General features: G+C 54.3%; 45 protein-coding genes, 1 other RNA gene and 1 pseudogene (1 of these 47 cut by a window edge). 27 read left to right on the top strand and 20 right to left on the bottom strand.

What is annotated here, in order from left to right; genetic code table 11:
- Window positions 1-467 precede the first annotated feature (467 nt).
- Both AC2A1E_RS15945 and AC2A1E_RS15940 read left to right on the top strand, forming a co-directional pair.
- Window positions 468-1,994, top strand: a complete 1,527-nt coding sequence (locus AC2A1E_RS15945; protein WP_484384553.1) for an MFS transporter — start codon at window positions 468-470, stop codon at window positions 1,992-1,994.
- 135 nt (window positions 1,995-2,129) lie between these two features.
- Window positions 2,130-2,750: a DUF2913 family protein gene (locus tag AC2A1E_RS15940; RefSeq protein WP_484384552.1), complete on the top strand. Its 621-nt coding sequence runs from the start codon at window positions 2,130-2,132 to the stop codon at window positions 2,748-2,750.
- 18 nt (window positions 2,751-2,768) lie between these two features.
- Here AC2A1E_RS15940 and AC2A1E_RS15935 read toward each other — a convergent pair whose 3' ends face one another.
- A complete protein-coding gene (locus AC2A1E_RS15935) occupies window positions 2,769-4,256 on the bottom strand; it encodes an EmmdR/YeeO family multidrug/toxin efflux MATE transporter (protein WP_484384551.1) in 1,488 nt (495 codons plus the stop codon).
- 182 nt (window positions 4,257-4,438) lie between these two features.
- Here AC2A1E_RS15935 and AC2A1E_RS15930 point away from each other — a divergent pair, with 182 nt between their 5' ends.
- Together AC2A1E_RS15930 and yfcF are read left to right on the top strand one after the other, a co-directional pair.
- Window positions 4,439-5,092 carry a Qnr family pentapeptide repeat protein gene (locus AC2A1E_RS15930; protein ID WP_484384550.1) on the top strand — a complete coding sequence of 218 codons (654 nt, stop codon included), beginning with the start codon at window positions 4,439-4,441 and terminating at the stop codon, window positions 5,090-5,092.
- A 114-nt stretch (window positions 5,093-5,206) separates the two neighbouring features.
- Entirely contained in the window at window positions 5,207-5,842 is a 636-nt protein-coding gene (gene yfcF, locus AC2A1E_RS15925; protein WP_484384549.1) for a glutathione transferase, read from the top strand.
- Between the two features lie 115 nt (window positions 5,843-5,957).
- On the opposite strand, the gene AC2A1E_RS15920 is transcribed toward yfcF, so the two are convergent.
- From AC2A1E_RS15920 to AC2A1E_RS15905, 4 genes are all read right to left on the bottom strand, one after another.
- The gene (locus tag AC2A1E_RS15920) at window positions 5,958-6,485 is read right to left on the bottom strand and encodes a GNAT family N-acetyltransferase (RefSeq protein ID WP_484384548.1); all 528 of its coding nucleotides are present in this window, start codon (window positions 6,483-6,485) and stop codon (window positions 5,958-5,960) included.
- Between the two features lie 331 nt (window positions 6,486-6,816).
- Window positions 6,817-8,061: an aromatic amino acid transport family protein gene (locus AC2A1E_RS15915; protein ID WP_484384547.1), complete on the bottom strand. Its 1,245-nt coding sequence runs from the start codon at window positions 8,059-8,061 to the stop codon at window positions 6,817-6,819.
- A gap of 58 nt (window positions 8,062-8,119) precedes the next feature.
- Window positions 8,120-9,574, bottom strand: a complete 1,455-nt coding sequence (locus tag AC2A1E_RS15910) for an NAD-dependent succinate-semialdehyde dehydrogenase (RefSeq protein ID WP_484384546.1) — start codon at window positions 9,572-9,574, stop codon at window positions 8,120-8,122.
- Between the two features lie 12 nt (window positions 9,575-9,586).
- Window positions 9,587-10,852 (bottom strand): 4-aminobutyrate--2-oxoglutarate transaminase, encoded by a 1,266-nt coding sequence (locus tag AC2A1E_RS15905; protein WP_484384545.1) that lies wholly within the window; start codon window positions 10,850-10,852, stop codon window positions 9,587-9,589.
- Between the two features lie 121 nt (window positions 10,853-10,973).
- On the opposite strand from AC2A1E_RS15905, the gene pdxR reads away from it, so the two are divergent.
- Window positions 10,974-12,449 (top strand): MocR-like pyridoxine biosynthesis transcription factor PdxR, encoded by a 1,476-nt coding sequence (gene pdxR, locus AC2A1E_RS15900; protein WP_484384544.1) that lies wholly within the window; start codon window positions 10,974-10,976, stop codon window positions 12,447-12,449.
- A gap of 53 nt (window positions 12,450-12,502) precedes the next feature.
- On the opposite strand, the gene darG is transcribed toward pdxR, so the two are convergent.
- From darG to AC2A1E_RS15875, 5 genes and pseudogenes are all read right to left on the bottom strand, one after another.
- Window positions 12,503-13,570, bottom strand: a complete 1,068-nt coding sequence (gene darG / locus AC2A1E_RS15895; protein ID WP_484384543.1) for a type II toxin-antitoxin system antitoxin DNA ADP-ribosyl glycohydrolase DarG — start codon at window positions 13,568-13,570, stop codon at window positions 12,503-12,505.
- Window positions 13,567-14,222, bottom strand: a pseudogene (gene darT / locus AC2A1E_RS15890) (type II toxin-antitoxin system toxin DNA ADP-ribosyl transferase DarT). Before darT ends, darG begins: the two are co-directional and overlap by 4 nt.
- Before the next feature lie 44 nt (window positions 14,223-14,266).
- Window positions 14,267-14,488 carry a plasmid stabilization protein gene (locus AC2A1E_RS15885; protein ID WP_484384542.1) on the bottom strand — a complete coding sequence of 74 codons (222 nt, stop codon included), beginning with the start codon at window positions 14,486-14,488 and terminating at the stop codon, window positions 14,267-14,269.
- 60 nt (window positions 14,489-14,548) lie between these two features.
- Window positions 14,549-15,892: an APC family permease gene (locus tag AC2A1E_RS15880; protein WP_484384541.1), complete on the bottom strand. Its 1,344-nt coding sequence runs from the start codon at window positions 15,890-15,892 to the stop codon at window positions 14,549-14,551.
- Window positions 15,893-16,073: 181 nt separating this feature from the next.
- The gene (locus tag AC2A1E_RS15875) at window positions 16,074-17,783 is read right to left on the bottom strand and encodes an amidohydrolase (RefSeq protein WP_484384540.1); all 1,710 of its coding nucleotides are present in this window, start codon (window positions 17,781-17,783) and stop codon (window positions 16,074-16,076) included.
- Window positions 17,784-18,026: 243 nt separating this feature from the next.
- Here AC2A1E_RS15875 and AC2A1E_RS15870 point away from each other — a divergent pair, with 243 nt between their 5' ends.
- Window positions 18,027-20,048 carry an oxidoreductase gene (locus tag AC2A1E_RS15870; RefSeq protein ID WP_484384539.1) on the top strand — a complete coding sequence of 674 codons (2,022 nt, stop codon included), beginning with the start codon at window positions 18,027-18,029 and terminating at the stop codon, window positions 20,046-20,048.
- A 36-nt stretch (window positions 20,049-20,084) separates the two neighbouring features.
- On the opposite strand, the gene rlmG is transcribed toward AC2A1E_RS15870, so the two are convergent.
- On the bottom strand, window positions 20,085-21,224 hold the full coding sequence (gene rlmG, locus AC2A1E_RS15865) for a 23S rRNA (guanine(1835)-N(2))-methyltransferase RlmG (RefSeq protein ID WP_484384538.1): 1,140 nt from the start codon (window positions 21,222-21,224) through the stop codon (window positions 20,085-20,087).
- A gap of 150 nt (window positions 21,225-21,374) precedes the next feature.
- On the opposite strand from rlmG, the gene AC2A1E_RS15860 reads away from it, so the two are divergent.
- From AC2A1E_RS15860 to sstT, 5 genes are all read left to right on the top strand, one after another.
- The gene (locus tag AC2A1E_RS15860) at window positions 21,375-21,881 is read left to right on the top strand and encodes a M48 metallopeptidase family protein (protein WP_484384537.1); all 507 of its coding nucleotides are present in this window, start codon (window positions 21,375-21,377) and stop codon (window positions 21,879-21,881) included.
- Window positions 21,882-21,958: 77 nt separating this feature from the next.
- Entirely contained in the window at window positions 21,959-22,939 is a 981-nt protein-coding gene (locus tag AC2A1E_RS15855) for a Gfo/Idh/MocA family protein (protein ID WP_484384536.1), read from the top strand.
- A gap of 1 nt (window position 22,940) precedes the next feature.
- The gene (locus AC2A1E_RS15850; RefSeq protein ID WP_484384535.1) at window positions 22,941-23,672 is read left to right on the top strand and encodes a glutamine amidotransferase; all 732 of its coding nucleotides are present in this window, start codon (window positions 22,941-22,943) and stop codon (window positions 23,670-23,672) included.
- Between the two features lie 254 nt (window positions 23,673-23,926).
- Complete coding sequence (locus AC2A1E_RS15845; RefSeq protein WP_484384534.1) at window positions 23,927-24,901, top strand: TerC family protein; 975 nt, start codon at window positions 23,927-23,929, stop codon at window positions 24,899-24,901.
- Window positions 24,902-25,179: 278 nt separating this feature from the next.
- Window positions 25,180-26,418, top strand: a complete 1,239-nt coding sequence (gene sstT / locus AC2A1E_RS15840) for a serine/threonine transporter SstT (protein ID WP_484384533.1) — start codon at window positions 25,180-25,182, stop codon at window positions 26,416-26,418.
- Here the strand turns inward: sstT and AC2A1E_RS15835 are convergent, their stop codons facing one another.
- From AC2A1E_RS15835 to uxaC, 3 genes are all read right to left on the bottom strand, one after another.
- On the bottom strand, window positions 26,419-26,976 hold the full coding sequence (locus AC2A1E_RS15835; protein WP_484384532.1) for a YgjV family protein: 558 nt from the start codon (window positions 26,974-26,976) through the stop codon (window positions 26,419-26,421).
- 74 nt (window positions 26,977-27,050) lie between these two features.
- Window positions 27,051-28,541 carry a UxaA family hydrolase gene (locus AC2A1E_RS15830; RefSeq protein WP_484384531.1) on the bottom strand — a complete coding sequence of 497 codons (1,491 nt, stop codon included), beginning with the start codon at window positions 28,539-28,541 and terminating at the stop codon, window positions 27,051-27,053.
- A gap of 8 nt (window positions 28,542-28,549) precedes the next feature.
- On the bottom strand, window positions 28,550-29,962 hold the full coding sequence (gene uxaC / locus AC2A1E_RS15825) for a glucuronate isomerase (RefSeq protein ID WP_484384530.1): 1,413 nt from the start codon (window positions 29,960-29,962) through the stop codon (window positions 28,550-28,552).
- Window positions 29,963-30,369: 407 nt separating this feature from the next.
- Here uxaC and AC2A1E_RS15820 point away from each other — a divergent pair, with 407 nt between their 5' ends.
- The 11 genes from AC2A1E_RS15820 (at window position 30,370) to AC2A1E_RS15770 (ending at window position 37,777) form a co-directional block, all read left to right on the top strand.
- The gene (locus AC2A1E_RS15820; RefSeq protein WP_484384529.1) at window positions 30,370-31,668 is read left to right on the top strand and encodes an MFS transporter; all 1,299 of its coding nucleotides are present in this window, start codon (window positions 30,370-30,372) and stop codon (window positions 31,666-31,668) included.
- Between the two features lie 116 nt (window positions 31,669-31,784).
- Window positions 31,785-32,561: a transcriptional regulator ExuR gene (gene exuR / locus AC2A1E_RS15815; RefSeq protein ID WP_484384528.1), complete on the top strand. Its 777-nt coding sequence runs from the start codon at window positions 31,785-31,787 to the stop codon at window positions 32,559-32,561.
- A 187-nt stretch (window positions 32,562-32,748) separates the two neighbouring features.
- Window positions 32,749-33,192, top strand: coding sequence for a hypothetical protein (locus AC2A1E_RS15810; RefSeq protein WP_484384527.1), 444 nt, complete (start codon window positions 32,749-32,751; stop codon window positions 33,190-33,192).
- Window positions 33,193-33,320: 128 nt separating this feature from the next.
- Complete coding sequence (locus AC2A1E_RS15805) at window positions 33,321-34,001, top strand: DedA family protein (RefSeq protein ID WP_459400148.1); 681 nt, start codon at window positions 33,321-33,323, stop codon at window positions 33,999-34,001.
- Window positions 34,001-34,372, top strand: coding sequence for an EnvZ/OmpR regulon moderator MzrA (gene mzrA, locus AC2A1E_RS15800; RefSeq protein ID WP_484384558.1), 372 nt, complete (start codon window positions 34,001-34,003; stop codon window positions 34,370-34,372). The genes AC2A1E_RS15805 and mzrA overlap by 1 nt, the downstream gene beginning before the upstream one ends.
- Before the next feature lie 158 nt (window positions 34,373-34,530).
- Window positions 34,531-34,905 carry a DUF1090 domain-containing protein gene (locus AC2A1E_RS15795; RefSeq protein ID WP_484384526.1) on the top strand — a complete coding sequence of 125 codons (375 nt, stop codon included), beginning with the start codon at window positions 34,531-34,533 and terminating at the stop codon, window positions 34,903-34,905.
- Window positions 34,906-35,062: 157 nt separating this feature from the next.
- Window positions 35,063-35,368: an ElaB/YgaM/YqjD family protein gene (locus tag AC2A1E_RS15790; RefSeq protein WP_473189746.1), complete on the top strand. Its 306-nt coding sequence runs from the start codon at window positions 35,063-35,065 to the stop codon at window positions 35,366-35,368.
- Window positions 35,369-35,370: 2 nt separating this feature from the next.
- Window positions 35,371-35,790 carry a phage holin family protein gene (locus AC2A1E_RS15785; protein ID WP_484384557.1) on the top strand — a complete coding sequence of 140 codons (420 nt, stop codon included), beginning with the start codon at window positions 35,371-35,373 and terminating at the stop codon, window positions 35,788-35,790.
- The gene (locus AC2A1E_RS15780; RefSeq protein WP_484384525.1) at window positions 35,768-36,055 is read left to right on the top strand and encodes a YqjK-like family protein; all 288 of its coding nucleotides are present in this window, start codon (window positions 35,768-35,770) and stop codon (window positions 36,053-36,055) included. The genes AC2A1E_RS15785 and AC2A1E_RS15780 overlap by 23 nt, the downstream gene beginning before the upstream one ends.
- A 265-nt stretch (window positions 36,056-36,320) precedes the next feature.
- Window positions 36,321-36,716, top strand: a complete 396-nt coding sequence (locus AC2A1E_RS15775; protein ID WP_484384556.1) for a DoxX family protein — start codon at window positions 36,321-36,323, stop codon at window positions 36,714-36,716.
- Window positions 36,717-36,790: 74 nt separating this feature from the next.
- Window positions 36,791-37,777: a glutathione S-transferase family protein gene (locus AC2A1E_RS15770; protein WP_484384524.1), complete on the top strand. Its 987-nt coding sequence runs from the start codon at window positions 36,791-36,793 to the stop codon at window positions 37,775-37,777.
- A gap of 27 nt (window positions 37,778-37,804) precedes the next feature.
- Here AC2A1E_RS15770 and AC2A1E_RS15765 read toward each other — a convergent pair whose 3' ends face one another.
- On the bottom strand, window positions 37,805-38,710 hold the full coding sequence (locus tag AC2A1E_RS15765; protein WP_484384523.1) for a LysR family transcriptional regulator: 906 nt from the start codon (window positions 38,708-38,710) through the stop codon (window positions 37,805-37,807).
- A 109-nt stretch (window positions 38,711-38,819) separates the two neighbouring features.
- Between AC2A1E_RS15765 and AC2A1E_RS15760 the strand changes: the two genes are divergently transcribed.
- Window positions 38,820-39,521, top strand: coding sequence for a pirin family protein (locus AC2A1E_RS15760; protein WP_484384522.1), 702 nt, complete (start codon window positions 38,820-38,822; stop codon window positions 39,519-39,521).
- A 53-nt stretch (window positions 39,522-39,574) separates the two neighbouring features.
- Here the strand turns inward: AC2A1E_RS15760 and rnpB are convergent.
- Together rnpB and rsmI are read right to left on the bottom strand one after the other, a co-directional pair.
- Window positions 39,575-39,953, bottom strand: an RNA gene (gene rnpB / locus AC2A1E_RS15755) — RNase P RNA component class A.
- Between the two features lie 41 nt (window positions 39,954-39,994).
- Window positions 39,995-40,858 (bottom strand): 16S rRNA (cytidine(1402)-2'-O)-methyltransferase, encoded by an 864-nt coding sequence (gene rsmI, locus AC2A1E_RS15750; RefSeq protein ID WP_484384521.1) that lies wholly within the window; start codon window positions 40,856-40,858, stop codon window positions 39,995-39,997.
- 62 nt (window positions 40,859-40,920) lie between these two features.
- Between rsmI and AC2A1E_RS15745 the strand changes: the two genes are divergently transcribed.
- The 4 genes from AC2A1E_RS15745 to dolP are packed head-to-tail and all read left to right on the top strand — an operon-like array spanning window position 40,921 to window position 44,495.
- On the top strand, window positions 40,921-42,918 hold the full coding sequence (locus AC2A1E_RS15745) for a penicillin-binding protein activator (protein WP_484384520.1): 1,998 nt from the start codon (window positions 40,921-40,923) through the stop codon (window positions 42,916-42,918).
- Window positions 42,915-43,268, top strand: a complete 354-nt coding sequence (locus AC2A1E_RS15740) for a YraN family protein (RefSeq protein WP_484384555.1) — start codon at window positions 42,915-42,917, stop codon at window positions 43,266-43,268. Before AC2A1E_RS15745 ends, AC2A1E_RS15740 begins: the two co-directional genes overlap by 4 nt.
- Window positions 43,269-43,318: 50 nt before the next feature.
- Window positions 43,319-43,909 (top strand): DnaA initiator-associating protein DiaA, encoded by a 591-nt coding sequence (gene diaA, locus AC2A1E_RS15735; RefSeq protein ID WP_459400157.1) that lies wholly within the window; start codon window positions 43,319-43,321, stop codon window positions 43,907-43,909.
- 10 nt (window positions 43,910-43,919) lie between these two features.
- Window positions 43,920-44,495, top strand: a complete 576-nt coding sequence (dolP, locus tag AC2A1E_RS15730) for a division/outer membrane stress-associated lipid-binding lipoprotein (protein WP_484384519.1) — start codon at window positions 43,920-43,922, stop codon at window positions 44,493-44,495.
- A gap of 97 nt (window positions 44,496-44,592) precedes the next feature.
- On the opposite strand, the gene mtgA is transcribed toward dolP, so the two are convergent.
- From mtgA to arcB, 3 genes are all read right to left on the bottom strand, one after another.
- Complete coding sequence (gene mtgA, locus AC2A1E_RS15725) at window positions 44,593-45,324, bottom strand: monofunctional biosynthetic peptidoglycan transglycosylase (RefSeq protein ID WP_484384518.1); 732 nt, start codon at window positions 45,322-45,324, stop codon at window positions 44,593-44,595.
- Window positions 45,321-45,974 (bottom strand): isoprenoid biosynthesis glyoxalase ElbB, encoded by a 654-nt coding sequence (gene elbB, locus AC2A1E_RS15720; protein WP_484384517.1) that lies wholly within the window; start codon window positions 45,972-45,974, stop codon window positions 45,321-45,323. Before elbB ends, mtgA begins: the two co-directional genes overlap by 4 nt.
- A 237-nt stretch (window positions 45,975-46,211) precedes the next feature.
- A protein-coding gene (gene arcB, locus AC2A1E_RS15715; RefSeq protein ID WP_484384516.1) for an aerobic respiration two-component sensor histidine kinase ArcB crosses the window boundary here: on the bottom strand, window positions 46,212-47,070 show its 3' end. Its footprint extends 1,481 nt past the window's final position; the window shows 859 of its 2,340 coding nt (coding positions 1,482-2,340); the start codon falls outside the window, past its right edge — the gene reads right to left on this strand; its stop codon occupies window positions 46,212-46,214.

Genomic DNA, 47,070 nt, shown 5'->3' with positions numbered 1-47,070 from the left:
GATGGCTTAGATCAGAAAGGTGATACAATTGAGCCAATCCGCTTGCATAAATCAGAGTAGGCTTCGTCCAGCTTGTCGAAAAATTTAGAGATAGTCAGTATGATTTTCATGGTCGTTTCCTCAGTTGTACTTAGTGTCTTTTAGTGTGACCTGCGTCACACAAATGAATCTACTCTTTTCAAAACGGCATTTCAATATTTTTGTGATATAAATCACAAAAAATACGATTTTACAGGTTAGGCTAACTGACCTCTCCCTTCGTTCAACAGAGCAAAAAAATCACAATAACTTGATTTTTATTGTTTTTTATTTAAAAAAAAACTGAAAGCCTCTCAAAATACCCCCCTGAACCTTTTCTGTGCAAAACGCTGTTGTGTGATCCCCATCTCGTTTCCCACCCCACAACAGTAATATAAAGAAACAACGTGTCAGATAAATTGAAACAGTGTTTTATATATGGCGGATACATGGAAAAGCAGATAACAGTCAGGCATACGGTCGCATACGGTAGTGCGAACTTACTCGGAAGTGGCGCGCTGGCGATCAGCGGTGCCTGGTTGATGTACTTCTATACGACCTTTTGTGGCCTTTCTGTCGTAGAAGCCGCAGCCATCTTCTCTCTGGCCAGTATTCTTGATGCCGTCAGCAACCCGATCATGGGTTACATCACAGATAACTTTTACAACACACGGCTTGGCCGGCTATTTGGCCGCCGTCGATTCTTCATCCTCCTCGGGATCCCTCTGGTACTGTTCTACCCGATGTTGTGGATGAGCGGTTTCGGGTTTTGGTATTACCTGCTCACCTACGCCCTGTTTGAATTGATCTACACCTCAATCATGGTGCCGTACGAAACCCTAGCGACAGAAATGACCACGGATTTTGCCAAACGCTCCAAGCTGACTGGCTCAAAAGCGATCTTTGGTAAAATCGCTAACTTTATGGCGGCCTTTATTCCTGGCCAGTTCATTGCTATCTACGGTAAAGACTCTCCAACCCCGTTCCTTTATACCGGCATCGCCTACGGCGCAATCATGTGTCTCGCCATGATTTCCCTGTATGTCTCCTCGTGGGAACGCCCGGCCAGCGAAGTGGTAAAAGAAACCACCAGCAGCCTGGGGCAAGCATTGAAGAAACTCTGTATTGATATGATCTCCACTTTCCGCTTACGTATTTTCCGCAAGCATTTGGGGATGTATCTGTTCGGCTTCGGCGCAGAATGGCTGTTTGCGTCTTCATTTACCTATTTCATCATCTTCGGCTTACGCCAAAGTGCCGTGCTGGTTTCGCAACTCAACAGTTTCAGTTCGGTGATGCAGCTGATTTCAACCGCATTCTTTATTGGCATCTGCGTAAAAATGGGCTTTGCCCGGCCGTTCCGCATCGCCTTGCAGGTAGTGATTGTCAGCGTTATTGCTTACGCAGCGCTCTACTTTACCGGTTGGTCAGATACTGCCACCGTGATCGTCTTGTTTGCTATCACCGCTGTTTTTGGCCTGAGCACCGGCGGGATCTACTACATCCCTTGGACCGTTTATACCTTCCTGGCGGATGTGGATGAGGTGCTGACCGGGCGTCGTCGTGAAGGGCTGTATGCTGGTGCCATGACATTCGCCGGGAAAATGGTGCGCTCTATCATCGTCTTCGCCATGGGTTGGACGCTCAGCAAATTTGGCTTTGTCTCAGGGCAATCAGTGCAGCCGGAAATAGCAGTACAGGCGATTGTCGGCGTGTTTGCCATTGGTGTAATAGCGCTGGCCATAGTGGCGATTTTCTACACCACGCAAATGAAGCTGGATAGAAAGAGCCATATGATCCTGCTAGAAGAGATTGCGCGGATTAAAGCAGGAGGAGCCATGGTGGATATCTCCCCGGCTCACCGTGCCATTATCGAAGAACTGACGGGTTGGAAATACGAGCAATGCTGGGGCAATAATCCGTTAGGGCAAAAAGCGCCGCTGGAAAAACTGACCGAGTTAACGGCGCAGAAATAGTCACTTTTCGGGAAGCGAGGTTTGGCTTCCCGAAATCTTTTCCCCCATTGAAACCCAGATGAGCAACCAAGAGGTTGGGGAATTCACCAGAAAGTTTATGTTCAACATGATAGTTCTTCTTTTACGGCATTGGTTATGACTGATATCGATAATAAAAACCGGGAATTAGCCCACTTTGCTTTTTGTGCTCAGGTTGCCATGAAGCTGGCTGAACAAGATGGGAAGGTGACTTCTTTATTGGATGGACATCTTTTCTTACTACGCTGGCTCATCACGGCACAAAAACAGAAACGTTTTCCTAAACAAGTCGCGCCAGAAATAGCCTGGCTGATCGCACGCGGGCGTCAATTAGGCATGCAAAGCAGGCTCTATGAGCGGGTGCAGTATTTATATTTCTCCTGGGTAGATCCTATCGAGCAGCAGCCAGATTTGCATCGGCTGACCTATATTATCGAGGCATTGAAAAATGCAGGCTGGCGCTACTATGTGCTGACGCCTGAAGAATGGATAACGGAAAAGGTCCCTGCCCGTGTGAATGGCATTAATGCGTTGATGATCGAGATGAACCATCTTAATAGCGTCTTTTGCAAAGAGGGTTCACAGCTGGAGCCGGTGGAAATCAGAGTGTTGGGTGATTTACAGGTGTTTGGCATATTACTGCTGGAACAAAAATTCCACGTTTTTCAGGTGCTCGGCGAAACCGCTTATGCGCGCCTGTTTGTCAGCATCGACGAGAAGATCCCAGAGGTAGCCTAGATATCTTTGATGCAGGTGTTATTCACCTGCATCAGATGGGATTGATGACTCAGCCGGTTTTTTATTCTCGGCTATTGCAGGCGGAGTTTTTTTGATGCGCGGGTACTTCCACAGCCAGCGCCCGCTGACCATGCGCCAATAGAAGAACGCTCCGCGCACCGCCCAGTCACTGAACATCCCCAACCAGACCCCGACCACGCCCATACCGAGCAGCACGCCCAAGGTATAGCCGGCAACCACACGGCAGCCCCACATGCCCAACATTGAGACCCACATGGTGAAGCGAGCATCGCGAGCACCTTTCAGCCCGGCAGGTAATACCCAGGAGGCCGCCCAGATCGGCATAAACGCCGCGTTCAGCCAGATCAAGATTTTCACCACCTCTTTCACATCTTCTTCCTGGGTGTAAAAAGAGGCAAACAGCCCGGCGAACGGCGCGGTTCCCCAGGCCAGGATCGTCAAGCCGACGGTTGCCAGCCAGAACACGTAGCGCAGTTGTTTCTCGGCCTGAGCGATCTGCCCCTTGCCCAAGCGTTTACCGACAATAATGGTTGAGGCCGACCCCAGAGCGCTTCCCGGCAGGTTAATCAGCCCAGCAATGGAAAAGGCAATAAAGTTACCGGCGATCACGTTGGTGCCCATACCGGCAACAAACATCTGCGTCAGTAATTTTCCGCAGTTGAACAGCACCGACTCAATGCTGGCAGGGATCCCAATCCCCAGTACATCGCGCAGGATATTGCTGTTCAGCGGGGTGAAATAGCTCTTCAATGAAATACGCAGTGCCGGGTTCAGGCCGATCATCAACACATAAATAATCCCGATCGCGCCAATATAGCGGGAAATGGTCAACCCCAGGCCAGCGCCGACGAAACCCAGCCCATCCCAGCTAAACAGACCATAGATCAGCGTACTGCCGATCAGAATATTGAGGATATTCATGCCGACATTGATCAGCAGCGGGATCTTGGTATTCCCTGCCCCACGCAGCGCTCCGCTGCCAATCAGCGCAATCGCCGCCGCCGGGTAGCTCCACACCGTGGTTTGCAGGTAGGAAAGGGCCAGCGCTTTAACCTCAGGCGTGGCAGCCCCGGCAATCACATTGATAATCTGTTCACCAGCCAGGTGGATCACCACCGCCAGCAATATCGCCAATGCGGTCATCAACACCAGCGATTGACGCGCCGCCGCTCTTGCCCGTTTGCGATCCCGAGTGCCGAGGCTAAAGGCCACCACCACCGTGGTTCCCAGATCGACCGCGGCAAAAAAGGCCATAATCACCATGTTGAAGCTGTCTGCCAGGCCAACCCCGGCCATCGCCTCCTTACCGAGCCAACTCACCAGGAAAGTGCTCAGCACCCCCATCAGCAATACACAGGTATTTTCTAAAAAGATAGGCAGCGCCAACGGGGTAATCTCGCGCCAGAAGAGCACCCGATAGCTTTTTCGTTTGGCATACCAACGCATGTTGGTCACGCTCTGGCGCAGTGCCGCAGGTAAGTTCAAAATTGGCCTGAAGAGTGGAAGTGAAACGACGTTTCAATAATGATTTATAAGCGCTTATACTGCAAGGTATATCCGCAGCATTTCAAATTAAGATTGGTAATTACTGAGCAAAGAAAGCCGTTTCCTTTCATCACCTACCTCAGGTACTATCCTAAAAGCTGTATAAAAAAACAGGTGATACAATGCAACCCATAGTCCTGCAATCCACACGGATCGAACGCGAGCGGTTTCGCGGTGAAACCATTACCAACGGCAAGTTCCTCAATTGTGATTTTTCGGGTGCCGACCTGACCGATACCCAGTTTCTCGGCTGCCTGTTCTATGATGAAGCCACCCAGCTCGGCTGTTCCTTCAATCGTGCGGTGCTGAAAGATGCCAGCTTCAAAAGCTGCGATCTCTCCTTGGCGGATTTCAGGAATAGCAGCGCATTAGGTTTGGAGATCCGCGAGTGCAAAGTGCAAGGGGCCGATTTTCGCGGTGCCAACTTTATGAATATGATTTCTCAGCGCAGCTATTTTTGCAGCGCCTTCATCATCAAAAACAACCTGAGCTATGCCAACTTCTCCAAGGTGGTGCTGGAAAAATGTGAGCTGTGGGAAAACCGCTGGAACGGTACCAACGTGCTCGGTGCCAGCTTTATCGGCTCAGACCTTTCCGGCGGCGAGTTCAACCATTTCGACTGGCGGGCCGCCACGTTCAATCACTGTAATCTTACCGGCTCCGAGTTGGGTGAACTGGATCTCCGCCAAGTCGATCTGGAGGGGGCGCAACTGGATAGCCAGCAGATTGTCGGTTTGATCGATCGGCTGGGCATTGTGCTCGTCAGTGATTCGTAATCGATCCATTAATCAGCCTAATGCCGTATTACTTTTTATCATCGGCACAGTGTCTTGATTTGGTTTTCTTTTTCACCAATGATTTCCGTTCCTCTTTAATCATCAGGATCACCTATGAATCCATCGGCTGCCGTACTTTACACAGATGCACATTTTTTCAGTCCTTACGCCATGTCGGTATTTATCACCCTAACCGAAAAGGGTATGCCGTTTACTATCAGACCCGTAGATTTATCGCAGGGGGAAAACCAGGGCCAAGCCTACGGCGCGCTGTCGCTGACCCACCGCGTACCCACGCTGGTGATAGATAATTTTCATCTTTCCGAATCCTCCGCCATTGATGAATATCTGGAAGAGATCCACCCTGCCCATCCGGTCTACCCACGCGATGTCAAACAGCGCGCCAAGGCGCGTGAGATTCAGGCCTGGCTGCGCAGCGATCTGCTGCCGCTGCGCGCAGAACGCCCGACAGAGGTCATTTTCAGCCAAGGTAAATTCGCCCCGCTGAGCACCGCCGCCCAGCAGGCAGCGCAGAAGCTGATCGCCGCTGCGGAAAAGCTGTTGAGTCACGGCCAGGATCATCTCTTTGGCGAGTGGTGCATCGCCGATACCGATTTGGCCCTGATGCTCAACCGGTTGGTGATACATGGTGACGACGTGCCTGAGAGCCTGCGTCGTTATGCACAACGGCAGTGGCAACGCCCTTCGGTGCAGGCCTGGCTGGCGCTGCCGGAAAAAGTGCGGGGTTAATGCCGAATGTTTATCAGTTAAGGCTAGAGCAGAGTATCGGTACATCTCTAAACTGGCCCAGAGTATTTGCCGCTCACTGGGTCAGATTGGTGCACTCCTAGTTTAAACTAGTGGTCTATTTAGACAATGCATAATAGTTCTCTCTATCAGGAAATTCATATTTTTCAAACCCAAGCGCCACCAGAGAATGTATTCTTTCTTTAGCTATAGGAATGGCTTTGGTCACTATTTTTTCAACGCTGAACTCATCAAAGAAATTTTCAGAACATAAAGATAATATTTCCGTTAGATATATTTCTCTTTCATATTCTGATAATATATCCAACCTCAAAACCCCTGTCTTCACTTTATCATCGCCAAACATTTCTATTGTACCGACGGCAAGACTGGTTTCTTTATTCACAATTGAATACCTGATAAACTCCTCACGCTCATAACAACCCAGCCAGCCTATTATTGCGCCTTTCATTTCGTCTATCGTATTGAAATTGAAATTCCCCATGCACATATCTGAATTGAATAGCGGCCTGGAGTTTACATCTGAATAACATTTCAATAAACCTTCCGCGTCATTCTCTGAAATCAGGCGTATTATAAAATGTGATGTTTCATACGTTGGGCATTCTTTGTATGGGTGACTCATTTTTTAACTCCTTTTTCGTGTTAAATTTATAACAATTAATTTAACACTTGGGTCTTTCATAATTAAAAAGCCAATGGTGCAACTCAAAAATGGCAATAATATACGTTGAAAACGACTCGATAGCTCAACATGGTCAAATCGAACGATTCGCATCCATTTTAAACCACCTATTCAGCGTTCAGCAGTGATCCCTCTCTTAAAATGTGGACAAGAGTCAATCCGCAGGGAGTACTGCCCTTAACATTGGCCGCAGTGCTTAACTGACCAGCACTGCGGCCACGGCACTGCCGTTCTCATCGCTGAGAAACACAACATCATTTTTGGGAAAGCGTCACCACCCGGCAGGCAAGTAACCAAATAACGAGGCAATGGCATACACCGCGCCGCCCATGTACAGCAGCACAATGCTCACTTGCAGAATGGGATGGGTGATCCAGTTGCACTGCCAGAGCGGCACCTGATCGCCAGATTTACGTGCTCCCCGCAGGATCAGCATCGGCATGATCGACAGGATCACGCCGCTGAATACCCCGGCGAAATACAGCGCATTGACGAAGGAAACCAGGCCACTGTACGCCAAGGCAAACGGCGGTAACACCACCAGCAACAGCACGCTGAAGCGGCGGAAAGGTTGTTCATCATCCCCCAAGCGGAACTTATCAAAGATATTGGTCAGAAAGCTGCCACCCAATCCCCAGTAAGAGGTCAGCATCGCGCACAGCGCAAAGATGTTGGCCGAGAAGAAGGCCCATTGCCCCAGCGCCTGGCCCCAGGAAATGGTGGCAACATCGGAAATATTATTCAGCCCGCTGAGAGCAATCACCGACATCGGCACCACCGCCAGCAACACGAAGGTGATCACCATACCGACGATAATCGCTTTCGGCAGTTGCGCTGGCTTATCTGAGAAACCACGCGCCATCTCAGGCACGATGTACTGCGCGGAAAAGCAGAACACCACCACGCTGAACACCGGCACCATAAAGCGCCAGTCACCGTCCAGCAGATTGCGCATCTGAGTGGTCTCTTTCAGCAGCGTCGCGATCACCAAGGTGGCAATCATCACCACCATGCCGATGCTGATAAATTTCTCACCACGGCCGATAGCTTTCAGGCCCAGATACAGCACCAGCGCGGCTGGGATAAAGAACAGCAGGCTGCCGAGGGCGGGGGAAATACCGAGCAGGGATTGCAGCAGTTTGCCGCTGCCGGTCATATAGGCGGTGAGTGCGCCAACGCTGTTGACACAGACCGAAGCAAACATCAGCCAGGAGCCAAAGCCACCAACATAGCGCCGGGCTAAACCGCTCAGTTGCAGATGCGCTTGAGTGCGCAGAGTCGATTCAGCCACGTAAAGCATGGTAATGGTGGTCAGGCAACCGACCAGCACCAGCCAGAACAACAGGGGTAAATAGCCCGCCTTGCTGGAGGCGTAGGCGATGGAAAGTACGCCAGCACCGATGTTGGTACCGACGATCATGGCGACTCCTTCGAGGAAACTCAGTGATTTGGCGGGTGCAAGTGCCCGCTCCCCGGCGGCAGTCGCCGAGGCAATAGCGATGTTTTCGGAAGGCATAGTTCATCCTTTGAATCCCGGTGGCACTGGCCACCGGGAAATGTTGAAGTCCAGGGGGTTAACAGCTCACATCGATACACAGGTATTTCAGCTCCAGATATTCTTCAATGCCGTAACGTGATCCTTCACGTCCGAGTCCTGACTGTTTCACACCGCCAAACGGCGCCACTTCATTGGAAATCAACCCGGTGTTGATGCCCACCATGCCATATTCCAAAGCCTCCGGTACCCGCCACTGGCGTGCCGCATTCTGGGTGAACAGATAGGCTGCCAAGCCGAATTCGGTATCGTTGGCCATGGCGATGGCTTCTGCTTCATCATGAAAGCGGAACAGTGGCGCCACCGGGCCGAAGGTTTCTTCTTTGGCAAACAGCATTTGCTGCGTCACACCGGTCACCACCGTCGGCTGGAAGAAGGTGCGGCCCAGCGCGTGTGGCTGCCCGCCGGTGGCAATTTGTGCCCCTTTGATCAGCGCATCATCAATGTGGCTCTGCACTTTTTCCACCGCGCCCTGGTCGATCAGCGGCCCCTGAGTGGTGCCTTCCTGCGTGCCATCGCCCACTTTCAGCTGTTCCACTGCGGCCACCAGCTTATCCACCAGACGATCGTAGATACCGTCCTGCACGTAGATCCGGTTGGCGCATACGCAGGTCTGGCCGCTGTTGCGGAATTTTGACGCCATAATGCCCGCCACTGCGGCATCCAGATTGGCATCATCGAAGACGATCACCGGCGCGTTACCGCCCAGTTCTAATGAAAGCTTTTTAATCGTCGGTGCGCATTGCGCCATCAGAATGCGGCCCACTTCGGTGGAACCGGTAAAGCTCAGCTTGCGTACCACCGGGCTGTCGCACAGCACTTTGCCAACCTGTGCTGGCTCGCCGGTCACCACCTGCAACACGCCCGCCGGAATACCGGCATCCTGCGCCAGCTTAGCCAGCGCCAGTGCGGTTAGCGGCGTCTGCTCAGCCGGCTTAACGATCATGGTGCAACCCGCCGCCAGCGCCGGGGCGGCCTTGCGGGTGATCATCGCCGCCGGGAAGTTCCACGGGGTGATCGCCGCGCAGACGCCGATTGGCTGCTTCACCACCACCAAGCGTTGCGACGCCAGTGGAGCCTGCAATACCGCGCCGTCGACGCGCTTGGCCTCTTCGGCAAACCAGGTGATAAACGAGGCGGCGTAAGCCACCTCACCGCGTGCTTCGGCCAATGACTTGCCTTGTTCGGCGGTCATCAACTGCGCCAGATCTTCTTGGGCCGCCATCACTTTATCGGCCCAGGCCAGCAGCAGCGCCGAACGCTGTTTGGCCGTCAGCTGTTTCCAGCCGATTTGTGCCTGCTGCGCGGCCGCAATCGCCTGCTGAGTTTCTTCCGCACTGACCAGTGGAACCGTGGTCAGTTCGGCACCGGTGGCCGGGTTGATCACCGCTTCACGCTTGCCGCTGCGCGCATCGCACCATTCACCGTTGATCAAGCACTGGCTGCGCAGCAGTTCGGGGTTTTGTAATTTCATCGTTCTTGCTCCTTATTGGGCCAGCACGCGGGAAAGGATCGCCAGCGCCTGGCTAAACTGGGCGTCAGGAATGGTCAGCGGATACAGGAAACGGATCACGTTGCCATACACGCCACAACTGAGCAGCAGCAGCCCTTCTTCCTGGGCCTTTTGCTGCACCTGACGGGTAAACTCTGGAGAGGGCTTGCCGGTGGCCGGATCGTTGAACTCCACTGCCACCATCGAACCCTTAGCACGAATATCGGCAATGGCCGGGCAATGTTTACGTGCTTGCTGCAACACTTCCACCAGGTGTTGGCCCAAACGCTGCGAGCGCTGGCACAGCTGTTCTTCTTCGATCACCTCCAGCACCGCCAACGCCGCCGCAACCGCCAACGGGTTACCGGCATAAGTGCCGCCCAGCCCGCCCGGTGCCGGCGCATCCATCACCTCGGCACGGCCCGCTACCGCCGACAACGGCATGCCCCCTGCCAGGCTTTTCGCCATCGTGATCAGATCGGGCTTCACAGCGTAATGATCCATGGCGAACAGCTTGCCGGTACGGGCAAAACCGGTCTGCACTTCATCGGCAATCAGCAGAATGCCGTGCTGATCGCACAGCGTGCGCAGCGCCTGCATAAATTCCGGCGGCGCGATATTGAAACCGCCCTCGCCCTGTACCGGCTCCAGCACAATTGCCGCCACCTGTTTAGGGTCGATGTCAGCTTTAAAAATGCGCTCCAGGCTGTCCATCGCGTCTTCGGTGCTGACGCCATGCAGCGCATTCGGATACTGGCCGTGGAACACCGAACCTGGGAACGGGCCAAAGCCCAGTTTGTACGGGGCCACTTTGCCGGTCAGGGCCATGGTCATGTAAGTACGGCCATGGAAGCCACCACCGAAGGTGATCAGGCCTGGGCGGCCGGTATAGGCGCGGGCAATTTTCACCGCGTTTTCTACCGCTTCCGCCCCGGTGGTAAAGAAGGCGGTTTTGCAGGCCCCATCGATCGGCGCAATCTGGTTGATACGCTCCGCCAGCGCGATATAGCTTTCATACGGGACAATCTGGTAAGCGGTATGGGTGAAGGCTTTGAGCTGTTTTTCAATCGCGGCAATCACTTTCGGGTGGCGGTGGCCGGTATTGAGCACGGCAATGCCCGCAGCGAAATCGATAACCTCATTACCTTCTACATCCCACAAAGTGGCATTCTCCGCGCGCTCTGCGTAATAACCACACATCACACCAATCCCACGTGGGGTAGCGGCCAAGCGACGTTGATTCAGTTCTGCGTTTTTCATCTTGTTCTCTCCGGACAGTGCCTGTTGTCAATTTTGTTCACAACTACGAAACAATGATGTTTATTTACACAGGATGTGGCCCTATAATCCAGTGCCAGTTACGTTTACTTGAGGGATCCAATTGCGCTCATTGAGTGGTGATCTGTTATTGCAGCGCCTCGGCGACCAGCCTGATGATAAGCTGCATAAGCGGCTATATAATGCGATCCGCACCAGCATTCTGGATGGCAGTCTGCCCCCTTCCAGCCGCTTGCCTGCGTCGCGCGATCTGGCTCAGGAGCTCAGTTTGTCACGCAACACGGTGTTAACCGTTTACGAACAACTGCTGGCCGAAGGATATGTGCTTTCACGTCAGGGAAGTGGAACCTTCGTCGCAGAAACGGTGCCCGACAGCTATCTTTCCACCGCCAGCCAGCCGATTAGCGAAAATGGCGAGCCACGGCGCGTTGAGCTGTCAAAACGTGGAGCCACATTGTTGCAGCACGCCAGCGCCAGCCCGAAACAATGGGGGGCTTTTATTCCCGGCGTGCCCGATGTTAATGCCTTCCCGCACCAGATTTTCAGTAAGATCCAGGTACGCATCAGCCGCCGCCCTACGCCACAGCGCCTGACCTACAGCAATCAAGGCGGCAGCCCGGAACTGCAACATGCGCTGGTGGACTATCTGCGTGTGGCACGTTCGGTGCGCTGCTCGCCGGAACAGATCCTGATTACCGAAGGTATTCATCAGGCGATCGATCTGGTTACCCGCATGTTGTGCAATCCAGGGGATGATGCCTGGATCGAGGAGCCGGGCTACTGGGGGATCCGCAATATTCTGCGCATGAACGACGTCAATATTTGCCCGTGCGAAGTGGATGAAGCAGGTATGGTGCCACTGGAGCAAACCAGCGGTGCGCCACGGCTGATGTTCGTCACCCCTTCACATCAATATCCACTGGGTTCGGTGATGAGCTTGGCGCGGCGACAACGGCTACTGGCGTTAGCACGCCATGCCGGTAGCTGGATTGTGGAAGATGATTATGACAGCGAGTTCCGCTTCTCCGGGCAGCCGATCCCGGCGCTGCAAGGATTAGAGGCCGATGCGCCGGTGATTTATATCGGCACTTTCAGCAAGACGCTGTATCCGGCCCTGCGGTTGGGCTATATGGTGCTGCCAAAACCGCTAGTGAAGGAGTTCAAAATCGCTCATGCCGAGCTGTATCGCGGTGGTCACCTGTTGATCCAGGCGGCGCTGGCACAGTTTATTCAGGAAGGTCATTACACGGCCCACATCCGCCGTATGCGTTTGTTGTATGCCAAACGCCGCGCGTTTCTTACCGCGCTGATTGAACAACATCTGGGTAAACAGGCCTTGAGTGAGTTCAACAGCAATGCCGGGTTGCACCTGATCCTCAATCTACCCAACGATGCTGACGATGTTGCCATTGCCGCCGCGGCCAGCACGCGCGGGGTATTAGTGCGGGCGCTGTCGCGTTATTACATGCAACCTAGCGCCCGGCGCGGCCTGCTGATGGGGTTTGCCTGTGTGCCGGAAGAGCAGATGGCAGCGGCGTTCAGCGTGCTGCTGGAATGTATTTGTGCGCAGGGAGATTAAAAAGGGTCATAGCGCCACACAGAAACGTTACAAAAGGCGCTCTCCTTAAATCCTCAACAATGGAACGCCATAACGCGGTTAATAGCGAATTGCAGATTATTATCATCAAACAACTTAATCTTGCGGCTGGCCCAGCGTTCACCCGCAGGCCACTGGAGCAACCCCTCTTTAACAGAATCCAATGTGGGCTGGCACTCTCCTCGGGTTAGCAGCCAGTCAACGGTTGCCAACAATTCCAAACCGAACGGGGATTCAAAGCCGTCAATCAACTGGCTAACCTGCTCCAGGGCCGGTAACCACTCTTTGGCTTCGCTGTTCAGCCAGAGGTTGATATGCTCTTTCTCCCGATCGTTAAACCAGATCACGTCCAGTGGTTGGCTGTCCGGGATGCGTTTATCCGCTTCCAGATAGGTACCGTCTAGCGCATTAAGCAGATGGTTCAGGTTTGGCGCATAGGGGCCGTAATAATGAGCCTCAAACCGCAGTTTTAGCACATCTTCCTGCTGGTGCTGTTCAATGGCGCGTTGTAAGAACCATGCTAGCTTCTGGATTTCCAACAGGCTGCACTCCATCCCCAGCACCCAGTAGCGGCGCACCAGTTCAGCGATCATGGCTCTGGCTGGGGTGAGCTTTTTTACGCCGGTGCTTTTGGCGACGTTCTGGTATTTTTCGGTGGGTTCGTAAATCAGGATTTCAACGTCCTGAAGATCGCCCAGCACAAATTCAATACGCGCCCGGACATCCGGCCAGTTCAGGCCGCCGTTGCCCGCGCCCAGCGGCGGAATAGCAATGGACTGCACTTGTTCTTCGATCAAAAAACGGCGTAAGTCCTGCAAACCGTCTTCAATCCACTCCATACGAGAGTCGGCACGCCAGTGCTGTTTGGTGGGAAAGTTGACAATCCAGCGTGGCCCCATCAGTTCGCCGGTTTCGGTAATAAACATTTTGCCGGTCATCACCTGCTTTTGTTTGCAGGCGAGGGCATAGGCTCTCATATTGTCGGGAAAGCGCTCTTTGAACATCAGCGCGATGCCTTTACCCATGACACCCACGGTATTAACCGTATTCACCAGCGCTTCCACGGGCGCATCCAGTAAGTTGCCTTGTGTAAATGTGATCATGAGAAGTACCACCCGGCCCGTGCGTGAACGGCATTGTCAGATTGCGTTGTGACAGCCACTGCTCTAATTGTAACCTTACGTCGTCGTTGTAACAAACCATCCCACCCAACAGGGTGACTGGGCAGTGCTTCCAGACCAACGCCTCGGCCTGATAGCGTTCAAACTTGGCCGGATCGTCCGGATCACGACGGAAATCTCTCGCCTGTAATATCGGCCAATCGATCTGGCTCAGGTTGTCCAGATCGGTGTAATAGTTGACCCAATGATAATAAGCGTGGCTGTCGGTAAACACGAAGGGGACGTTTTGTGCCGCCACAGCGCGCAAACTGCTGACTAGAATGACGATTTCTTCATTGAGGCGTTGCTTAATGCCACCGCGTCCGCTGTGGATATTCATCAGCATCGGCGAGAAAGGCGTAAAGTAAAACGGCACATAGTCATGCAGTGTCCCCCCCGCTCCGGCAAGCACCGGATGCCCGGCGCGTTTGCCGATAAGCTCCGGGTTACCGATATTGATCCAGTTTTCCGCCTGCACCGTGCTATTGCCGCAGTGCAGGCCGTTGTCCAATATCCACGGGATATTATCCCGGTGGACAATACGCCAGATCAGAGCTTTTTCCGGGTTGAGGTTAGCACTGTAGTCGTAGGCCACGGTCAGGCTCCAAGGAATATACGTTGAGCTTGTCAAACTCGAGTTTAAAGGTCATCCAGAGTCACGCTCACCGTATCCAGATCCTTCATGCGCTCATCGGCGATAGCATTCAGTTCAGCATCTTCGGCAACCTCGTGCGGGACACAGTAGAACGCGGGCTCGTTGCGGCTGAGAATGGCGACAGCATGACCTTCACCTTCAGCCATCGGGTTACGTTTTAAGTCAGTGATGCTTGCTGCCGTTGTGGTCAATATTTGGTATGTCACTTTTACCTCCAAGTGCAATCAGTGCTATCAATGGCCCATTCAGCGTTGAGTAAAAACGGATTAATCCATCAGATGAGAAATATCATCATGGGCAACCGCTGGCGGATCCTGACGCATCCCTTTGGTTAACCACAGCAGATAAAGAAAACCAGCAAACAGCCAGATAAAACCGACTTTCAGCGCTTCTGGATCCAGGTTAAACCACAACCAGACGCACATGGCAAAACCGATCAGCGGCAGCAGGCCATATTTGAACATAGCCCTCAACCCACGGCGTTTTTCATTCACCAGAAAGTGTTTGATGACGCTGAGGTTCACGAAGGTGAAGGCCCCCAAAGCACCAAAACTGATCATCGAAACCACCATGCTCAAGTCCATCCACAGCGCCAACAGGGAGATGATGGCGACAAACACGATCGCACGCCACGGCGTGTGGAAACGGGCATGGAGATGGAAGAACACTCTGCGCGGCAGCACCCCTTCGCGCCCCATGGCGTAGAAGATACGGGAGACGCCAGTTTGCGCCGTCATTGACGAGGCGTAAACCCCGGTGAGATAGGTGGCCATAAAGAAGTTATACATCCACTTCCCACCCACGTGCTCCGAGATAATCAGGCTGGACGTATCCTGATAAGGGATCAGCGCTTGCCAATCAGGGTAGGCCAGATGGGCGGCATAAGAGACGGCGACAAAAATCGCCCCGGCACTGACCACGGTGATCAGAATGGCGCGCGGCAAAGTGCGTTTAGCATCGGCGGCTTCTTCGGCCATGGTGGCGATGGCATCAAAGCCCAAAAACGCCAGGCACAACACCGCCGCACCGGCAATCAGGCCAGAAAAATGACCAGCATCCACCAGCAGTGGCTTCATCAGCGCGGCAGGGCTGAGATCGGCTCCGCTGAACGCCAGCGCAATAAACAGCACGATAAACACCATCTGCAAGGCGATCAGCGTGAAGTTCACGGAGCTTAGCAGGCGCACCCCGAGAATATTCAACAGGCTGACGCTGACGATGGAAACCAGAATAAACACGTAGGCAGGAATCGACGGAAATGCCTCGTGCAAGAAAATACCTAAAACCAAATAGTTAAGCATCGGCAGGAACAGATAATCGAGGATCTGCGCCCAGCCAACCAGGAAACCGGTTTTACCGCCAAAGCTGCGCTGAACATAAGAGTAGGCCGACCCGGCCAACGGCATGGCGTTGGTCATCCGGCAATAGCTCAACGCGGTAAACAGAATAGTGACGATGGTCACCAGATAAGCGACGGGCAAATGGCCCTGACTCAAAACGGTAACCTGACCATAGGTGGTAAATACGCCCAGCGGCACCATATAGGCGAGGCCAAACGCGACCAAGGCAGGGGTTTTAAGAACTCGTTGCAACCGAATATTTTGCGGCATTACCGTATCATCTCCTGACACAAAACTGCATCGTTAATCAGCACTTATGAGCTATGTAAAAATTAAGGAAACGAATACTGGCACAAGAAGGGGTGCCGGGGAAGTTAACAATCGGTTTTCAGTTTTTTAATCGGGCGGGAATGGCTGGAATTACCGTTCCCGCCCGCGATACGTCTGGTTTTTATCCCTGGTAAACTATCTGGCCACCCACCAGCGTCCGCTCGATGCGGGTTTGGTACAGCTTCTCTGCGGGCTGCTCAAACAGGTTTTGCTGTAGCACGATCGCATCGGCAAACTTGCCCACTTCCAGCGAACCGATGTATTGCTCCTTGGCAATCATATAGGCCGCATCAATGGTCGCTGCGCGCAACGTTTCGATCAGCGTTAAGTCGCGGTCGTTGTCCAAACGCGGCCCGGCAGGGTTACCTTCGCTGTCCCAGGCCCGGCGGGTCATCCCCACTTGCAGGTTATACCACTCGTCTAGCCGATCGATCGGCCAGTCGCTGCCGTACGCCACGCGAGCACCGGCATCCAGAAAACGTGCTGCCGGTTCCAAATGAGGGAAACGTTCTTCACCCAGCATTTCCCGCTCTTCGTCAATCAACACGCCCGGCAAACCGGCCCACTGGAATGACAGCACCGCTGTAGCACCCAATTCGGCAAAACGTGCGTACTGATGAGCCGCCACCAGTTCGTTGTGCGCCAAACCAGGGCGAATGTCCTTACCTGGGCAGGCGGCACGCATCAGCTCAACTGCATCCAGCACCTGCTCGATCGCCCCATCGCCCACCGTATGGGTATGCGGATGCAGGCCAGCACGGCCACATTCCACCACCAGCGCGTTCAACACTGGCGTAGTGAAGTAGAGATCGCCATAGCGTTCACTTTGCGCTTCACCGTGATGTTCACGATACGGCTGCAACAGCGCGGCGGTCATGGTCGGCGGCTGCAAAACGCCGTCAACAAACAGCTTCAGATGATCAACCGCAATACCGGCCTGCGGCGTCCACTCTTTATCACCCCACTGCTTGCCGAAGGCGAGCACTTCTTGCACCGCACGGGCGGCATCTTCCGGCCCCTGCACGCTGTCTGGCGTCACTTCTTTGGCACCGAGGACCCGCAGCGTCAGTTCACCGCGATCGCGCAATGCGGCAAAAGCCGCAAGTTGTTCTGCGAATACGCGGGTATCCATCACCGTGGTAACACCTTGGGAATGCAGCACCTGCTGCACGTGGGCCGCTATATGCACGTTCTGCTCTGCGGTGCCGGAAGGGATGCTGTCGAAGGCGCGCATCGCAGGTGCATCTTCCAAAATCCCCGTCAGTTGGCCGTTGGCATCGCGGGCGATCTTACCATCCGGCGGCACCGGGGTATTTTCATCAATCCCTAGCATCTCCAGCGCGCGGCTGTTGGCGGCCAAGGTGTGACAATCGTTGGAGAACAGCGCCACCGGGCGGCGGGTATTCAGGGTATCCAGCACGGCGCGGCTCATATCCGCCCCGACCGGGATCATCGCCTGACGCTGCCAGGCACGCACCGTCAGCCATTCGTTATCATCGTGCGCCGGGTATTTGTCCAGATGTGCCTGGATATGCTGCAACGTCTGTTCCACCGTCAGCGCCGCATAGTGCAGGCTACAGCCTTTGAGCTGTTTGCCGCCCCAGAACGGATGCATATGGCTGTCGATCAGGCCCGGCATCATCATTTTACCGTGCAAATCGATACGTTCGGTCGCCGGTGTTGCAAGCGCCAGCACTTGCTCGTCATCCCCGACCGCCAGCACGTATCCCTGCCCGATCGCCAGCGCGCTGCAAACCCGGTTTGCCGCATCCGCCGTGAAGATAATGCCGTTGTAATAAATTACGTCGGCCACTTTTGCCACTGGTGTCATATCAAAGCTCTCAAAATCACACAAAACGATCCTAAGTATAGATCTGAGTCAGGCGAAAACTGAAATCCTTGGCCCGATAGCAACAGTGACTCAAAATCGGCAAATAACGACAAAGATTCATGATATTAATCACATTCAGCACATCCTTAGTTCCCAACGCCGCCGACAACGGCTAGATTTAGCTCATCCGACCACTCAATAACCATCTATAACTATAACGATATCTACCCTATGGAGACTGCAATGAGCGCATACCCCCACCTGCTGGCGCCGCTGGATCTCGGCTTCACCACCCTGAAAAACCGGGTGCTGATGGGATCGATGCACACTGGCCTGGAAGAATTGCCGAATGGCCCGGAGCGCCTGGCGGCATTTTATGCCGAGCGGGCAGCCGCGGGTGTCGCACTGATCGTCACTGGCGGCATCGCCCCCAATGAGAAAGGGGTGGTACAGCGCGGTGCGGCAATATTGAATCAGCCGCAGCAGGTCGCGCATCATCGGGTCATCACCGATGCGGTCCATCAGGCAGGCGGCAAAATCGCGCTACAAATTCTGCACGCCGGGCGTTACAGCTATCAACCACAGCCGGTGGCCCCTTCCGCACTACAGGCTCCGATTAGCCCCTTCAGCCCAGCGGCGCTGACGGCCGAAGAAGTTGAACAAACCATTGCTGATTTCGCCGCTTGTGCCGCGCTGGCGCAACAGGCAGGTTATGACGGCGTCGAAGTGATGGGTTCCGAAGGCTACTTGATTAACCAGTTTCTGGTGGCGCGCACCAATCAGCGTAGCGATCAATGGGGTGGCAACTTCAGTAATCGCATGCGTTTCGCGGTAGAGATTGTTCGCGCCGTGCGCCAAGCGGTGGGCCCAGAATTTATTCTGATCTACCGCCTTTCCATGCTCGATCTGGTGGAAGATGGCTCGAGCTGGCAGGAGATCGAACAGCTCGCCGTGGCGATCGAACAGGCGGGTGCCACACTGATCAATACCGGCATCGGCTGGCATGAAGCCCGTATCCCGACTATCGCCACCATGGTGCCGCGCGCCGGGTTCAGTTGGGTGACGCGCAAGCTGATGGGCAAAGTGGCGATCCCGCTGATCACCACCAACCGCATCAACGATCCGGCGGTGGCAGAACAGGTGCTGGCAGAAGGCTGTGCCGATATGGTGTCGATGGCGCGCCCATTCTTGGCCGATGCCGCTTTTGTCCAAAAGGCCGCCGAAGGCCGCGCCGACGAGATCAACACCTGTATCGGCTGCAATCAGGCCTGTCTGGACCAGATTTTTGAAGGCAAACTCACCTCTTGCCTGGTTAACCCGCGCGCCTGCCGCGAAACCGAAATGCCACTGATTGCGGCGGAGAAACCCAAACGGCTGGCCGTAGTCGGCGCTGGCCCTGCCGGGTTGGCATTCGCCACTACCGCCGCCAGCCGTGGGCACCAGGTGACGCTGTTTGACGCCGCCGATGAGATCGGTGGGCAGTTCAATATCGCCAAGCAGATCCCCGGCAAAGAAGAGTTCCACGAAACCCTGCGCTACTTCCGCCGACAGCTAGTGCTGCTGGATGTAACGTTGAAACTGGGGCACAAGGTGCAAGCGCAGGATTTGGCCGATTTCGATGAGGTGATCCTCGCCTGCGGCATTGTGCCGCGCATGCCGGATATTCCCGGCATTGAGCAGGCTAACGTGCTGAGTTATCTCGACGTTTTACGTGATAAAAAACCGGTCGGCCAGCGGGTAGCCATCATCGGCGCGGGCGGGATCGGTTTTGATACCGCCGAATACCTCAGCCAACATGAACTTTCCAGCAGCCTGGATCAGCAGGCGTTTAACCGCGAATGGGGGATCGACTCACAACTCAGCCAGCGCGGGGGGTTGAACCCTCAGGGGCCCGTCGTGCCACCGATGTCACGCCAGATCTTTCTGTTGCAGCGCAAAACCAGCAAAGTGGGCGAAGGGTTGGGCAAAACCACCGGATGGATCCATCGCACCAGCTTGTTGCTGCGCGGTGTGAAGATGCTTAACAGCGTCAGCTATCAGCATATTGATGAGCAAGGATTGCATATCGTGCGGGCCGAGCAGAAAAGCTGCCTGCCGGTAGATACCATTGTGATCTGCGCCGGGCAGGAACCGCGCCGTGAATTACAGCAGCCGCTGTTGGCGATGGGGAAAACCGTGCATCTGATCGGCGGTGCCGATGTGGCCGTTGAGTTGGATGCGCGCCGCGCTATCGATCAGGGAACCCGCTTGGCAATGGCGCTGTAAAAGAGTGGGCGCAGTACAACGCTGCGCCCCTACTGATTAACGCCGTGCGCCAGATTTGACCGCTTTGAGGATCACAAACTTCTGGTTCGACGCCAAGGTGGTGCAGTTGCCAAACAGGCGTTTCAGCTTCTGGTAGTAATCCAGATGGCGGTTGCCGACGATGCGCAGTTCACCGCCCACTTGCAGGCAGCGCTTGGCATCGCAGAACATCTGCCAGGCGGTGTGATCGGTAATCGCATGCTGCTGGTGGAACGGCGGATTGCACAATACCGCCTGCAAACTTTCACGCTCAATGCCCGCCAGCGAGTTATTCACTTCAAACTGGCAGCGATCCATCTCCTGCGGCAGGTTGTGCGCCACGTTCAGTTCGCTGGACGCCACCGCCATGTAAGATTCATCGACAAAGGTCATCTGCGCTTCTGGATTCTGTACCAGCGCTTTCATGCCGATAATGCCGTTGCCACAGCCGAGATCGACGATATGGCCGTTCAGATCCTGCGGTAAATATTCCAGGAACAGACGCGCGCCGATATCCAGGCCGCCGCGTGAAAACACGTTGGCATGGTTGTGGATCAGCCAATCGGTGCCGTCGAGCAGCCAGTTGGTGGTTTCCGGCGCGGCCGCTGGCACGATGTCGGTCACCTGGCAATAAATCAGGCGCGCCTTTTTCCAGGCTAGGCTGGTGCGGGTTGGGCCAAGCACGCGCTCAAATACCTGCATGGTCGAGGTATGCACGTCACGCGCTTTGGCGCCGGCAATAATCAGCGTATCGGCAGATACCACTTTGCGCAGCGCCCGCAGTTGCTGTTCCAGCAAGGCCAGCGCTTTCGGGATACGGATCAGCACCACCGCAGGATTGGCAGGCAGTTCCGCCAGGCTGTCCAGCAGCGTGACCTGTTCAACATCCAGCTCATTCAGCACCAGATTATGGCGCGTCGCCAGTTGATTCATGTAGGAATCGCTGATGCTGTAAGGCTTATGAGCATGCAGGGCGCAGGCCAGCGTGCCGAAATGATCGTTGAAAATCAGCACTGGGCGCTCGCCCACGGCTATATTTTCAAGCTGTTGCAGCAGATATTCATCCGCCGCTTCCCACGCCTGCAGTTGGGTGGATTCTTCTTGTTGGGGATAACGCTCCAGCTCAAGTTGCTGTGTTCCCAGATCGAGTTGGCTCATTGCCCCTCCTGACTGATAAAATTTGAGCCGTTTATCCCCTAAAAACGTTCAGCAGTAAAATGTTTTTTGGGATTAATTGCCGTTTGCGGGATTTGCGCGAAAAAACGTCATACAATAACCGCCCCGTTTGGCCATTGAATCCTGAACAGCATGCCTGAGTTGACCTACCTGCAAGGCTATCCCGAACATCTGCAAACGCAGGTGCAGCAACTTATCCAGCAACAACGGCTGGGCAAAGCGTTATTAGAGCGCTACCCGCAGGTGCATGACTGCACCACCGATAAGTCGCTGTATCAGTTTACTGTCGATCTGAAAAACCAGTATCTGCGCAATGCCCAACCGCTGAGCAAAGTGGCTTACGACAGCAAGATCCAGGTGATGAAACATGCGCTGGGTATGCATACCGCCATTTCTCGCGTGCAGGGCGGCAAGCTGAAGGCCAAAGCGGAGATCCGCGTGGCGACAGTCTTCAAAAATGCACCGGAACCTTTTCTACGTATGATAGTGGTACATGAGCTGGCGCACCTGAAAGAGAAAGACCATAACAAAGCGTTCTACAGCCTGTGCTGCCATATGGAACCCAGCTATCACCAGTTGGAATTTGACACCCGGTTGTATCTGACGCATCTGTCAATTTTCGGTGAACTGTATGAATAAATAGGGATTTTAAGCACATTCCACAGCGCCATAATCTGCTTTACTAAGCCACTTGTTTGCGGGAACCGGAGTTACCTATGATTCGTTTTGCTGTCATCGGCACCAACTGGATTACGGAACGCTTTATCGATGCGGCTCATGAGAGCGGCAAAATGAAACTGACCGCTATCTACTCGCGCAACCTCGAACAGGCGCGGGCATTTGGCGCCAACTACCCGGTCGAGCATTTTTTCGATTCTCTCAACGCGCTGGCCCAGTCCGATGTGATCGACGCCGTGTATATTGCCAGCCCTAACTCGCTGCATTACCCACAGTCGCTGCTGTGCCTCAGCCATAAAAAACATGTGATCTGTGAGAAACCGCTGGCGTCCAATCTGCAACAAGTGGAAAAGCTGGTGGCCTGCGCGCGTGAAAACCAGGTAGTGCTGTTTGAGGCGTTTAAAAGCGCCCATTTGCCGAATTTCCTGGTGCTGCAACAGGCATTGAGCAAAATCGGCAGGCTGCGTAAAGCTTTCCTCAACTTTTGCCAATACTCTTCCCGCTACCCACGCTATCTGGCCGGTGAAAACCCGAATACCTTTAATCCGCAGTTCTCCAACGGTTCGATCATGGATATTGGCTACTACTGCGTTGCCAACGCGGTAGCGCTATTCGGTGCGCCGAGATCGGTAATGGCCAGCGCCTCACTGCTGGATACCGGCGTGGATGCGCACGGCACCGTCTGCCTGAACTACGGTGACTTCGACGTAACCATTACGCATTCCAAGGTGAGCAACTCGGATATCCCAAGCGAGATCCAGGGTGAAGACGGCACGCTGATGATCGAGAAGATCTCCGAATATCAGAAAGTGGTGCTGACGCCACGCGGAGCCAACCCGCAGGATCTGACCCAGCCGCAGCACATCAACACCATGCTGTATGAGGCAGAAGCCTTTGCCGCATTGGTGGAAAAACAGCAGATCGAGCACCCAGGCTTGGAAAACTCATTGATCGTCGCCCGCCTGCTGACCGAAATCCGTCGTCAGACCGGGGTGGTATTCCCTGCGGATGGAGAATGAAATGAAACCGCTGCTGTTAATGCAAACTGGTGATGCGCCGGAAGCCATTCAGCGTGAATTGGCCAACTTTGACCAGATGTTCCTTAAGCAGGGTAATATCGCCGCCGATCGCGTGCAGATCGTGCATCTTCCTGCCGGTGACCGCTTGTTGCCGCCAGAAAACTACTGCGGTGTGGTGATCACCGGTTCACCGGCGATGGTGACAGAACAGCTACCGTGGAGCGAACAAGCGGCAGCTTGGCTACGCCAGGCGATGCAAATCAGGCTGCCGATTTTTGGCGTGTGCTACGGCCATCAGCTTCTGGCCCATGCGCTAGGAGGAGAAGTGGGCTATCACCCGCAGGGGATGGAAGTCGGCACGCTGGAGATCGAATTGCTGCCCGCAGCCGGTAATGATAAGCGCCTAGCAATACTGCCGCCGCGATTCAAAGCAAATCTGATCCATGCACAGTCGGTTCTGACGCCGCCGCCCGGTGCCGAAGTGCTGGCACGCTCACAGCAGGATCCTTATCAGATCCTGCGTTACGGCGACAACGCCTTGACCACTCAATTCCACCCGGAATTTAACGGTGCGGCCATGCAACGCTACCTGAGCTGGCTCAGCGAGTTGGATCCAGAAAATCAAGAAAGCTACCGGGTTAAACAACAACAGGTTAGCAATACCCCGTTCAGCCAGATGCTGTTGCAAGGCTTTGTCATCAGCCTCGGTGCGCAGCGCTCAAACGCTGGGTAACGGTTTTAAACGTTGACCGCCCGCACGTTTTACATTATTTTTTGCCACGCAAAGGGGAGTAACTTCATTGCCGGTCAATCGTCATTACGATGCGCAAGCATCCGGTTACCGGGCAACCTGATGTCTAAGGTGTCATTACCTTCATCAACGTTGTAAGTGAGACCTTGCCGGAAGGCGAGGTTTGCTTGCAGCGTTCACAGAGCGGCTAGCGTCTTCCGACGTTGGCCGTTTTTGTTTTCTGAAGGATATCCCTGATGTTGAATTCCGTTGGCACTCCCTGGCTCTGGGCCAGTTTTACCGCCATCATCGTCGTGATGCTGGTCATTGATTTACTGTTGCAAGGCCGTAAAGGCGCACAAACCATGACGCTGAAGCAGGCTGCCTGCTGGTCATTGCTGTGGGTGAGCCTGGCGCTGCTGTTTAACGCCGGTTTCTGGTACTACCTGAACGCAACCGCCGGGCGCGCCGTGGCGGATACGCAAGCTCTGGCCTTCCTGACCGGTTACCTGATTGAGAAAGCGTTGGCTATCGACAACGTGTTCGTCTGGCTGATGCTGTTCAGCTATTTTGCCATCCCGACCCACTTACAACGCCGCGTGCTGATCTTCGGTATTCTTGGCGCTATCGTCCTGCGTACTATCATGATCTTCGCCGGCAGTTGGTTGATCGCACAGTTCACCTGGTTGCTGTATCTGTTTGGCGCTTTCCTGCTGTTTACCGGCATCAAGATGGCGCTGGCGAAGGAAGATGATGCGGCTATCGGCGATAAACCGCTGGTGAAGTGGCTGCGTAGTCACCTGCGCATGACCGATAACCTGGAAGGCGAACGTTTCTTCGTACGTCGCAACGGTGTGCTGTTTGCCACACCGCTGGTATTGGTGCTGATCCTGGTGGAACTGAGCGACGTGATTTTCGCCGTCGACAGTATCCCTGCAATCTTCGCCGTGACCACCGATCCGTTTATCGTACTGACCTCCAACCTGTTTGCCATTATGGGGTTGCGTGCCATGTACTTCCTGCTGGCTAGCGTGGCGGAGCGCTTCTCGATGCTGAAATATGGCCTGTCGGTGATCCTGGTATTTATCGGTATCAAAATGCTGATCGTCGATTTCTACCATATTCCGATCGCCGTTTCCCTGAGTACGGTTGCTGGTATTCTGCTGCTGACGCTGCTGATCAATGCCTGGGTTAACCACCGTAACGATGTGAAATCGAGAAACACGCCATAATCTGTTATCCGGGGCGCTAGCCGCCCCGCGATTGTTTGGCAATTCACCTTTAAGCCCAAATGTTATTGCGATCACACAAATGTAATCAGGATGTTATAAACGATTACTCTGCGCACGTAATTTCAGCATCACCTCTTTTCAACCACCCTCATTTACTGAATACTGATCGGGCAAACATACTTAGTTACAGATACCAATAACATTTGCTCGGCGGCGTTCCTGCCGAGGCATAATCGTCTGTACGCCACATTTCAGGGGAGCGGAAACGCAACAGCATCATGAATAAACTATTAGTACGTATCACTCAGGGCAGCCTGGTTAAACAAATATTGATCGGCCTGGTGGCCGGTATCGCGGTAGCGCTGGTTTCTCCTGCCGCCGCCAGCGCCGTTGGCCTGCTCGGGGCGCTGTTCGTCGGCGCACTGAAGGCCGTTGCGCCAGTACTGGTACTGGTGCTGGTGATGGCTTCCATCGCCAACCACAAACAGGGGCAGAAAACCAATATCCGACCGATTCTGTTTCTCTACCTGCTGGGCACCTTTGCGGCAGCGCTGACCGCCGTTGTCATCAGCTTTATCTTCCCTTCAACGCTGGCTCTGGCGGTGGGAAATACCGATATCAACCCGCCAGGTGGCATCGTTGAAGTGCTGAAAAACCTGCTGATGAGCGTGGTCGCTAACCCGTTCAATGCCCTGATTAATGCCAACTACATCGGCATTCTGACCTGGGCGGTTGGCCTTGGGTTGGCGCTTCGTCATGCCTCTGATACCACCAAAACGCTGATCACCGACATGTCACACGCCATTACTCTGGTGGTACGTGCGGTGATCCGCTGTGCGCCACTGGGGATTTTTGGCCTGGTGGCTTCCACGCTGGCCGAAACCGGCTTTAGCGCGCTGTGGGGCTACGCCCAACTGCTGGTGGTGCTGATCGGCTGTATGCTGCTGGTGGCGCTGGTGCTTAACCCGCTGATCGTCTATTGGAAGATCCGCCGCAATCCGTACCCGCTGGTGTTCACCTGCCTGCGTGAAAGCGGCGTGACCGCCTTCTTTACCCGCAGCTCCGCCGCCAACATTCCGGTTAACATGGAGCTCAGCAAGAAGCTGAATCTGAACGAAGATACCTATTCGGTTTCTATCCCGCTGGGTGCCACCATCAACATGGCCGGTGCGGCGATCACCATCACCGTGCTGACGCTGGCCGCGGTGCATACGCTGGGCATCCCGGTGGATGTGCCAACCGCTCTGCTGTTGAGCGTAGTGGCTGCCATCTGTGCCTGCGGTGCTTCCGGCGTGGCCGGTGGTTCACTGCTGCTGATCCCGCTGGCGTGTAACATGTTCGGCATTCCGAACGATGTCGCGATGCAAGTGGTGGCGGTAGGCTTTATCATCGGCGTCTTGCAGGACTCGGCAGAAACCGCGCTGAACTCTTCCACCGACGTGCTGTTTACCGCAGCGGCTTGTCAGGCGGAAGATCAGCGGCTGGCAAGCAAAGATCCGCTGAAGATGCGTCGATAGTTAACGATCGTCAGCCAGGCGCCCATCGGGCGCCTTTTTTTCGACCGCAAAAGGATCGATACCGCGTAACTGCAAGCGGCGGAAACGGATAATGTTAAAGCCGTTCATCAGCAGGAAACTGCCTTCAATCAACGAACCCCCAATCGATCCCAGCCAGATATTGTGGGTAATCCAACACGCGGTTGAGCACCACATCACACAACGCGTTGTCAGGCCACGAGTGCGAAACAGTGCCCAAGTGCTGATGGTCGTGCCAAAAATGGGCAACAGTTCGACCCAGTATTTGAAATGAGATAGACCAACGGTCAGCGTCAGAATGATGAATAGCCACATCATCCATAGGCTGCGGGTACGCATGGAAATCAGGTTACGGCTGGCGCTTAACAGCATGCTGCCGCCAGCGGCATTGGCCCCCATCAGGAAGAAATGGACACCAATAATCAGGCTGTAAGCCGAGAGTTGCAGTTTAAAGCGTTGATCGTTGCGATTGAAGAAACTGGTGATACCAACAAAAAAAGCCAGTACGCCAACGGCCTGAGCAAACCAATAAAACGTCATTAGGGGATCCTGGGGCGGAAATAACAAGCGCTGGAATTGAAACGCCGTTTTATGCTACTCCCGCCCGCCAGGCTTTACAACGTTACCCCGCTTTTAAAGATCGCCAGTTCGCGGAAATCATTAACTTCGTTACGCGCCGGTTTGCCATCGGCAATGCCAACAATCAGTTCGACAAACTGCTCCAGCATTTCATCCATCGGCACGCCGTGGATCAGTTGCCCGGCATCGAAATCGATCCAGTGCGGTTTTTTAGCCGCCAGCTCCGAGTTGGTCGCCAGTTTCACCGTCGGCACAAACCCACCGTATGGTGTGCCTCGCCCGGTGCTGAACAGCACCATATGGCAACCGGCACCGGCCAAGGCGCTGGTGGCGACGGCATCGTTACCCGGCGCACTCAGCAGGTTCAACCCTGGCTGGCGCAGGCGCTCGCCATACTTCAGCACGTCCACCACCTGGCTCTGCCCGGCTTTTTGGGTACAGCCGAGTGATTTTTCTTCCAAGGTAGTAATACCGCCCGCTTTGTTACCCGGTGATGGATTCTCATAAATCGGCTGGTCGTGGGCGATAAAATACTGTTTGAAGTCGTTAACCATGCTGACGGTTTTTTCAAACGTGCTTTCGTCGCGGCAGCGGCTCATCAGGATGCGTTCAGCGCCAAACATTTCCGGCACTTCCGTCAGTACTGTGGTACCGCCGTTGGCGATCACATAATCCGAGAAACAGCCCAGCAATGGGTTGGCGGTAATGCCGGACAGGCCATCCGATCCGCCGCACTCTAGGCCAAACTTCAGTTCGCTGAGCTTGCCCGGCTGACGGCGATCGTCGCGCATGATCTGGTACAACTGATGCATATGCTCCAGCCCGGCCTCGACTTCATCATCCTGCTGCTGGCAGACCATAAAATGCACACGCTGCTCATCAAATTCCCCGAGCGTGGTACGGAATGCATCCACCTGGTTGTTCTCACACCCTAAACCGATCACCAGCACCGCACCGGCATTGGGGTGACGTACCATATTTTGCAGCATGGTACGGGTGTTTTCATGATCCTGGCCGAGCTGCGAACAGCCAAACGGGTGGCTGAACAGATGCACACCGTCGATCCCCTGCGCCTCATGGGTTTCTTTCAAAAAGCGCTGTTGGATCTGGCGGGCAATGCCGTTGACACACCCCACGGTCGGGATGATCCACAGCTCGTTGCGGATCCCCACCTCACCATTGCTGCGTCGGTAGATCTGCACGTCACGATCCGCCGCCTGCGCCGGTAAGAGCTGGAATTCTGGCTGATACTGGTAGCTGTCGAGATCGCTCAGGTTGGTTTTGGCATTTTGCGAATGAATATGTTCGCCCGGCTCAATGGCCACCAGCGCATGACCAATCGGTAAACCGTATTTGACGATCATCTCACCAACGGCAATCGGCTCAAGCGCAAACTTGTGCCCACGCACCACGTCTTGCGCCAGCGTAATGACACATTCGCCCAGCGTCTGCTTCTCACCGGCAGCCAAATCACGCAATGCTACCGCTACGTTATCTTTTGAATGAATTTTTATGATGCTTTGCATAAACCTACCTACGCCAATTCGATAGCGAAATACTGTTTAGCATTGTCGAAACAGATGTTTTTCACCATTTCGCCTAGCAATGCGATATCCGCCGGAGCTTCACCGTCTTCTACCCAACGACCAATCATCTGGCACAGGATGCGACGGAAATATTCGTGGCGCGTGTAAGACAGGAAGCTACGGCTGTCGGTCAGCATGCCAACAAAGCGGCTGAGCAACCCAAGCTGGGCTAACTGCGTCATCTGGCGCTGCATGCCGTCTTTCTGATCGTTAAACCACCAGCCGGAACCGAACTGCATCTTGCCCGCCATGCCTTCGCCCTGGAAGTTGCCGATCATGGTGCCAAGCACTTCGTTATCACGCGGGTTGAGGCAATAAAGGATGGTTTTTGGCAGGCTGCCTTGTTTGGCCTGCGCATCCAGCAAGCGCGACAGCGGTTCGGCCAGAGGCTGATCGTTAATCGAGTCAAAACCGATATCCGGACCAATGGTTTCAAACATCCGGCTGTTGTTATTGCGCAGCGCACCAATGTGATACTGCTGCACCCACTCACGGCGCTGGTATTCGCTAGCCAGGAACAGCAGCACGGCAGTCTTGAACTGTGCGCTCTGCTGTGGGGTGGGCATTTTGCCACTCAGCCGTTGCGCCAGAATGCTGTCCAGCGTGGCTTCATCGGCTTCACCGTAAACCACCACGTCCAGCGCGTGGTCAGAAACCTTGCAGCCGTGCGCAGCAAAGTGATCCATGCGCTTTTTCAGCGCATCGCGCAGATCGCTGAAACGCGCGATCGACGTATCCGCAGCGGCTTCCAACTGTTGCAAATAGTCGTTGAATCCTGGCGCTTCAATATTGAAGGCTTTATCCGGCCGCCAGCTGGGCAGCACTTTGATGTCGAAGCTGCCGTCGGCGGCGATGGCTTTATGGTGGCGCAGATCGTCGATCGGATCGTCGGTGGTCCCGACCATCTTCACTTTCATCTGCTTCATGATGCCGCGTGCGCTGAACGAATCCTGCGCCAGCAGTTGATTACCACGCTGCCAGATTTCGTCTGCCGTGGTCGGTGACAACAGTTTGCCGGTGATACCAAACGGACGGCGCAGTTCCAGGTGGGTCCAGTGATACAGCGGGTTACCAATGGTATGCGGTACCGTAGCGGCCCAGGCATCAAACTTTTCACGGTCAGAGGCATCGCCGGTACACAGACGCTCGGCCACCCCATTGGTGCGCATGGCTCGCCATTTATAGTGATCGCCCTTCAGCCAAATATCATACAGGTTCTGAAAACGGGTATTTTCGGCAATCTGCTGCGGTGGCAGATGGCAGTGATAGTCGAAAATTGGCTGATCCGCAGCGTAATCATGATAAAGGCGGCGGGCAAATTCACTGTCTAACAAAAAATCATCGCTCAAAAACGTGGCCATATCGGGTTCCTCACCTGGTTTTCTGGCTAACCTTGCGGTTAATTTTTGGAAGTTATCACACCAATTTTATTCAGCGTCCAGCAATATTTCACCCTGCTCTCGGTTAACTCACCACCTAAAGCCGTTTAAAACACATTTCAGGACAAAACATCACCAAAACAGCGTAACAATTTGCAACTTATTATTGCCTAATTGACCCGCAGCTTTTGTGATGTCACTCAACTTTTAAATCTGTATGACAAGTTATCGTCTCGCCACCTTGCACCCTTTTTCAGCAGTTCACTATGGCAATGTGCAAGGGGGACGCCGGTATAGGAAGACTGGCAAATATAAATGAAAGGGAATCACCACATGAAACGCCACGGGTTTGCCGGTGGCAGAAATTTCAAGATTGGGAGAGGTTTTGAATGCGTAAAATTAAAGGGTTACGCTGGTACATGATCGGTCTGGTGACCATCGGTACCGTGCTCGGTTATCTGACCCGTAACGCAATGGCTGTCGCGGCCCCCACACTGGAAGGCACACTGCATATCACTACGCAGCAATATTCCTATATCGTTGCCGCTTATTCTGCCTGTTATACCGTTATGCAACCCGTTGCAGGCTACATACTGGACGTGCTCGGCACCAAAGTCGGTTATGCAATGTTTGCCATTCTGTGGGCCTTATTCTGTATGGGTACCGCGCTGGCCAATAGCTGGGGCGGCTTGGCCATGGCCCGTGGTGCGGTAGGGATGGCCGAAGCCGCCATGATCCCCGCCGGGCTGAAAGCCACCAGCGAATGGTTTCCCGCCAAAGAGCGTTCGATCGCCGTGGGATATTTCAATGTCGGTTCTTCCATCGGCGGCATGCTCGCTCCGCCTTTGGTGGTGTGGGCCATCGTCGCCCACAGTTGGGAACTGGCGTTCGTCATCGTCGGGATACTGAGCCTGATCTGGGCCATCTGCTGGCTGATCTTCTATAAACACCCGAAAGACCAGAAAAAACTCAGCAGTGAAGAGCGCACCTATATTCTGGAGGGGCAAGAAGCGCAGCACCAGACCAGCAATGCCAAAAAGATGTCCGCCTGGCAGATCGTGCGTAACCGGCAGTTCTGGGGCATCGCACTGCCACGCTTTCTGGCTGAACCGGCCTGGGGCACTTTTAACGCCTGGATCCCGCTGTTTATGTTCAAAGCTTACGGCTTTAACCTGAAAGAGATTGCCATGTTCGCCTGGATGCCGATGCTGTTCGCCGATCTCGGCTGCATCGTGGGTGGCTATTTGCCGCCGTTTTTCCAGAAACATTTCAAAGTGAACCTGATCGTGTCGCGCAAACTGGTGGTCACCATGGGCGCGCTACTGATGATTGGCCCAGGAATGATCGGTTTATTCACCAGCCCGTATGCCGCCATTGCCCTGCTGTGCGTCGGCGGTTTTGCGCACCAGTCGCTGTCTGGCGCATTGATTACCCTGTCCTCAGACGTGTTTGGCCGTAACGAAGTCGCCACCGCCAACGGCCTGACCGGTATGGCAGCCTGGACGGCCAGTACCCTGTTTGCCCTGGTCGTAGGCGCACTGGCCGACACGCTGGGTTTCAGCCCGCTGTTCGCTGCCCTGTCGGTGTTCGATATTCTGGGTGCGATTGTCATCTGGACCGTGCTGCAAAACCGCACCGCCGCGGAACCCCCGCAAGAGCCCTTGCAAGCGGCAAGCGCCAGCAGTTAACCCACGCCACCCGGCCCTGTGCCGGGTTTTCCACCTTTGCGCTACTGGCAGCCGTAGTGGATAAGTGGTATAACAACTGTTATGGCATCGAGCCTTCCTACCACAGAGTACTCACTATGGAATTCACTGAAACCAGACGCCTTTATCAGCAATTGGCCGCCAAGCTCAAACATCGCATTGAGAGCGGGGTCTATCCGGTGGGTGATAAGCTGCCAGCAGAGCGCTATATCGCTGAAGAAATGAACGTTAGCCGCACCGTAGTGCGCGAAGCGATTATCATGCTGGAGGTCGAAGGCTATGTCGAAGTACGGAAGGGTTCTGGGATCCATGTGATCTCCAACCAGCAGAAAAACCTGGTGATACCGGGCGATAGCCTCGAATTTGCCACCGCCGGGCCTTTTGAGCTACTGCAAGCCCGCCAGTTGATCGAAAGTAATATCGCCGAGTTCGCCGCCACCCAGGTGACCAAACAGGATATCGTTAACCTGATGGAGATCCAGGAGCAGGCCCGCAAGGAAGATCGCTTCCGTGATTCAGAGTGGGATCTCAAATTCCACGTTCAGGTGGCGTTGGCGACCCAAAATACCGCCATGGCGACGATTGTCGAGAAAATGTGGGCGCAGCGGGTAAACAACCCGTATTGGATCAAACTGCACGAGCATATTGACGATCGTTCGATCGCCAGCTGGTGTGACGATCACGATGAGATCCTCAAGGCGCTGATCCGCAAAGATCCCCATGCCGCCAAGCTGGCCATGTGGCAGCACTTGGAAAACACCAAACAGATGCTGTTCAACGCCACCACCGACGACTTCGAATACAACGCCGACCGTTATCTGTTTTCAGAAAATCCGGTGGTGCATCTTGAAAACGTTGCCGCTGGTAACAAATAGCGTTTCGCCGTCAAACAAGCTCTGCTTGTGTCAGGTAATGTAAAATAGGCTGAATCGATGCCATAACTGGCGCTGGCCCGCTAACATTTCGCCTGAGGTAACGCAGATTTCCCTGTTGCCAATCATGCTATTTTGGTAGAGTTAGACCACTTTTTTACCTATTGGCTTGGGGGCGGAACGCGAATACATGCGCTGGTTGTTTGCCATGCTTATTGCTCTTTTTTGCTGGACCAGCTCGGTTTCCGGTCAAAAGCTATGTGCAGTACAAACCAAAGCCACTGCGTTAAACTCTCTGGCATCTCCTGAGCAGCCGATGCTCTCTCCTGACGACCCGGTTTATCGCCCACATGCGGAACTTCGTCGTAAAGCCCCTGGCAAATTGCTGCTGTTACTGCCGCGGGTACAGTCCTTTCCCAGTTCGTTGCTTTCCCCCGCACAGCAGGTTCCAACCTATACTTTAGCGACGGACCCAGCCAGTAATACCAAGCCTCAGCGGCAGGCAGATTCACCCGCACCTAACCGGCTTGTGCAAATCAACTGGGCTCTGCACTCCTCCCAGCAGCAAAGCAGGATCGGTGGCTGGAAAGACAGCAATATTCTTTACCGTGGTTCATTGACTTATCACTCATGACCCGGTGTCGCACCCATTAGAACTAACGAATAAAGCAACACCGTTTCATCACTATCAGCAATCAGGGTTTCCGCTCATCGCCGCCCTACCGCTGAATAAAACAAACAATGACGTTTTAGGAACACCGGATGGATATTATTAAGCAATTGTTGGATGCCTTATGGCAGCAAGACTTCGAGACGCTGGCCAACCCTTCGCTGGTCTGGACGCTCTATGTCTTGCTGTTTATGATTTTATTTCTGGAAAACGGCCTGTTGCCTGCGGCTTTTCTGCCGGGTGACAGTCTATTGATCCTGGTTGGTGTACTGGTCGCAAAAGGCGCCATGAATTTCCCGGTGACGATCCTGATCCTGACCACCGCCGCCAGTCTGGGATGCTGGCTCAGTTATATACAGGGCCGATGGCTGGGGAATACGCGAACGGTGCAGAGCTGGCTTTCACACTTACCCGCCCACTATCACCAGCGGGCACACCAGCTGTTCCACCGCCACGGATTATCTGCCCTGCTGGTTGGGCGTTTCCTGGCCTTCGTGCGTACCCTGCTGCCCACCATCGCCGGCCTGTCTGGCCTGAGCAATGCTCGCTTTCAGTTCTTCAACTGGATCAGCGGTCTGCTGTGGGTGTTGATCCTGGTTTCTGTCGGCTTCGCTTTGGGGAATACCCCGATGTTCCGCAAGTATGAAGATCAGCTGATGTTCGGCCTGATGATGCTGCCACTGGTATTGTTAGTCGTCGGGCTGGTCGGTTCACTGGTCGTGCTGTGGCGTAAGAAACGCTCAGGCAATCACGATCAGGGAAAAGGCGTGTGATCACCCAACGACCACGCTGGCAATACGCACTGGTTATGGCACTGGCACTGCTGGCCTTGGCCACGGTGCTGCTGCCTTATATGGTACGTACAGAAAGCGAACTGCGTATTGATACCCTTCATCAAGGGCTATCGCTGCCCGACGGTTTTTATGTCTATCAACGCCTGGATGAACGCGGCATTCGCATCAAAAGCATTACGCCTGAAGGTGATAGTTTGGTGATCCGCCTGGATTCCCCAGAACAGCAACTGCTGGCGCGCGAAGCTTTACAAACTATTCTTCCCCCCGGTTATACCATCGCCCTGAGCGAATCCCCGGCACCGAGCCATTGGGTTCGCAAGTTTGCCCGCGCGCCGTTCAATCTGGGATAATTCTTTTCTATTAAAAGGGTTATCCCGCTTGATTCATCCGCTATCACCTGCTGATCCTCAATAACTCATTGGGATTATCGGCTATTTATGACTACGCTGAATGTCAGCGCCTATCATTTAGGCTGCGGGAGTCATCCCTCAATAAGGAATTGAATATCATGAAAATACGCCACACACTTTTACTGGCCATTCCATTGTTGGCCTATGCAACCCTCTCTTCAGCGGCCAACACCGATGCTTGTGCCAAAAAAGCACAGGCGATTCAAACACAAGTCGATTACGCCAAGCAGCACGGCAACCGCCATCGTGTGGAAGGCTTGGAAAAAGCGCTCAACGAGGTACAAAGCCACTGTACGGAGGCCAGTTTAGCCGCAGAACGCCAACAGAAAATCGCTGATAAACAAGATAAAGTCGCCAAGCGCGAGCAAGAATTGCAAGAAGCTCAGCAAACAGGCAAAGCGGATAAAGTGGCCAATAAGCAGAAAAAGCTGGCCGAAGCACAGGCTGAGCTGAAAGCGGCTCAGGCGGAATAATTTTTTACACCAGCGGATTTATCGATGAGAGCCATACCTGGCGGGATTTTTGCAGTCTATCGCGTAGTTGGTCAGTGAGATCAACCAGACGTAAGCCTTTTCTCCGACGAATAAATCCGCTATGTTGAAAGTCTGTCGACGTTAAGGAGTTATCGAAATGGCACAAGATTCAAATGCAGAAAATTTACGCGCTGAACTGAAGTCTCTGGCCGATACGTTGGAAGAAGTTCTGAACTCTTCCACCGATAAATCTAAAGCCGAGCTGGAAAAACTGCGCGCCAAAGCAGAAGACACGCTGAAAGATACTCGTGCACGCCTGAGCGATGCTGGCGACAAACTGGCCCATCAAACCAAGCAGATGGCCTGCCAGGCCGACGATTATGTGCGTGAAAACCCGTGGACCGGTATCGGTATCGGCGCTGCGGTCGGCATAGTGTTAGGCGTTCTACTCGCGCGCCGCTGATGATGAGCGAAAAACCGCAAACTCGCGCCCAGGGCCCTGCTAAAGGGGTCCTGGATATCGGCCAACGTATCCTCACCATTCTGGTGAACATGGTGGAAACGCGGGTGCGCTTGGCTGTTATCGAATTGGAAGAGGAGAAAGCCAACCTCGTTCAACTGCTGCTTATGGTCGGGATCACTCTTCTATTCACCGCTTTCGGCCTGATGAGCCTGCTGTTGCTGATTTTCTGGGCGATCGACCCCGCTTATCGTCTAATTGCGCTGGGTACCACCACCGCTGTGTTGCTGTCGCTAGCCCTCGTGGGCATCATCTGGACGCTGTCTAAAGCGCGTCGTTCCACGCTGCTGAACGCCACACGCAAGCAACTGGAGCTGGATCGTGCCACGCTGGAGGGCAACAATGAATCACCGACAGTACCGTGAATGGAAAAAACAGCAGTTGATTCAACAGATCCAGCAGCAACGCCTGGATCTGGCGGCAAACAAGACGCTATGGCTGGAAAAGACCGAATGCCTCGATCAAGGCTGGCAAACGCTATTTAGCCTGCGTAAATATGTGGCTATTGCTTCCAGCGTTGTTGCCCTGTACGGCATCCGCCACCCCGGAAAATTTATCCGTTGGTCACGCCGCACCATTGGCATTTTTGGCACTATTCGTTTGATCCGCAAAGCTTTTCCCTCCAAGTAATACCTTCACCGCTCGTTCAATTATCCCGTGGTAAAACCCTATATTCTGCAAAACCTCTTCTCTTTTATCATCAACGTTCTGATTCATCTCACTTTATAAGCAGGCTATGCATTCAATTTTTTTGAATAAATGTTGCAGATTTACTTGCTAACAACCGCAATCATTCTCGTCTACTATTAATTTCATCAACAGGTCATGGCAGCACAGCGCCGCCTAGCCGAACAGATGCCAAGATTGGCGAACAAAATCACTTTTGGAGTTAATGATGAAAAAATTAGAAGATGCAGGTTTGCTGGTTGCACGTATTTTGATGCCAATCCTGTTTATCGTGGCAGGTTACGGCAAAATGGGTGATGCCTATGCTGGCACCCAGCAATACATGCAGTCAATGGGTGTACCTGGTTTTCTACTGCCATTAACTATTCTGTTGGAACTGGGCGGCGGTCTGGCGATTCTGTTCGGCTTCCTGACCCGTACCGTGGCGCTGTTCACTGCCGGTTTCACCATTCTGACCGCACTGTTGTTCCACACTAACTTTGCAGAAGGGGTAAACCAGCTGATGTTTATGAAAAACCTGACCATTGCCGGTGGTTACATCGTTCTGGCCGTTGCAGGCCCTGGTGGTTTCAGCATCGACCGCCTTCTGAACAAGAAATGGTAAGTTGAATATCTCAGCCAAAGGCCCGGAATTCCGGGCCTTTGGTCTTTTCTCACTCAGATATGAAGGGGATCACCATGGGGCAACTCGTTGATGGCGTTTGGCAAGACACCTGGTATGACACCACCTCTACCGGAGGCCGTTTCAAGCGTTCAACCGCTCAGTTCCGCAACTGGGTGACCGCAGACGGCCAGGCTGGCGCTCATGGCAACAGCGGGTTCAAGGCCGAATCCGATCGTTACCAGCTGTATGTATCCCTCGCCTGCCCTTGGGCACATCGCACCCTGCTGATGCGCAAGCTGAAGGGCCTGGAGCAGATCATTCAGGTTTCCGTTGTGCATCCGCTGATGCTGGAAAACGGCTGGACTTTCGGGGAAGATTTCCCGGCCACCACCGGCGATGCACTGTATCACGCCGATTTTCTCTATCAGATTTACCTGCGCGCCGATCCACACTACAGCGGCCGCGTGACCGTACCCGTGCTGTGGGATAAACAGCAACAGACTATCGTCAGCAATGAATCTGCCGATATCATCCGCATGTTCAACAGCGCGTTTGATGCCATAGGTGCGCGCGCAGGCGACTATTACCCTGCGGAGTTACGCGCACAGATTGATGAACTGAACGGCTGGATTTATGACGCTGTAAATAATGGGGTGTATAAAGCCGGTTTTGCCACCCGCCAGGAAGCGTATGATGAAGCCGTGCACGGGGTGTTTGCGGCATTAGAGCGGCTGGAGCGGATTCTGGAACAGCACCGTTACCTGACCGGCAATCGTCTGACCGAAGCTGATTTGCGCCTGTGGACCACGCTGGTGCGCTTTGATCCGGTATATGTTACCCATTTCAAATGCGATCAGCGCCGCATCAGCGATTACCTTAATCTGTACGGTTTCCTGCGCGATATCTACCAGATACCGGGCATGGCGGATACGGTCAACATGGCGCATATCCGTCATCACTATTACCGTAGCCACGCCACCCTTAATCCGCATGGCATCATTTCGATCGGGCCAACGCAGGATCTTAATGCGCCGCACGGGCGCGATCGGCACTTTGATTGAGGTGCAAACCCCGTCTAGCTGGCGGGGTTACTGATTTTCCTGCCGGGCAAACAGGCGTGGGATCTCACGCAGGAACCAGGATTTCGCCTCCCCCATGCTGTCACGCCGCCAGGCCATGATGATATCGACTTCCTGGCTATACTCCGGCCCAACCACGCGCAAGCGCCCGGCTTCAATGTCTTTTTCCACCATGCTGTACGGCAGGGTGGCTACGCCCAATCCGTCCAGCAGAGCACGGCGTTTATCTTCAATGGTGCTGACCGTCAGACGTTGCTGCTTATCCAGCAGTTGCACGGTCAGTACCGGCCGCTCACGCGCGGTATCGGCCACCGCAATGCCGCGATACTTCACCCTGGTGGTTTCCGACAGCGGTTCCGGCTCCTGGTGGATCGGATGATCCGGCGCAGCCACATAGACGCTCATGACTTTGTACAATTTACGGGTATTGATTTCCGACGAGGCACGAAAGTGCATATCCGGTGCGATCACGATATCGGCACGCCCCTGCTCCAAACGCTCCCAGGCACCGGCCAGCACTTCGGTAAAAAGCGAAACCTGGGTATTCGCCTTCAGCGCCAGTTTGTCGATCAACGGGAACAGTTTAGCCGCCGGTGACAGCGCCTCACTGACGATAGTCAGATGGGTTTCCCAACCGCGCGCCAACGCTTCAGCGTCGGTGGTCAGTTTGTCGGCGGCCTCAAGCAAAACGCGCCCTCGCTCAAGCAACATCCGCCCGACGTTGGTAAACTTGGTGCGATGCCCTGAACGATCGAACAACACCACGTCCAGCTCTTCTTCCAATTTTTGCATGGTATAGCTGAGTGCTGAGGGCACTCGCCCCAGTTCATCGGCAGCAGCAGCAAAGCTGCCACGGCGGTCAATCGCATCCATTACCCTCAGCGCTTCCAGCGTTAATGCACGATCTCTGGCCATCGAATCTCTCTTTCAGGAAATTTGAATATGCCGACCAGATTAACTGGCTAACAATCCGGCGTCCAGATGCTTACCATTCGAGGCATGAATATTTAAAGAGCCGATTGCCATGATCACATGCAGAACAGCACAACAATGCGGGCAAGCTGACTTTGGTTGGCTACAGGCTCGCTATACCTTTTCCTTTGGGCATTACTTTGATCCCAAACTGATGGGCTACGCCTCGCTGCGGGTCTTGAACCAGGAAGTGCTGGCGCCGGGTGCCACATTCCAGCCACGCACTTACCCTAACGTCGATATTCTGAACCTGATCCTGCAAGGGGAAGCCGAATACCGCGACAGCGATGGCAATACCGTGCGAGCGGCGGCCGGAGAAGCACTGTTGCTGGCCACTCAGGCTGGGCTGAGCTATAGCGAACAGAACATCAGCAGCACCACACCGCTCACCCGGATGCAACTGTGGCTGGATGCCTGCCCGGAACGCAGCAACGATCGCGTACAGCGCCTGAATCTGCCATCACAGCCGCACCAGTTGCTGGCTTCGCCCGATGGCGCGCAAGGCAGCCTGCAACTGCGGCAACAGGTGTGGATCCATCATCTGGATTTACAGGCCGGTGAGCAGCAAACGCTAGCGCTGAACGGGCCGCGTGCTTACCTACAATCGATCCACGGCACGCTTTCAGCCAACGGTGATCATCACGACAGCCAAAAGCTGACCTGCGGAGACGGCGCGTTTATCCGCGAGGAGAATTGCCTCACCGTTCGGGCAGAGACACCGCTACGCGCGCTGCTGATTGATTTACCGATTTAAGCAGAAAACAAAAAACCCCGCGCAGCTCATGCTACGCGGGGTTTTCTATTGATAGAGGGAGTTGACCGGTAAGCCGGGTTCTGTCGTGGACAGTCATTCCTCTAGGCCAGCAATCGCTCACTGGCTCAAGCAGCCTACCCGGGTTCAGTACGGGCCGTACCATGCGAACCCCTATTTGGCCTTGCTCCGGGTGGAGTTTACCGTGCCACGGACTGTTGCCAGCCGCGCGGTGCGCTCTTACCGCACCCTTTCACCCTTACCTGATCCCGCTTGCGCGGGCCATCGGCGGTTTGCTCTCTGTTGCACTAGTCGTAGGCTTGCGCCTCCCAGGCGTTACCTGGCACCCTGCCCTATGGAGCCCGGACTTTCCTCCCCTCCATCTGTCTCCCCCGAAGAGGACGGCAATGAAGCGGCGACTGTCTGGTCAACTCCGGCGCGGATAGTAGCGTTGTGACCCCGGCAGGTCAACAGCTTTACTGCTCCTGATGTTCCAACGCGTGCTTATACAACGCATTTTTCTTCACGCCGTGGATCTCTGCCGCCAGGGCCGCCGCCTTTTTCAGCGGCAGTTCTTTTTGCAGCAACGCCAGCGTGCGCAGCGCTTCCAATGGCAGATCGTCCTCTTGTACCTTGTGGCCTTCGACAATCAGCACCATCTCCCCCCGGCGGCGGACTTCATCTTCCAGCACCCAGGCCAGCAGTTCCCCCACCGGCGCGCCGTGGATCGACTCCCAGGTTTTGGTCAACTCACGAGCCAGCACTACGTAGCGTTCAGGCCCCCACACCGTGACCATGTCCTGCAGGCTGTCCAGTAAACGGTGGGTTGATTCATAGAAAATCAGCGTACGTGGTTCCTCTGCCAACGCCAGCAGAGTATCCTTACGGCCTTTGGTTTTCGCAGGCAGGAATCCTTCGTAGCAGAAACGATCGGACGCCAACCCGGCAGCGCACAGCGCCGTGGTCGCGGCACAGGCACCTGGCAGCGGCACGACGCGGATCCCCGCTTCACGGCAACGGCGCACCAGGTGATAACCGGGGTCGTTGATCAATGGCGTGCCAGCGTCGGAAACCAATGCTATGCTCTGGCCTTCCTGCAGTTTCGCCAGCAATTGGTCCGCCTTCTGCTGTTCGTTATGGTCGTGCAGCGCAAACAACCGCGCGCTAATTGCAAAGTGTTGCAACAGCAACCCGGTATGACGCGTATCTTCCGCCGCAATCAGATCGACGCTTTTCAGTACTTCGAGTGCCCGATAAGTGATATCCCCCAGGTTACCGATGGGAGTGGGCACCACGTACAGCGTTGAGGCAGAAATGACTGATTGTTGCTGTTGATTCATTGTTTCATCCGGATTGCCGATTTAATATTGAGCATCTTGAAAAAAACATCACTGGATACAGTATGCTTTCCTCATCATTCATTCGTAGCAAAGCAGGGCGTTTACTCCCTGTTGTACTGGCCGCCCTGCTGTTAGCCGGCTGCCCGAGTCAAGCGCCACAAACTCCGCAGATAAATATACAAAATGAAGCGAGCGCCAACTCCGATTACTATCTGCAACAACTGCAGCAAAGCGGCGATGATAACAAGGCTGACTGGCAATTACTTGCTATTCGCGCATTAATCCGCGAAGGCCAATTACCGCAGGCCGCTGCGCAGTTGAATACCTTGCCGCAAGATATGAACAGCCAACAACAGGTGGAACGCCAACTGTTGCTCGCAGAACTGCAAGTTGGCAACAAAAATTATGACGCCGCGCGTAATTCGCTGAGCAACATCGACAGCAACTCGCTCTCGCCTAATCAGTTGGTGCGCCTGTATCAGGCCCAGATTGCCGCTTATCAGGGCCAGCCGTCTCTGCCACTGCTCCGTGCCTATATCGCTCAGGAACCGCTGCTGCCAGTCAATGCACGGCAAGACAACCTGGATCAGACTTGGCAGGCGCTGCTCGGCCTCAAACCGGCAGAGATGAATAGCCTGGTCATCAACGCCAACGAAAACGTGCTGCAAGGCTGGCTGGATCTGCTGCGGGTTTATCAGGAAAGCAAGCAGGACCCAGAACTGCTGAAAGCCGGCATTAAAGATTGGCAAAACCGCTATCCACAAAACCCGGCGGCCAAAAGCCTGCCAACCCAATTAAGCCAGGTACAGAATTTCAGCCAGGCTTCCACCTCGGGTATCGCGCTGCTGTTACCGCTGAATGGCCAGGCCAAGGTGTTTGCCGACGCTATCCAGCAAGGCTTTGCTGCCGCCCAAAGTGGCATCACGCTGGCCGCACCGCTCCAGCCAGCGCAACCAAGCAATGATCCAAATGCCGCAGCGCTGACCAATACCGACGGTGCAGTGAGCCCTTCCGCACTTCCTGCGGATATTGCCACGGCACAACCAGTAGCCCCCACCACCGTAACCACTCCACCCGCGCAGCCCGCCAATGCTCAGGTAAAGGTATACGATACCTCCAGCCAGCCATTACCTGCTCTACTGGCCCAGGCCCAGCAGGATGGGGCAACGCTGGTGGTTGGCCCGTTACTGAAGGCCGATGTTGAGCAGCTTGCCAGCACACCTACTGCGCTGAACGTACTGGCACTCAACCAGCCGGAACAGCCGAAAGACAGCCCGAACATCTGCTACTTCGCGCTCTCCCCAGAAGACGAGGCCCGTGATGCAGCGCGGCATATCTGGGCACAGCAGAAACGCTTGCCGTTGTTGTTGATCCCGCGCGGCGCGTTCGGCGATCGCATTGCCAAAGCCTTTGCCGAAGAGTGGCAGAAACAGGGTGGGCAAACCGTTTTGCAGCAGAGCATCGGTTCTACCACCGAACTGCGCCAGATGGTTAACAGCGGCGGTATCCGCATGAGCGGTACGCCGGTCTCGGCACCCGCGCAAGCACCACAGTCGGTGACTATCGCTGGCCTGACCATTCCGGCTCAGCCAAGCGAGATCCCTGCTGCCTCTACCGGCGGCGGCGTTGATGCGGTGTACATCGTGGCTACCCAGGATCAGCTGACGCTCATCAAACCGATGATCGACATGACCACCAATTCCCGCAGCAAACCCGCCATGTTCGCCAGCTCACGCAGCTATCAGGCTGGTGCTGGCCCGGATTTCCGTCTGGAAATGGAGGGGTTGCAATTCAGTGACATTCCTTTGCTGGCAGGCGTCAACCCAGCATTGCAGCAGCAGGCCAGTGCCAAGTTCGGCAACGACTATTCTCTGGTACGTCTTTACGCCATGGGCATGGATGCCTGGACATTGACCAACCACTTTGCTGAAATGCGCCAACTGCCAGGCTTCCAGATCTCTGGAGCCAGCGGTGTGCTGAGTTCGTCACCTCACTGTGTGATCACAAGGAAACTGACTTGGTTGCAATACCGCCAGGGTTCGGTCGTTCCGGTCTCCTGAGCCAACGCGCCAAAGGGGCGGGCTACGAAATACAGGCCCGCCGCTATCTGGAACGCGCTGGGCTGACCTTCACCGCTGCCAACGTGGCGGTGCGCGGTGGTGAGCTTGATCTCATCATGCGCGATGGTCAAACCTGGGTGTTCGTTGAAGTACGCTATCGGCGCAGTGCTGCATTTGGTGATGCCGCCGCCAGCGTCACTTACCGCAAGCAACAGCGGTTGTTGCATGCCGCCACCGTCTGGCTGGCGGGGCGCGGAGCCAGTTTTGACACATCATCTTGCCGTTTTGATGTTTTTGCCATCACCGGTAACCAGTTAGAATGGATACCGAATGCCTTCAATGCGGATTAATTATGGTTTACCGGTGTAACCGGCCTTTGACTTAGTGGATTAAAAACAACGTGCTGGATCGAATCAAAGTCTGTTTTACCGAAAGTATCCAAACCCAGATTGCAGCGGCGGAAGCCCTGCCTGACGCCATCTCCCGTGCCGCGATGACTCTGGTTCAATCGTTATTGAACGGCAACAAGATCCTGTGCTGTGGCAATGGGACTTCAGCCGCCAATGCTCAGCATTTTGCTGCCAGCATGATCAACCGTTTTGAAACCGAGCGCCCCAGCCTGCCTGCCATCGCGCTGAATGCCGATAACGTGGTGCTGACCGCGATCGGCAACGATCGTCTGCACGATGAAGTGTATGCCAAGCAGGTGCGCGCGTTGGGCCATGCCGGAGATGTATTGCTGGCGATCTCCACTCACGGTAATAGCCGTGATATTGTGAAAGCGGTTGAAGCCGCAGTAACGCGAGATATGACCATTGTTGCACTCACGGGCCACGACGGTGGGGAATTGGCAGGTTTACTTGGCCAACAGGATGTTGAGATCCGTATTCCTTCCCACCGCAGTGCGCGCATTCAGGAAATGCATATGTTTACCGTAAATTGCCTATGTGACCTGATTGATAATACGTTGTTCCCCCACCAGGACGATTAAAGGAACTAAGATGAAGCTGAAAACAACATTGGCAGTGCTGTTCAGCGCTCTGCTGTTACAAGGCTGTGTCGGCGCTGTCGTGGTCGGCAGTGCGGCCGTTGCCACCAAAACTGCCACAGACCCGCGTTCCGTAGGAACTCAGGTCGATGATGGAACCTTGGAAGCTCGGGTTGAAAATGCGCTGAGCAAAGATCAGCAACTGAAGAAAGAAGCCCGGGTGGTCGCAACCGCCTATCAGGGCAAAGTTCTGCTGACCGGTCAGGCGCCGAATAGCGAGCTTGCCAGCCGTGCAAAACAGATCGCGCTTGGCGTAGACGGTGCGGTAGAAGTGTATAACGAAATCCGCCAGGGAACTCCGGTTAGCTTGGGAACCGCGTCTTCAGATACCTGGATCACCACCAAAGTGCGTTCACAGCTCCTGACCAGCGATACGGTCAAGTCCTCGAACGTCAAGGTGACGACCGAGAATGGCGAAGTGTTCTTACTGGGCCTGGTAACACAAAAAGAAGGGCAGTCAGCAGCACAGATCGCCAGCCAGATCGGTGGCGTAAGACACGTCACCACGGCATTTACCTACGTTAAGTAAACTCGCGCACCGGGGTAAGGGCGGCGTTATCTGATGCCCTTACCCCAGCCCTATCCCACGATCGTCAGCAAGTCATCGGCGCGGAACACATAGCCAATCACTTCAGCTCATTCTCTTTAAGAAACTCCGCCCCGCCCAACTGCCGCATCTGGCGCATAATCCACTGCTGGCGCCCAATCACGTACCCTGAAGGGGCTTTAACCTTAAAGCGATGAGGATTGGGTAAAACCGCCGCCAACAATGCGGCCTCAGATGCCGTTAAGCGTTTGGCCGGTTTGTTGAAAAAACGCTGGGCCGCGGCTTCTACACCGAATATACCGTCACCGAATTCGACAATATTCAGGTACACCGTCAAAATTCGGCGTTTGGTCCATACCAGTTCAATCCCCGCCGTCAGCCCGACTTCAAGCCCTTTACGCACCCAACTGCGCCCATCCCACAGAAACAGGTTCTTTGCCGTCTGCTGAGACAGCGTGGAAGCACCACGAATGCGTGTCGGGCGGCGTTCATTGTGGCTGATCGCTTTCTCGATGGCCGCCACGTCAAAACCCCAATGGTCGGGGAATTTCTGATCTTCTGCAGCCATCACCGCCAGCACCATATTCGGCGAAATCTCATCCATCGACACCCAATCTGAATGGGCAACATAGCTGAAATCACCGCTCAGCCAGGCGCTGATTTGCCGCTCTACCATCACCGCAGAAAAGGGCACCGGCAGGAAAGCAAACAGGATAATCCCCGCCAACCATAAGCCCAGTACCGCCAACAAAGCACGCTTAAGCCAATACCACAGCCGGTGAATCACCGACTTAGCCGCAAATCTACTCATTCGGTTAAATCCAGCACCCGTGAAACCAACTTATCAATTCCGCGCGCCGCTTCACCGATCGATTGGGCCAACATGTAGGCTGGCGTTGTGACCACTTTGTTCTCTATATCGACCACAATATCATCCACAGGGCAAATCACGGGCTCTCCCCCCATGGCGTCAATCACCTCACCGAGATCGGGATCGTTACCAATCGTCAGCCGGATTTGTTGGCCCAAGATCCTGGGTAACAGGGCTGGAGCAATGCACATAAAACCAATTGGTTTATGTGCCTTATGCATTTTTTGCGTAATCTCAGCAAAATCTGTATTAACGGAACATTCACTGCCTTCCTCAGCAAAACTGCTGAGATTCTTAGCCGCACCAAATCCACCGGGTACGATCAGGGCATCCAACTGGTTGGCATCCGCCTGGGAAAGGGGCTGAATTTTCCCTCGCGCAATGCGCGCAGATTCCACTAACACGTTACGCGTTTCAGGCAAGAAATCGCCAGATAAGTGATTAATAACATGGAGTTGTTCCTCATCAGGGGCAAAGCATACCGCCCGTGCACCGGCACGATCCAATGCCAGCAATGTGAGGACTGCTTCATGGATCTCCGCACCGTCATAAACGCCACAACCACTCAGTACCACACCTACCTGTTTCATCGATATTCTCCCAATCAGGACGACCAATGGATGAGCACCTAAAACCAACAAACACTAACTACATCACACATTTTAATGAATCTTCTAACAAGAGCGCTTACATTTGCTATGTTGTTCGCTGTATGATGTACACGAATTTTCTGCAACCTGCTCTATCTGAACATTGAAAACCAATACGCAGGTTCACAATTTCCCTGGTGTTGGCGCAATATTCGCGCACCCCGGCCTAGGTCGGGGTCATTTTTTTTCAGCGTTCTCTACCCATGTACGCAACATTGCCGCATCGTTACGCCACTCCTGTTTGAGCTCATCCACCCAATCCTGCACGTTATCCCACCACGCCGGTAACGTCGGTGTCTGAATCTGCTGTGCCAGTTGTTGCAGATGTTTCAGCCCCACGGAACCCGCAGCCCCTTTAATCTTGTGGCCTTCTTCCGTGATCCCTTTCTGGTCCCGCGCGGTCATATTGGAATCCAACAGCGCCAGATAGCCCGGCATCACCTGTTCGAACATGTCCAGGCTCTGATAAATCAGCTGCGGCCCCACCAGGTCCATGTACTGCTCCAGCATGACGGTATCCAGTAACGACTCGTTAATCTGCATTGCCTTTTGCTCCATTTTTTTTGTGGTATGCGAGGGTTGTAGATCCCAGTAATGTTTGATCATCTGGGTCAAGGCTGGCACTGACAAAGGTTTACTCAACACATCGTCCATACCTGCATCAAGATACTCTTTCTTGTCTTTCAGTACGTTGGCCGTCAGCGCAATCAACGGCGGCAACGCCTGGCCGCGGTAGCGGCTGCGCAGCTCACGGGCAATATCCAGCCCGGTCATATCCGGCAACTGGATATCCAGCAGCACCAGATCGAATTCATCCGGGTCAAACATCGCCAGCGCGTCATGACCATTCATCGCCACTTCCACGCTGTTACCCAGCTTCTCGAGCACCGAACGGGCAACGATCACGTTCAGCTCAATATCTTCCACCAGCAGAATATGCAGTGCTGGCAGCGGCAGCTCTTCTTCTTGCTCGGCCTCGTTCACGACGTCTTCCACCGCCGGGGCCAGGATAGTCAACGTGAAGCAAGAACCATGA

This window comes from Serratia sp. HNCC26DJ206 (assembly GCF_057180605.1).
This window is presented reverse-complemented; position numbering and strand designations above follow the sequence as displayed.

Coding starts and splice junctions, on each gene's coding strand:
- AC2A1E_RS15945 (WP_484384553.1), top strand. CDS start 468: ATGGAAAAGCAGATAACAGTCAGGCATACGGTCGCATACGGTAGTGCG.
- AC2A1E_RS15940 (WP_484384552.1), top strand. CDS start 2,130: ATGACTGATATCGATAATAAAAACCGGGAATTAGCCCACTTTGCTTTT.
- AC2A1E_RS15930 (WP_484384550.1), top strand. CDS start 4,439: ATGCAACCCATAGTCCTGCAATCCACACGGATCGAACGCGAGCGGTTT.
- yfcF (WP_484384549.1), top strand. CDS start 5,207: ATGAATCCATCGGCTGCCGTACTTTACACAGATGCACATTTTTTCAGT.
- AC2A1E_RS15920 (WP_484384548.1), bottom strand. CDS start 6,485: ATGAGTCACCCATACAAAGAATGCCCAACGTATGAAACATCACATTTT.
- AC2A1E_RS15915 (WP_484384547.1), bottom strand. CDS start 8,061: ATGCCTTCCGAAAACATCGCTATTGCCTCGGCGACTGCCGCCGGGGAG.
- AC2A1E_RS15910 (WP_484384546.1), bottom strand. CDS start 9,574: ATGAAATTACAAAACCCCGAACTGCTGCGCAGCCAGTGCTTGATCAAC.
- AC2A1E_RS15905 (WP_484384545.1), bottom strand. CDS start 10,852: ATGAAAAACGCAGAACTGAATCAACGTCGCTTGGCCGCTACCCCACGT.
- darG (WP_484384543.1), bottom strand. CDS start 13,570: ATGATCACATTTACACAAGGCAACTTACTGGATGCGCCCGTGGAAGCG.
- AC2A1E_RS15880 (WP_484384541.1), bottom strand. CDS start 15,892: ATGCCGCAAAATATTCGGTTGCAACGAGTTCTTAAAACCCCTGCCTTG.
- AC2A1E_RS15875 (WP_484384540.1), bottom strand. CDS start 17,783: ATGACACCAGTGGCAAAAGTGGCCGACGTAATTTATTACAACGGCATT.
- AC2A1E_RS15870 (WP_484384539.1), top strand. CDS start 18,027: ATGAGCGCATACCCCCACCTGCTGGCGCCGCTGGATCTCGGCTTCACC.
- rlmG (WP_484384538.1), bottom strand. CDS start 21,224: ATGAGCCAACTCGATCTGGGAACACAGCAACTTGAGCTGGAGCGTTAT.
- AC2A1E_RS15860 (WP_484384537.1), top strand. CDS start 21,375: ATGCCTGAGTTGACCTACCTGCAAGGCTATCCCGAACATCTGCAAACG.
- AC2A1E_RS15855 (WP_484384536.1), top strand. CDS start 21,959: ATGATTCGTTTTGCTGTCATCGGCACCAACTGGATTACGGAACGCTTT.
- AC2A1E_RS15850 (WP_484384535.1), top strand. CDS start 22,941: ATGAAACCGCTGCTGTTAATGCAAACTGGTGATGCGCCGGAAGCCATT.
- AC2A1E_RS15845 (WP_484384534.1), top strand. CDS start 23,927: ATGTTGAATTCCGTTGGCACTCCCTGGCTCTGGGCCAGTTTTACCGCC.
- sstT (WP_484384533.1), top strand. CDS start 25,180: ATGAATAAACTATTAGTACGTATCACTCAGGGCAGCCTGGTTAAACAA.
- AC2A1E_RS15835 (WP_484384532.1), bottom strand. CDS start 26,976: ATGACGTTTTATTGGTTTGCTCAGGCCGTTGGCGTACTGGCTTTTTTT.
- AC2A1E_RS15830 (WP_484384531.1), bottom strand. CDS start 28,541: ATGCAAAGCATCATAAAAATTCATTCAAAAGATAACGTAGCGGTAGCA.
- uxaC (WP_484384530.1), bottom strand. CDS start 29,962: ATGGCCACGTTTTTGAGCGATGATTTTTTGTTAGACAGTGAATTTGCC.
- AC2A1E_RS15820 (WP_484384529.1), top strand. CDS start 30,370: ATGCGTAAAATTAAAGGGTTACGCTGGTACATGATCGGTCTGGTGACC.
- exuR (WP_484384528.1), top strand. CDS start 31,785: ATGGAATTCACTGAAACCAGACGCCTTTATCAGCAATTGGCCGCCAAG.
- AC2A1E_RS15810 (WP_484384527.1), top strand. CDS start 32,749: ATGCGCTGGTTGTTTGCCATGCTTATTGCTCTTTTTTGCTGGACCAGC.
- AC2A1E_RS15805 (WP_459400148.1), top strand. CDS start 33,321: ATGGATATTATTAAGCAATTGTTGGATGCCTTATGGCAGCAAGACTTC.
- AC2A1E_RS15795 (WP_484384526.1), top strand. CDS start 34,531: ATGAAAATACGCCACACACTTTTACTGGCCATTCCATTGTTGGCCTAT.
- AC2A1E_RS15790 (WP_473189746.1), top strand. CDS start 35,063: ATGGCACAAGATTCAAATGCAGAAAATTTACGCGCTGAACTGAAGTCT.
- AC2A1E_RS15785 (WP_484384557.1), top strand. CDS start 35,371: ATGAGCGAAAAACCGCAAACTCGCGCCCAGGGCCCTGCTAAAGGGGTC.
- AC2A1E_RS15780 (WP_484384525.1), top strand. CDS start 35,768: ATGAATCACCGACAGTACCGTGAATGGAAAAAACAGCAGTTGATTCAA.
- AC2A1E_RS15775 (WP_484384556.1), top strand. CDS start 36,321: ATGAAAAAATTAGAAGATGCAGGTTTGCTGGTTGCACGTATTTTGATG.
- AC2A1E_RS15770 (WP_484384524.1), top strand. CDS start 36,791: ATGGGGCAACTCGTTGATGGCGTTTGGCAAGACACCTGGTATGACACC.
- AC2A1E_RS15765 (WP_484384523.1), bottom strand. CDS start 38,710: ATGGCCAGAGATCGTGCATTAACGCTGGAAGCGCTGAGGGTAATGGAT.
- AC2A1E_RS15760 (WP_484384522.1), top strand. CDS start 38,820: ATGATCACATGCAGAACAGCACAACAATGCGGGCAAGCTGACTTTGGT.
- rsmI (WP_484384521.1), bottom strand. CDS start 40,858: ATGAATCAACAGCAACAATCAGTCATTTCTGCCTCAACGCTGTACGTG.
- AC2A1E_RS15745 (WP_484384520.1), top strand. CDS start 40,921: ATGCTTTCCTCATCATTCATTCGTAGCAAAGCAGGGCGTTTACTCCCT.
- dolP (WP_484384519.1), top strand. CDS start 43,920: ATGAAGCTGAAAACAACATTGGCAGTGCTGTTCAGCGCTCTGCTGTTA.
- mtgA (WP_484384518.1), bottom strand. CDS start 45,324: ATGAGTAGATTTGCGGCTAAGTCGGTGATTCACCGGCTGTGGTATTGG.
- elbB (WP_484384517.1), bottom strand. CDS start 45,974: ATGAAACAGGTAGGTGTGGTACTGAGTGGTTGTGGCGTTTATGACGGT.